This window comes from Paenibacillus sp. MMS18-CY102 (genome assembly GCF_009789195.1).
GTDB lineage: Bacteria > Bacillota > Bacilli > Paenibacillales > Paenibacillaceae > Paenibacillus_T.
Genome location: NZ_WSTC01000038.1, coordinates 1 through 50,115, shown reverse-complemented (window position 1 = coordinate 50,115; position 50,115 = coordinate 1). Strand labels below are relative to the sequence as shown.

Genomic DNA, 50,115 nt, shown 5'->3' with positions numbered 1-50,115 from the left:
CGCCTTTTTTAGGATATCATTTTCTTCTTTGAGGTCCGCCAGTTGCTTCCGCAGCTTACGAATCTCATCATCCTCTTCCTTAAGATGGCCGCTGCCTGGAAACGCACTTTCTCCATCAAGCTTATAATTTTTCACCCAGTCTCGAACTGTGGTGTAATGAACATTCAGATCCTTCGCCGTATCCGCCATCGTTGCTTCTCCGGCTAAAATTCGCGATACCGCCTGTTCTTTAAATGCTTTATCAAATTGCTTCCGTTGCCCCATAGTAAATCCCTCCACTTTTATTATAGAGGTTTTCTATGTGTCTATCTATTCGGGGCAGGGTCATATCTTATGATGCGGGGGAAGGGCAGTTGGTGGATTTTCAGTAAAGTTTGGTTAAGACAGTTAGGGCATTTAAGCCACAACTGTCTTTTTGTTTGTATACAAGGAACTCTCATGTGGTATTATTTGGGTAATAAATGAACTTGTTTGGAGGACTAAGGTGAAGAAATTTCGCGGCAAAAAAAGATATTTTAAAAAGTTGTGGTCATTGGCCGGAAATTATCAGTTACATGTGGGCGATGATTCTTGGTACGACTTTTGGCATAGGCATCTTGATTTCGGTGGTATAGGCAATGCTAGCCTGAAAGTGAGAAGAGCACACATTAAAGCTCATATGCTGCTATATTCGAGATTTTTGAAACAGCTGGAACAACTAAACAAGCCTTATCAAACTTGGGTATGTATTCATGAGGAAGATGCCGGAGCCGATGCTGTTTACGTGCACACACCAAATCCTAATGCGAAGGATTTTCCGGTAAATTTTGATGATATCAAGTGGAACTGCGATCTTCCCAATACGTTCAGCGATCTTATAGATATGACACAATATAAAGTTGGTTATTATGAGTCAGATTTTGAGCGTGTATATTATGTACAATCAAAACAACTTGAATATCCTTTATAAGGCTGTAGTGGAGGGAATATGAGCATGAAATTAACTAGAACGAGGCTCTGGATACTGCTAGTTATTGTTGCGCTGCTGGCCGGATTCCTTATTTGGGCTAACCAGTATACGTCTAAGAGGGATGCTCTTGAGCATGCGTTGAATGATAAGATGAACAACGCGGTTAATACGGTGCAGCACAGTGCTGTAGAACGTGTTAAAGTCGAGGACCCGAGCAATCCTCATTTCATAGTGAATATGAATCACGAAGACATTCAGTCTTTTGTGACGAGAGAGTTGCTGGAGCAGCTCAATAATGATAGCTCGGTTCCTCCGATTAAATTGACGCATTATCAAATCACGCAATTAAAAGACATCGATGTGTATGCGGATGTGAAGTATACGACAGTATTCGGCATTACGAAGACGGTCTCGGCGCATCTGACGGTTCCGGTTGTTCGGTTTAAGGATGAGGCGGGGGATGAGGTTTTGAAGTGAGGGGGCGGTAACTTAGGTGGGTGTAGATGAGTTTGCTGTCTCAATGAACCGTAACGTTCTTCCGGCAAATCACGCCAAGCGGCACCACTGCGTGCGATCTAATTGCATAAGTCCTGATATTTACAATTACCGGGAAGTTGATTACACAGGAAAGGCTGCAATGGAAAAGGGGATACTGCTTAAATGATAATTCGCACTTCACAAGTGTATATGATAATGATGTTTATTACATCCCTCGCCAATACTACGATGTTTACAACCTATGCGGTCTATTACATTACAACGCTTGGGCTGAACCCATTTGAACTGCTGATGGTAGGAACAGTTCTGGAAGTAACCGTATTGATTTTCGAAGGTATTACAGGCGTAGTAGCCGATACATATAGTCGGCGCACCTCAGTAATCCTGGGGATGTTTGTGATCGGCGGTGCGTACATGCTTGAGGGCAGCGTGCCGTGGCTCGGGTCGATGAGCCCTTTGATCTCGTTGTTCATCTGGCTTCTATTCTCAGAATTCATTCGCGGCATTGGCGAGACATTCCTCAGCGGCGCTGGCACAGCTTGGATTGTCGATGAAGTCGGCGAAGAGAACATCGGCCGCATATTCATGCGGGCCAAACGCCTTAGTCTGATCGCCAACCTGATTGGTATCGTACTCAGCGTCGGGCTATGCACCCTTGCACCTAACCTGCCGTATCTGGTGGGTGGTCTACTGTACCTTGGACTCGGAGCCTTTCTTCTCCTCTTCATGAAAGAGACTAAGTTCGTTCGTTCAGAGCGCACCGCCGAATCCTCGCACTGGCAGAACATGAGAACAACGTGGGTGACCGGGGCAAAGGTGGTACGTGGTCATCCGGTGTTGCTGATGATCCTTGTCGTCACACTGTTCAGTGGCGCAGCGTCCGAAGGATATGACCGGCTATGGGAAGCGTATCTGATCATTGATGTCGGCTTCCCTCAAGGAGCATCGCTCTCGATGGCCATGTGGTTCGGCCTGATTTCCGTTCTCTCCACCTCCCTCAGTCTGTTCGCCGTGAGGATTGCCGAGAAGCGGCTAGATACGGGAAACGAACGCGTGGTCATCGTAGGAATGATCATGTTGACAGGGCTGCGCATCGTCGCACTTCTATCATTTGCCCTCTCTCCGAGCTTTACTTGGGCGCTCAGCTCCCTGCTGGCAATTGGCGTGATCGGGTCTATCAGCGGACCCATGTACGATACGTGGCTGAATATGAACATCGAAAGCAAAGTCCGTGCCACCGTACTTTCAATGATTAGCCAGTCGGACGCGCTCGGACAATCTGCAGGTGGCCCGCTTATTGGCTGGATAGGCAATCGCCTGTCGGTACGAGCGTCGCTTGTGGTCGCCGCCGTGCTGCTGTCACCGATTCTAGTTGTATTCGGTTGGGAGTTGCGTAAACAAGCACCTAATGCAAAAAGTAATGTATGATTCGACCGGGAAGGGGTTACCGCGGGCAGTGTGAAGGGGTAATCTGCTGAAGAAGATCATCTAAATCCACTACCGCTTACGGTAGTGGATTTTTGCTATCGGAATAACAGAACTGATACTAAGAAGCCAACGCTTCCTTCGTAATCGTTTCAATATCGATGGGCGATCTAGAGCCCTCTCGAACTAAGTCGGGCAAAATATTTTGCAGAAAATAATCCACACAATGAAGGTTGATTTGTTTGATTTTGATAAGGGCATTTCGGTACATGACGATAAATTCTTTTTCTGTATTCCCTAATTGCAGCTCTGCGAAGGCCTCGTAGATTTGATCCATTTTGTCGGCGACTTCTAATATTTGCCCTTCTACTGAGTTGTCTTTGCCTTCGCGCAGCTGTCTGCGGAAGATGGGCTTGAAATCCTCGGGAATATGGTCTTCGATGAAATGCTCGACCATTCCTTCTTCTACTTTTTGCAGCATGGCTCGCAGTTCTAGCGAATAGTGCTTCACGGGCGTTTTAATATCCCCGATAAAAATTTCTCCGTAATCATGGCTGCTAGTGATTTCATATAACTTTTTCCAATCCACGGCGACTCCATTGCTTTCTTCAATATCGGCTAACGTCTTGGCATATTGGACGACTTTCCAAGAATGGGCGGAAACGCTATGCTCCTGATATTTGAATTTACCTGGGCAGCGAATGATTCTCTCTAAATCAGTCAACGATTGAAAATACGTATGGATGCCCATAGAGTGGATTCCTTTCTTTGAAAAAGGGATGAAATGTTAGATTACGCTTAGTATAGATTGGATTTGTTAATCGACGATTAACTCGAACAGGGAAATAACTCCTCCTAACCCCTACACGTTATTTCAACAAATCGCGGGTTGTTTATGTGATATACTTTTATTAAGTTTTATGGAAAATGCTAAATAAACAAAAAATTTAAATAACCTTCGTAAGTTGGTGGCAGATATAATGAATTTGCATATAGATACAAAAACGGTTCTAGTGTTGATCGGATTAGGGCATTTATTTACTTCAATCCTGATCGGCGCTTATTGGTATGGCCAGCCCAAAAATAAATTGCTTCACTTATTCTTGCTAGGCAAGTGCGCGGAGTCTGTCGCATGGCTAGGTTCAGCGCTTCGCCCAGAGCATCCGAGCATGCTCTATCTATTAATTATTAACGCAATGCTGTACATAGCCGCTACTTGTGAGATTATGGCCCTGCTTAGTCTCCGAGAGGAGCTGCGTCCAAGGACAAGAAGGATATATTATGCATTAACGGCACTAAGTATCGTCGGATTTGCGTTGCTGGAGCTTTTTTATAATAAAGAAAGTGTGCGGGTGGCGTATTCCTCGATTGTTTCTACAGTGCTTTTGTTCCCGGTGTATCGCATGTTGATTCAAAGATCGGCGACTGCGCTCACAAGAGTTACGGGTTTTCTATATGTACTTGTTTTTGCAATGGGATGTTTAAAAGGGGCCAGCGCGTTATTGACGGGCAGCCGTATACAGGTGTTTTCGCCTGGCATTTATGAGACGCTTATGGTTTTGTCGCTTTTTCTTCTCATGATCGTGGAAAATTCGGGGTTCGTGCTGTTGCTGAAGGAGAAATCGGATCAAGAGCTGGTTCGGTTGGCTAGCTACGACGATTTAACGAAGACGTTGAACCGCAGGACGTTTGCTTTGGAGGCGAACCGTTGCCTTGCCGAACATGCGAAGAGGAGGGCTCCGATTTCCTTTGTGTTGTTCGATATTGATCATTTTAAAGTAATAAACGATACGTTCGGCCATATGGCGGGGGACGATGTGCTGCAGGATATGACGTCACAAATCCAAAGCGAATTGGATGGGGAAGCGTTGTTTGTCCGTTACGGTGGTGACGAGTTTGGCATCATGCTGCTTGGGAAGGATGAGATAGCGTCTGATAGTGTGGTCGAGAAAATAAAAGCGTCGCTAGGGGATGCAGCCTCTCGAGGATTGCCCGCATCTTATACGATTAGCATAGGGGTTCTTACGATTGTTCCAGATCGGCAGACCCAGTTAAATGCGCTTTATTCCTCTTGCGACAAGGCGTTGTATATCGCTAAAAACAAAGGGCGTAATTATGTGCATCGCGCACGGCTTGATCAATATTTGGATGTTCGCAAAGAGTTGAGCGGATAAAATGGTTCTACGTAAACCACTGCCCCACGAGGCGGTGGTTTTTCTGTCTATCATGCGATTTAACTACTCCGCTTACCAGCTTGAAATTCATGGTATAATCAATAAAAATTTCAATAGTAGCGGAGGGTTTGGCCCAATATGTTGCAAAAAAGAGCAGGGCGAGCGATCGTGATCGGCGGCAGTATTGCGGGGTTGCTTGCGGCGAGAGCGCTGTCTGATAGCTTTCATGAAGTCATCATCGTTGAAGCGGATGCTTCTCCGGATGGCCCAACGCCCCGAAACAAGGTTCCGCAAAGCCATCATTCCCATATTTTGCTCGAACGGGGCCAGGAGATTCTCGAAGGGCTGTTTCCGGGCATTATTGAGGAAATGATTCAGAACGGGAGTGTCGTTACCGATTTTACGAATGATCTGGAGTGGTTCCATTTTGGGCAATGGAAGAAGCGGTTCCAGAGTGGAATCCGGATGGTGCAGCAAACCCGCCCGTTCATTGAGCATCATGTCCGTAAGCGGGTAGAGGGGCTTTCGAATATCAGCTCAACTGCCGGAGCAGCCCTATGTAGGGGTTGTCATTCCTTTTGAAAATGAACAAGTTGGAATTACGCTAGGAGGATACTTGAAGGAACCTCCCCAGACTGAGGAGGAGTTCGAGCAAATTGCGAAGCAGCTTCCCCAACCGGATATTTATCGTTTTATTCAAAAGGCGACGCCTATCAGTGAGCTGAAAATTTATAAAATTTCCTCGCAATCACGCAAACGGCGCAATATCATCGATAAGCTTCCTAACCGTTTCATCATGATTGGGGATGCATATTGCCGATTCGACCCGCTGTATGGCCAAGGGATGACGGTAGCTGCAATGGAGGCGGAAGCCTTGCATGCGGAGCTGGGGCGCATCGCAAACGGCGAGTCGATGGATACGGTGATCAAAAACTATTGGGATAAGTTGCCCAAACTTACTGATGATCCGTGGAACATGGCGCTCGTCGAAGCGTATAGGCATCCAGCTATTATTGGCAAGAGGTTCGGAATCGGGGTACAAAAGTGGTTCACCAAGAAAATATATCGAGCATCTGCCCATGACAGCGTGGTGTATTTGCGATTGGCGCAAGTGATGAATCTGAAGCGTTCCTCTACTGCGTTCTTTCAGCCTTCGATGCTGAAGAGGGTTTTTCGTGGGAAATAGTTCTAGATTATGGGATATCATTCTTGAACGAAGGCAAACCCAAAACTTAATCCAACCCCAACTCGTATTCTGTAATAAATGGTATTAAGTATAAGGAGTGGAAAAATGGCACTAAACAAAAAGTTCGCTTCACTCTTAGTTGGGCTCCTAATTGTATTATGTTTAGGGATTTCCATTGCCAACGCGCAAAGCTCTGCCCGGTCCCTCGAAGAAAAGACAAGCCAGCCTGTTGAAGAGTTCCAGCAGCATCCATACGAATCCGCCAAGCAGATGTTTAATGATTATTTTACCGGAATAATGAAAACGAACGGCCGCGATGGGGAGCCTCTGCTGGGTTTTGCTATTAGCAAAATTGATCTCTCTATGCCTGGCCGTATAACGGCCTCCGTTGCGCTGGACTATGGTGATGGTTTAGGCGTACTGCCTGAAGCGGAGTATGCGCTTGTTCGAACCGATGGCCGTTATCAGGTACAGAAACAGCTCTGTGTATTCGATATGGATATCAAATCGCCCAATTATCAATCCGTTCAATGCACGCCTGATTTTGTGACGGATGAGGATTCAATTTCCGTGCGATTCTGAGCGCCTTTTGCTTGCTCATAAAAATCAATAATCAAGTCAATCGTGCCGTCAAAATCCTCTTTTATTTGATGCTCCCACACGCGAAGAACCTTCCAGCCTGAGCTTAAATAATGCGCGGTATTCACTTGATCACGCTCTTTATTTCTTGAAAGCTTCTTGCTCCAATATTCAACATTGGACTGGGGGATATGGCCGTGAATATCACAAACATGCCAATAACAGGAGTCGAGAAATACGGCTGCTTTATATTTTTTCCACGCGATATCGGGCTTGCCCGGAAGGTCTTTTATATTTCTGCGAAATCGCAGGCCCTTGTTCCATAATGCTTTGCAGACCCGGTCCTCCATTTTCGTTTTAGATTTGATGGACCGCATGATTTTGCTTCTAGTTTCTTTCGAAAATTTATCCGGCACGTCAATTCGCCTCCAAGCGTGATAGAAGGGCCGTTTATGGTGCGCCCCATTTATCATCCTGCCCATAGCAAGGCTTTTTCAGAAACCGGATAAAGCTTATCTTTTCTTTTTCTAGATTACGGAAACCCGTAATCTTTTTTTTGCATGCGTAATTTAAAAGGGAAATGCAGGAAATTGTCGAATATTAGGTTTTATATAGGTCTTATGTCGCATACATCATGGAACAGAGGCGATTACATGTCAATAGCATCCGACCAGCTGGAACATGCAATTAGAAGAGCTGCTAACGCCGAAAGCATTCCTAATCAGTTGCCGCAATGGCTGCTCGATCTAGGCATCACGCAGGGCACGGGAATTATTGCATCGGAACGGATTGGAGGAGATAGGAACAACAAGACAGATGTTATTATCCGCTTGCAACATTCGAATCCGATTAAGATTTCGGCGAAATTGAGCAGAGTACAATATACACAGAGGAAGTTCGGATAGATGTCATCTAGAATAGGGGGCGGAGAATTTGGCATATAGAGCCTATTTCGACATTCCAATAGATACCGTAATGAAGCCAAGAGGCAGCTCGCCTTACTTGCTGGATCGGTTGATTGAAGAATTACAAAATGCAGCAAATATAAAACTATCATTGTTCTTATACAATAATCTCTATCTGCACGAGAAGCTTGAACAATTAAGTGCACAAGGCTGTTCGGTGCATATCTATTCGATCCCTTTAAATGGGTATTCTAAGCAAACAGTGAATATATATAATCCAGAAACGAGTGCAAGAGGGGCCTCTTCTAAATTCGACTATGCAAAGGGAATATATAAACGTATAGAAGATGGAAATTTCCCGAAAATAAGCCTTCGTCTCTTCCCACATACGTATCAGTGGTACAAACAGCATTACTCCCGTGGCAAGGAAGCGTACAGTTTACACAATAAATCGATACTTATAGAGCTGAGGGATGGCAGCACGAAATGCATTAGCTTATCCAGCAATCTTGCTTATGCCGATCCTCCACATAGTGATAATTTGTTAGTTATCGAAAATGAACCGAATACGGCGGCGATGTTCAAAACGTACTTTGGCTTGTTGGAAAAGCATTCTTTATCGCTTGCTGAATATAAAGATTTTTCCGGTACGAAATGTGATTCCGAATATCTGGTTGAGCCAACAGCCCTTGAGGCTGATGAGTATCAGGGTTGTTATTACAGTGCTCCTTTTATTGCTTATGGCGGGCGGGGCAGCAACCATTTTGTACAGGATCAAATAATTGCGTTTATCCAGTCTGCGAAGCGCAGAGTATACCTGTGCGCACAGCATTTTATGGATATAGATCCTTTCGATAAAGCAGCAAAAAGTATTGTAACAGCTCTCGGTGAGCTAGCGGGCCGGGATCCATCGGTTGAAATAAAGGCGTTGAAGCAGACGAGGGCGGATAATCAGGCACAAGGCAAGAGGACGCATCTCACAGAGGCCTACTTGAAACGGTGGAGCAATGTAGAGCAACGATTTTGGTCCCCAATCATTCATGATAAATTCATCATCGTGGATGATAAAATCATTGTGATGACTGCAAACATAACCCCAACCCAGTTTGCGTGGCGTTATCCACACAAGATGCAATATGCTGCGAATATACAGGATAATCGTATGCAAAATTGTTTCTCAGAAATTAATAGTTTTCATTTTATTGAGGATGCAGAACTAACGGGGCAGTATGAAGCGCATTTTCAAACGTTATGGGGAAAAGCCAATACAGTATAATAGGGGGTCAGGCAGATGGCAGGAACACAAAGTATTTTGGAATGGACTTTAGTATCGGAGTGCCCAATCCCACAGGACATTAATGCTTTGCTAGTGACAGGGGAAGTGGCGGTTGCCGCGTATAAAACCTTTCGGGATACGGCTGTATTTACGAATAAAAGGCTGATTGTGAAAGATGTGCAAGGCATTACAGGCAAAAAGGTAGAGATATACTCTCTTCCTTATTCATCCATTAATATGTGGTCCACAGAGAACGCAGGCGGGTTTCTCGACTTTAATGCAGAGGTGGAGTTGTGGACACGGGCGGGGCATATCAAAGTGAAATTGCAAAAAGGCGTAGATATTCGCAAGTTTGACATGCTGATCGCCAACGCGCTTTTGCGGGATTAATCGCTAGGGGATTGATCTAACGGACCTCAGAGTCGCTATCCCCTCCAAAAGTGCCCTTTGCGAATTGTAACGGACACCACGGCCGTTATTTAGCTAATTTACTGCCTCTTGGAGTCGATATTCGCCAAATAGCGGCTGCTCGGTCCGTTAGAACACAAATGAGTCCGAATTTGATCAAATAAGGGCTGCTCAGTCCGTTAGAATTTCCAACGAAGGGTGTCCTCAAGTTTGATTGCGGGATAAGAGATTCAAAGTTTGAGCAGCTAAATCAGAAGGGGCAATATTCAATTTTAGATGCGCTTCAGCGTTATTGTGGGAAAACCATAAGCATGTCCGTGGATGAACTTCGCCTGATGAGTGCAGAACATTTAGAAGCCATTCGTGGGACCGTAGGCGGTTGGATACTTACGGGACGAAACGTGCCTGATTTAATAAGCGCATATGAGTCACTGAAAGATGAAGGATTGCTTAATAAGGTCTCTTTTGGACAGCTGCCCATAGGAGATTAAATGCCAGGGCTTTATTTTTCTCTTCGGTTGATACTGTGCTGCTCTACCGAATGCTGCTTCTGGCGGGAATGATTAATGAAAAAGGCTAGTGGAATAGTTAAGGGCAAACAATTGATGTAATGGCAAAGTTCGAGCCGAGGAATGCAATCGCGTCCCTCGGCTCGTTTTTTTTATGAATTTTCTTCTACTTGTTGTAATTAATGCTACTATAGGAATAGATGAAGGCTGGGGAGGTTAACGATGGCAGAGATGCAGGCGGCAGGCCAATCAAGGGAACGAGAAGCCCACATGATGAGGGCGCTAGTCTATGACAACTATGGATCGCCAGATGTTCTGAGGATTGAAGAAGTGGAAGTCCCTGTACCTAAGAGCCACGAAGTGCTGATCGCCGTACATGCCGCATCGGTCAATTCCTGGGATTGGGATCTCTTGCGCGGAAAACCGTACATTACCCGCCTTGGCGGGCTTCGCAAGCCCCGTTACCGGATTCTTGGCGCTGATATCGCAGGGAAGATAGTCGCTGTAGGTGATGCTGTCGAACGGTTTCGGCCAGGAGACGAAGTGTTCGGGGACATTTCGGGTTGCGGATGGGGCGGATTCGCCGAATATGTATGCGCACGGGAAGAAGCTTTGACGCCAAAGCCAACAGCGATAAGTTTTGAACAGGCGGCGGCTATTCCACAGGCAGCCGTTCTAGCCTTGCAAGGGCTGCGGGATAAAGGCAAGATTCAAAGGGACCATCGGGTTCTGATTAATGGGGCGGGCGGGGGCGTAGGCACGTTCGCCATCCAATACGCCAAATTGCTAGGGGCAAAAGTAACCGGCGTGGACAGCGCCGACAAGCTGGATATGCTGCGCTCCCTTGGGGCGGATCATGTTTTGGATTACGCCCAAGAAGATTTCACCGCAATCGGTCCACGCTACGACCTGATCCTCGATGTCGTCGGGAAACGATCGGTATTTGCCATCAAACGCGCGCTCAAGTCAGGCGGCAGATACGTCATGGTAGGCGGCTCCATACCACGCCTCCTCCAGACGTTGCTGGTATCGCCGATTGCTGCCTTGTTCGAAAAGAAGAAACTGGCGGTTCTCGTTCACAAGCCTAATCATGACGACCAATTGGCCTGGCAGGCGCTTGTTGAAGCGGGCCATGTCGTGCCCGTCATCGGCCAGAAGTATGCATTGCATGACGCGGCCCAGGCGCTTCTGCATCTTGGGGAAGGCCGTGTGAAGGGGAAAGCTATTGTATGTATGGAGCCGCTGATGGCATCACGGTGAAGAACCGAAGGCGCTTGGAACATTAAATCTATCCATCCACAGCCGCATGAGGTTGTGGATTTTTATAATATGCAAAATTATATTGATAATCGATAGAAATAGTGAATATATCTGCCATTTTTGCGACAATGTTATATGATGGGATTTATAAACTTGCAATTGAACGTTAGTGAGGGGAAATTCGATGCATTATGATTGCTTAATTGTTGATGATGAAGATGCATTAGCAGAGTCGACTAGCGAATATTTTAATATGTTTAACGTGAAATCTGCTTATGTAACAAGTGAAGAAGCATGTTTTGCTTTTTTGCAGGACAATGAAGCCTCGCTTATTCTTCTTGATATCAATTTGGGTGAAACTTCCGGGTTTGATTTGTGCAAGAAGCTTAGGCAAACGACGCAAATTCCGATCCTGTTTATTAGTGCCCGTTCGAGCAATGATGATATTCTGATCGCGCTCAATATCGGCGGCGACGACTATATTCAGAAGCCCTATACGCTTAGCATCCTGCTTGCGAAAGTGAAGGCTGTGCTCAAACGGTATACATCGACGGTCATCGCAACTGCCCCTACGCTTGATTTTGGGCAGGTCCAAATCGATGCGCGTATGGGGCGTGTCCGGGTGAACGGCGAAGAGGTGAAGCTAAAGGCGATGGAATTCAAGCTGCTATCCTATTTGGCTGGCCATAAAAACCGCATTATTCCCAAAGACGAGCTGTTCCTTCATGTGTGGGGCGATGCTTTTGTCGGGGATGGCACGCTGAATGTCCATATCCGCCATCTGCGCGAAAAGCTTGAGGCAAAGCCCAATGAACCTCAGTATATTAAGACGGTCTGGGGGAAGGGGTATATGCTGGAGGATAGCCAGCTATGAACGCAAGAAGCTTATTCGCCATAGCTGCCGCGGTATGCGCAGTTGGCCTTATTTTATTTATGTTGGTCGGCAGAGCTAAAGTGGATACCGACGTTGACGTCATTATGGTCAATGAAATTGTGAAGATAACAGAAGGCCATTGGGCGCATTTAGAGCCGAGCGATTACGGCGGGATTCGGCTGCCTTTTGTTATTGTTGATGCCGCCGGCAAGCCGGTGTATGAGACTTCAGCTGGTTTGTTTACGACAATGAACGATGCAGTTAAGCACAATAGTACGATTGTAGACATCATCATTGACAGGCAAATAGCGGGCAAGGCTATCGTCATGAACGATTACAAGCAAGCGATTGAAAGCATTATGGACCGGTTAACCTGGGCGGTTGGAATCGCATTTGTCCTATTGGCTGCAATGTGCGGTTTCTACACGGTATGGTTGAACCAGGCTATATTTCGGCCGTTCAAGCGATTGCAGAGCTTTGCTGCGCATGTGGCTAGAGGCAATCTGGACATTCCGCTGCATATGGGCAAAAACAATCCGTTCGGCGCGTTCACCGAAAGCTTCGATCTGATGCGCGACCAGCTGGCGGCCGCACGCCAAAGCGAATACGAAGCGAACCGCAGCAAGAAGGAGCTTGTTGCTAGCTTAAGCCACGATATCAAAACGCCCGTCGCGTCAATTAAGGCTGTCAGTGAGCTAATGCTCGTGAAAGCTGAGGATGACAAAACTACCCGCCAATTAAAAACGATCTATTCGAAAGCCGAGCAGATTCATTTGCTCATTACCGATATGTTTCATGCGACCATGGAAGAGATGACCGAGCTCACGGTGACGGTAAGCGAGCAATCCAGTGGCATGCTGCAGGAAATGTTCATGAATGCTGATTATGAAGGGCGTGTGCACTGCGAGCCGATCCCGCCTTGCCTTGTGCTAATGGATGCGGACCGGTTGCAGCAGGTGGTCGATAATGTGATAAGCAATGCGTATAAATACGCAAGCACTGCTGTAACGATTAGATCGGAATGCAAGGATGGCCATCTTGCCGTCAGCATTATGGATTACGGGCCAGGGGTCGACGCGGACGAACTGCCGTTGTTGTTTAACAAGTTTTATCGGGGGACGAACGTACAGGGGCAAAGCGGCACAGGCTTGGGGTTGTTTATTTCTAGATATTTTATGAAAAACATGCAAGGTGAGATGGAATGCTACAGCCGCAGCGACGGTTTTACGGTCGTGTTGCGATTAATGTTGGCAGGTTAAGCGAATTAAGAATCCGTTAAGAAATGCACAAAGCTTTACTAAGATTTGTTTTTGTATAGTAAGACTGTAGAAGTGACGGACGGCAGTCTTGTGTGCATGGAAGCGAGTATCTTAGTCGGCGAGGGTGGTAAAGGTGCAAGCGGTATTATTACGGACGGAGAAGCTGTGCAAAACCTTTTCTAGCAGCGGGTTTCAGCAGCATGTTCTGAAAAATTTGGATTTAAGCCTGATGGAAGGCGACTTTACCGTTATTATGGGAAGCTCCGGTTCAGGCAAATCGACGTTGTTATATGCGCTGAGCGGCATGGATAAACCGACAATTGGCGCGATCCACTTTGAGGGAAATGAAATTTCGAAGCTAAGCAACGACCAGTTGGCTATCTTTCGAAGAAACCATTGCGGATTCGTGTTTCAGCAGATCCATCTGTTGGATAACATGAGCGTGTTGGATAATATAATGGCTAGTGGCCTGCTCGTCAGCCGCAATAAGCGGGAGACTGCAGGAAGGGCGAAGCAATTGCTCTTATCGGTTGGGTTGAATGAAAATTCTTGGGAGAAGTTTCCTTCCCAACTGTCTGGTGGCGAAGCGCAACGGGCTGGAATTGTAAGGGCGCTTATCAACAATCCCAAAATATTGTTCGCAGATGAGCCGACGGGGGCGCTTAACTCAGCAGCTAGTGATAGCGTGCTTGATGTGTTGACCGAGGTGAACTCGGACGGACAGAGCATTGTCATGGTTACCCACGATATTATAACGGCATTGCGAGGAAATCGCGTGCTGTTTTTGCGCGACGGCGTTATTTATGGCGATCTGCAGCTCGGCCCTTACCATAAGGGAGAAAGTATTGAGCGCCTTGAGCGGCTGCAAGTTTTTCTAGCCGAGATGAGGTGGTAAGATGGGCGTCATGAATCTTGTCAAAGCTAACTTGAGAAAAGGCAAGGGCACTATCTTATCGTTGTTCATTCTAATTGCGGCCTCAGCCCTTTTATTAAATATCGGATTGACGGTCATAACGGTTATGTCTTCCTTCTATGAGCATAAATCGGAAGAGTTGCATGATCCCCACGTGATTATGGTGATGGAAAAATCGGACTATAAACAAGAAAATTTAGATTTCTTTAAAGCCTACCCCGGCGTGAACGATGTGGAATTTGAGCCTATTATGGTGATGGGCTCCGCTTTTTTCCGCTTTGGCGATAGTGAATTTAATTCAGGGCTCGCGATATTGAATGCAGATGCTAGCCGGAAGCTTGCGCCACTTAAGCTGGTAGGGAAACAGGAGCCGATTCCCGGCGGCGAAGCGGTTTACTTGCCTTATAGCTTTCAAGCAAGCGGCGGCTACCAATTAGGCGATACGTTAACGATTACTTATCAGAACAGGTCCCATAGCTACCAAGTAGCAGGATTTTTTGAATCGACGATGTTGGGTACGAACAATATGGGCGTGATGAAGCTTTATTTGGCAGATGCGGCCTACAGGCAGTTGTCAGTGAAGTTAGGCGATAAGGGAAGCGGAGTGCTTCTGTCTGCGACGCTTGCGGATATGAAACGTTCAACCGAGATGCTGGACGAGTTCCATACGAAATTTATGTCCACGAGCAGCGGCGTGAATGACCCGTTTCAATATATGGCAGATATTGAAGTGATGAAACAGGTTAGCGGAATGACGGTTAACTTAATCGCGATTATTTTGGTCGTATTCGCGGGCGTCATTGTGCTTGTTTCGCTGATCGTCATTAAGTTCCGTGTATCCAATATGATAGAGGATAGCATTGTGAACATTGGCGTGCTCAAAGCGCTCGGCTATACGAACAGGCAAATTGCTGCTGCACAGGTAGGGCAGTTTGCGTTCATTACGCTGGCCGCCAGTATTGTTGGAGTCGCCCTATCGTACGCGTTTTTCCCTGTCTTCAGCAAAATCTTGTCTACACTGACAGGGCTGCTGTGGGCCCGAACCTTTAATGTAACCCTCAATTTGGCCAGCATTTTCATTGTGCTCGTGTCTGTCATAGTCGTCGCGTTGGTATCCTTAGGGCGCATTCGCAAGCTTCAGCCGGTCGCCGCTTTACGCGGGGGCATTACGGCGCATAACTTTCGGAGGAACTACTTTCGGCTAGAGAAGGCAAGAGGCGGTTTGCAGATTCTTCATGCTTGCAAGGCAGCCATGATGAATAGCAAGCAAAACATAATGATAACGGTCATTATGATCGCCATTACGTTTGCATCGGTGTTCTCTATTGTGTTGTATGACAACATTGCTAGAGATAAGACGGCATTCATTCGCCTCATTGGCTCGGAAACATCGAACGTTACCATCCAAACGAAAGAAGGGGCTGATAGCGCTAAGTTAAGATCAGCGGTCGAGCAGATGGATGGTGTGCGCAAGACCCTTTTTTTGGATACAATTCCGATCAAAATAGAAGGCCTGAGCATTTACACGAATATATCCGATGATTTCAGCCTGCTGGACAACCAGACCGTCTATGAGGGAAGGTACCCGAAGTATGACAATGAAATTGCGATTTCTTGGACACTGGCGAAGCAGACTAATAAAAGCATCGGTGATATGATTAACCTTGAAGACAATGGCACCACCTTTTCCTATCTGGTCACGGGGTTAAGCCAGTCGATCGGCAATATGGGGCAAGCTGCGTATATGACAACGCCTGGCATTAAACAATTAATACCCCGCTATACAGGGCAATATATTGACGTTTATTTGGACGGAGTATCGAATGGTGCCTTTATTAACGAGGTTAAGGCCCGTTATGGAGACCAAGCGGCTGAAGTTACGGATATTGATGCGTCGATTGACAGCCAAAGCTCCATCTATACGACGGCCGTGTTTACGGTTATGGTGATTGTGCTTGTCATTTCAGCACTGGTCATTTTGCTCATCCTTTATCTCGTGATCAAAACAACCCTGCTAAAGCGCAAACGCGATTTTGGCATTTTGAAAGCGATAGGTTATACGACGCTCCAGCTTATGAACCAGTTGGCATACAGTTATGTTCCAGTCATGCTGGCAGGGGTTATGTGCGGAGGCCTATTGGGTGCGCTCTACACGAACGCCATGCTGACGCTGCTGCTCTCTAGGGCGGGCATTCACAATGTACAATTTACAATTAAACTGTCCTTCATTGTAGCCCTTTGTATTGGAATGTTGATGCTTGCCTACATCATTTCGATGATTGCGGCTTATCGAATGAAGCGCATTACGCCTCATGGCTTAATCACGGAGTAGCTTTGGCTGCAATGAACAAACGACCGCTTATGGTCGTTTGTTTTGTCGTAAAATCCTTCATGGATAGTTGAGTTGCGGCATAATCTCGCCAGTATTGATACGGATAAAAGCCCGGCCATTAGGTCGGGCTTTTTAATTGCTATTGGAAGTGAATGAAGGTTGACAAGGGAAAGGCAAGAGCATATCATAATACCCATAGGGGTATATGTACAAATATCAAATAGCAACAAGTAAAGGAGGCATTGTTGGTTAAAGGGCTGTATGGTTATAATCCTGCAGGCCATGTTTTTTTATGCAAAACAATATACCCCATGGGGTATATTGATGCGTTTTATCCAATACACGAACTAAGAATGGAGCATTCATATGGATCTAAGTTTGGGCTGGCTTCTCACGTTGTTTGCGATCGGGTTTATTGGATCGTTCATCTCTGGCATGGTTGGCATCGGTGGCTCCATCATCAAGTATCCGATGCTGCTCTACATCCCGCCTGCGCTTGGGTTTGCTGCTTTTACGGCACAGGAAGTATCGGCGGTTAGCGCCGTACAAGTATTTTTTGCAACAATTGCAGGCGTATTCGCCTACCGGAAAAGCGGCTTGATTAACAGGAAGCTCGTGCTTTATATGGGGATTCCAATCGTGATCGGCAGCTTCATCGGGGGGTATGGCTCCAGATTTCTGCCGGATTCAGCGATCAACATAACGTATGCGCTGCTGGCGCTTATTGCGGCGGTTATGATGTTTCTGCCGAAGAAAGGCGCTGAGAGTGGGGATTTTGCCAAGCTGCAGTTCAACCGCCTGATTGCTTCTTTATCAGCTGCGATTGTTGGGATTCTATCCGGCGTCGTTGGCGCAGCTGGCGCGTTTATCACAGTGCCGATTATGCTCGTTATTTTAAAAATACCGACGCGAGTTGCAATTGCCTCTTCGCTGGCCATTACCTTTATTGCCTCCATTGGTTCAACGTTTGGCAAAGCAATGGGCGGCCATATGCTGCTGATTCCATCTATTATCATGGTTGTGGCGAGTATTGTAGGTTCGCCGATTGGCGCGAAGATTGGGCAGAAGATCAACGTAAAAGTGCTGCAATTCGTGCTTGCTGGTTTGATCACGGCAACGGTTATAAAAATATGGCTTGATATTCTGACGTAATGGCAGGGAAAGGGAGGTGCCATAATTATGCAGTGATTTTACTCTTGCATTTATACCCCATGGGGTATATGATGGAGACAAGTTGCTGATCTATTTTTTTTAATCAAAATTATACCCCTATGGGTATGTGGGATTCGATTTTCAGCATAGGAGGTGAGATCAATTGGATCAGAATCTCGCGATTAATATCGTGATTGTTGTCGGCATGGTTTGGTTTATCGGCAAGCGGTTCGCAGGTGTAAAAGGGCTACGCAGCTTAAACGCTGACCAATTGCAGAATGAAATCAAATCGAATCGTAATCATGTACTGATCGATGTTCGCGAATCAAGTGAGGTAAAGCAAGGTTACATTGCGGGAGCCATGCATATTCCGTTGTCCCGGCTGAAGCAGCGGCTAAACGAAATTCCTTCGGATCGCAGCATCTACTTGTATTGCCGTAGCGGAATGAGGAGCAAGCAAGCCGCACGCGTTCTTTCTAAGAATGGCTTCCATGAACTCGCTCATCTGCAAGGCGGAATTATGGCATGGCGAGGGCAATTGAAAAAATAATGATGAATAAACGGATAAAAAAGGAGCGAGCACAATGGCTGGAAAATTTTCAAAAGCAATTACGCCTGATCAAGTGGCCGAATGGATGAAACAAGGAGTGGCGCTGCATATCGTCGATGTACGCGAACAAGATGAGTGGGATTCCGGCCATATTGCGGGAGCCAAGCATATGCCGCTCGGGATGGTCAGCCAGCGGCATTCAGAGCTTAACCCGAAGCAGGAAACGATCATCGTATGCCGCAGCGGCAATCGCAGTGGGCTTGCCTGCGAGCATCTGGAATCGCTTGGCTATAACGTCGTCAATATGACGGGTGGCATGATGAATTGGAACGGAAGCGTTGAATGTTGACCGTGCATAGAAGGTTAATTAAGCTTGCTTGACCTGTTTGAACGGAATCAGCGATTGCCTGAAAGGGCAAAAAAATTTTTTCGAAAATATACCCCATAGGGTATATAAAAGGAGCGATTTCAAATGACAACTACGACCATGTACCAACCGATGACAGCCAAGGAAGTTACTCGTTTTATTTTGGACAGAAAGCCGCTGTTTATCCTTGATGTTCGCAATGAGGGTGATTACAACGATTGGAGAATTGAAGGGGCAACGGTTGAATCGATAAACGTTCCGTACTTTGAATTGCTTGAGGGTGTAGACGCAATCATGGACCGTATCCCGGCAGAAGGGAAAGTGCTAGTGGCATGCGCCAAGGAAGGCTCGTCTAAGTTCGTGGCAGAGCAACTGGCGGAGGCAGGACGAGCCGGCATTTTCTATCTCGAAGGCGGCATGAAAGCATGGAGCGAGTATTTGGAGCCGGTTAAAGTTGGCGATCTGCAAGATGGCGGCGAGCTTTATCAGTTCGTTCGAATCGGCAAGGGCTGTTTGTCCTACATGGTTATGTCGGGCGGCGAAGCTGCAGTGATTGATTCGTTGCGGATGACAGAAGTGTTCGAACAGTTCGCAGCGGATAAGGGCGCACAAATCAAACACACGATTGATACACATTTGCATGCTGACCATATCTCCGGCGGACGTGCCCTTGCGAAGAAGACGGGGGCATCCTACTGGCTCCCGCCGAAGGATGCTGAGGAGGTGCAGTTCGAGTATGAGCCGCTTCTTGACGGTAACGAAATAACGGTCGGAGGAACGCAGATCAAAATCCAGGCGCTATACTCGCCGGGCCATACGATCGGCAGTACGTCCTTTATCGTCGACGGCCGTTACTTGCTATCGGGTGACATTCTGTTCGTTGAATCGATTGGGCGTCCGGACTTGGCAGGGCTTGCAGAAGACTGGGTGGGCGACCTGCGCGATACACTGTACAACCGCTACAAGGAGCTGTCCGAGGATTTGATCGTGCTCCCTGCGCATTTTGGCAAAATGACGGAGCTCGGTGAGGGCGGGAAAGTTTCCGCTCGATTGGGCGACCTGTACAAGCACAATCCAGGGCTCAATATGCAAGACGAGGCAGAGTTCCGCCGTGCTGTTACCGAGAATTTGCCGCCGCAGCCAAACGCATACCAGGAAATTCGGCATACGAACATGGGCAAAATCACGCCTACTGCTGAAGAACAGCGTGAGATGGAAATCGGTCCTAACCGTTGCGCGATTCATGATAAGTAAGCTTATATTTTCGAATACAGAAGGAGGACTACAACAATGACTGCACATGAACCTATTCAAGTGGATCTTACGCTCGACTGCAAAGGGCTGGCTTGCCCGATGCCAATCGTGAAGACGAAGAGGGCGATCGAAACGGTACAATCGGGGCAAGTTGTCGAGATTCAGGCGACGGACAAAGGCTCGCTGGCTGATATTCAAGGCTGGGCTAGAACGACCGGCCATCAATACTTGGGAACGATCGAGGAGAATGCGGTTTTAAAACATTATGTCCGCAAATCAAGCCCGAATGAGCTGAAGCCGGAATCGACATATGCGAACACGATGTCAGCGGACGAACTGCAAGTGAGGCTTGCCGGCGGCGAAGCAATAATTGTTTTGGATGTACGTGAGCCTGCGGAATATGCATTCCAGCATGTCGCCGGCGCAATCTCCATTCCGCTTGGCCAACTAGAAAATCGCTTCGGGGAGTTGGCTAGCGATAAGGTTATCGCCGTCATTTGCCGAACGGGCACCCGAAGCGATCTCGCTTGCCAGCTGCTGCAAGACAAGGGCTTCGAGCATGTCGCGAACGTCATTCCGGGCATGGCTGGCTGGAACGGGCCAACGGAACAGCTCTAAGCAAAACGAAGGCAAATCATCTGTTGGCGAATTGCATCATCATTTTAAGCGGTCATGGGACCAACACATTTGAGGAGGATAACAATATGAATAAGGATCTAGTTGTCGATACGAAGGGGCTAGCATGCCCAATGCCAATTGTTAAAGCGAAGAAAGCGCTGGATAGCCTACAACCCGGCCAAGTGATGGAAGTGTTGTCGACGGACAAAGGCTCAGTCAATGACTTCCAAGCATGGGTTAAGCAAACGAACCATGAGCTGATCAAGCACGAGGAAGAGCAAGGCGTGTATAAATTTTACGTTCGCAAAGTCTAATAATAGCAGGGGGAGCGGAGAGACGGCATGGAGAACATGGGGAAGAAGAAAACGACTATTGTGTTGTTCAGCGGCGACTACGACAAAGCGATGGCGGCTTTTATCATCGCTAATGGAGCAGCTGCTTATGATCATGAAGTAACTATTTTTACGACTTTCTGGGGGCTAAATACGCTTCGCAAGGAAGGTCCTGTCCAGACGAATAAAGGGCTGCTGGAGAAAATGTTCGGATGGATGATGCCGCGTGGAGCAAACAAACTCGGCTTGTCCAAAATGCAAATGTTCGGCATGGGACCAAAGATGATCAAGCATGTCATCAAGAAGCATAATGCCATGACGCTGCCGCAGCTGATCGAATTGTCGCAGGAAATGGGTGTTAAGCTGGTCGCTTGCACGATGACGATGGATTTGCTAGGGTTGCAAAAAGAAGAGCTGATAGACGGTATCGAGCTTGGCGGTGTGGCCGCGTATCTCGGGGACGCTTCGGAAGGCAACGTGAACCTATTTATCTAGCATGGTCGGCGGAGGGTATGAATGCTATCTTATTTGCCTTATAATATACCCATACTCGTATTTGTAAGTGTGCGTTCAAGAAAGGGTGAAGAAGAGATGGATTACAACTACTCGGATGAGTTGAAAGCGCGATTGAAACGGATCGAAGGACAGGTTCGTGGGGTGCTGCGCCTTATGGATGAAGGGAAGCCGTGCAAGGATGTCGTAAGCCAGCTGTCCGCTGTCCGCAACGCTTCCGACAGAGCGATCGCCCAAATCGTCGCCGAGAATCTTCAGCAATGCATCCTGGACGAGCAGCAGACTGGCGGAGACACGGGCAAGCTCGTGAAGCAAGCTGTTGAGCTGTTGGTAAAGAGCAGATAATAGCAAGTGGCGGCGGCAGCAGCTGCGGACCTTTCATATTCGGAAGAGAAACGCGAACACGGTGTGATGTGTTCGCGTTTTTTTGCTACAGGGATTTTATATTAAATGATGAATAGCTCCCACTAACACGGAGTACACTACATAGTGTACATTATGTACATAAATTAGTACAATGGGGGTAAGGGAGGGATGAATATGCAAACCGTTCTTAATGCGACTGATGTAAGAGCTAATTTTGGTGGTTTTATTGATACCATTGTCAGGGAGAAGCCGCAAGCTATTAAACGAAATAGAGATATCATTATGGCATTTTCCAAACAACAAATGAAGGAATTGCTTTCTATATATGAGTTGACCTTCGAATATGAGCAAGATGAAGACGGACGCTATGCGGGTTCCATCGAACAAATTGAAGACATCGTTGCGGACGGTGAGACGATAGATGAATTGAGAATGGAATTAGCAAGGCACTTAGTAGAGTATGCAATCGATTATGAAAATAACTATTCCCGCTATTACAATACGCCAAATCGCCATAAGCATGCACCTTATGTTTTGAGAGTTTTGTTGGAAGATGATATCGAATCGGTATCAATCATGTTCCATGCCTAGTTGGAGTGACATGGAAAAATTTTTGAGGCGTGATGGCTGGGTTATGGCCAGGCAAAATGGCAGGGATAAGATATACGAAAAGACTTTGCCTAGCGGCGAGGTGTTGCGAACCGCGGTATCCAAAGGTACAGGGGAAATAGGCAAAGGTTTATTTAATCGAATATTGAAGCAACAGTTGAAGGTAGATAAGGAATATTTTAATTCGAAGAAATAAAACGCGAACACGGTGTGATGTGTTCGCGTTTTTAATTGTGCGTGGATAGGATCTACTGAGGCGGGGAAACTCGGCTTCTCCTGATTGCGATTATTGGGCTACATCGTTCTTAACTAGCACACGCGTACGATTGCCCAATAAAACAAAAGCACAGATGCCAGCAATCAAACTCGCAATGCCAGCTATAAAGAAAGAGCTTCTGGATCCTTCGAGGAATAATGCCGGAGTGAATTCTATCGTGGGGGTATCCATGTGCTGCGATATTAATGTGCCGGACAAGGCGACTGCAAAAATCGCGCTTAACTGCCGAAACGTGTTGGTGACACCATATGCGGCGCCAGCCCGTTCTGGTGGAACGGCGTCGATCAGCGCGATAGTCGAAGCGGCTCCGATGAAGGAAACGCCGATGCCGACGAGCGCAAGGGCCCAGGCGTAGGTGAGGTATCCGCTCCCCTCCTTAAGCAAGGTGAGGACGAGGACTCCCACGCCTACTAGGGAGGTTCCTAGCATAATGAGCCTCAGGTATCCGATACGTGAGGCGATCGTGCTGCCTACGAAGGAGGCGACCATGATACTGGCCGTCAGGGGCAGAAAGCGGATCCCGGTCGCAAGGGCGGAGTAGTGATTAATGTTTTGAAGATATAGCGTTAACAGAAAGATGACGGCGTACATGCCGAAAAATCCGAAAAAATTAACCGTACAAGCCACATTGAATATGCGGTTTCGGAAAAAATCGAGCGGGATAAGCGGTTCCTTGCATCGCAATTCCCATCGTACAAAAAGAATCAAACAAACGAGGACGCCCCCAAGTGCCAGTAAAATGGGCCATGAAAGCCAGCCAAGGGAGTTTCCTTCAATACAGGCGTAGGTGAGAGCGGAGATACCGGCGATAAATAAGATTTGCCCCAGCACATCTTGCTTCTGGGAGCGTTTCGTCCTTGTTTCTTTTAGAACTGTGCCTAATACAGCTGCCGACAATAAGCCTAACGGAATGTTGATCCAAAAAATGCTCTGCCAGCCCCAATGCTCGACCAGCAGCCCGCCCGCAACGGGACCAGCCGCTAAGGCAAGCCCGCCAATGCCAGCCCAGATGCCAATCGCTTTCGCTCTGGCGGCGGGTTCAGGATAAATCCCTCTAATAATGGCCAACGAGACGGGAATCATCATGGAACCTGTTATTCCTTGCAGCACCCTTCCGATTAGCAGCATGCTGATAGAAGGGGCGAAGGCACAGGCCAGGGAAGCTAAAGTGAACCCGAGCAAGCCCCCAATAAATACTTTCTTATGGCCCCAACTATCCCCGAGATTCCCCGCCGTCAGCAGCAAACAGGCAAAAGCAATCGTGTAGGCGTCAATGACCCACTGCAAGCTAGATATGCCCACATGCAGATCGCTGCGGATCGAGGGAAGGGCAACATTGACGATCATCGAATCCAGATAGACCATGAATATGCCGAAACAAATGAAAAGCAAGACGATGCCTCGATTGCGTAAGGGAGAAGGCTTCTGCGCGGGGTCCATTCCAATCATCCTTCCTTCGTGTAGCTGTTTACTTCTGCTTCGGCAGCAATCGTGTCGCGATGCCGATTCGATTCCAGCTATTGATTGTGTTGATAGCCATAATGAGCACCATAAATTGCCGTTCGTCGAAGTGCTTCATCACTTGTTCGTATACGTCATCTGGCACTCCGGCGTCAGCGATTAGCGATACGGACTCGGTTAACGCCAAGACTGCACGTTCCGTCTCGGTATAAAAGGGGACTTCTCTCCATACTGGCAGCAAATAGAGCCGTTGGTCCGTTTCGCCTATTTTCTTCAAGTCGCTCGTGTGGGAATCGATGCAGTAGGAGCAGCCATTTATTTGCGAAGCCCTCAGCTTTATTAACTCGTACAGCTTCGAATCCAATCCACTGCCTTTAATGAATTCCTCCAGCTTTAACATCGTCTCCGTCGCTTCGGGACAGGCTTTGTAATAATCAAATCGTGTACTCATGTTCAATCTCCTCGCTTCATATAAATTTGCCTAAGCATCTTATAGACAAAGCAGCGAGCCATTTTGTGAAAAGTTCCGGTTATGAAAAAATCTGTGCTGGAATTGAAGGTCTCCGTATGATCTTGCTATGAGCATGGGCTGGGTATGTCTAGCAATTTCCCATTCATCCGTGTACAATTAGTATCGAGTAATTTTAACCATTTATTCCCACTATTATTAGTTTTGATAAGAGATTTGAGCGCGGGGGGATTTGTGATGGTAGATTTACAGACGGCATATTCCGCCTATTATCCGTATTTGCATTCGGTGGCTTATCATATGCTTGGGTCGGTTTCGGAAGCGGAAGATGTGGTGCAGGATTTGTTCTTGGATGTTCACGATACACTAGATACGATTGAGCATGTGAAGATGTATCTAACGCGTGCGACGACGAATCGTTGCTTGAATGTGCTGCAATCAGCAAGGAAGCGGAGAGAGGTTTACCCTGGGGTCTGGCTCCCGGAGCCGGTTTCCGATGTGGGATGGCAGCAGCCGCATCAAATAGCGGAGCAGCGTGAGTCGTTATCTTACGCCTTTATGCTATTGTTAGAGCAATTAAAACCGATGGAGAGAGCTATCATTGTACTGCGTGAGGGTTATGATTATCCTTACACGGAGATCGCGCAACTGTTGGACAAATCAGAGGCGAATTGCCGTAAAATTTATAGCTTGGCGAAGAAGAAGCTGGACCCGAATCGGGTCAGGCCAACCATCGAGCAGGGACAGATGGCAGCGCTCGTTGAGCAGTTTGTTAACGCGTTTCAGAGTGGTGACTCGCCCACCTTGATACGCTTGTTGACCGACACATCAGTCCTCATATCCGATGGAGGCGGCAAAGTGAATACGGCGATCAATCCGCTTTATGGCAGGGATCGAGTGGTTGCATTCTTAATGGGCATATCCGCCAAGCGTTATGCGCATCTCACCTATCAAATGGCTGTCCATAACGGCCAGCCAGGCGTCGTATTTTACGAGAATGGCACTCCAGCGTCCCTGATGATGCTGGAGATGGATGCGCAGGGGCGGGAGTTCCGGGGGCTGTATTTTGTTGTTAATCCGGATAAGGTGCGGGGACGGGGGAGATAGGGAGGCATGTGTACGTTCCTTTTCTTTTGAAGCTCTGTTTGAAGTATAATGGATCCATTATTTTCCTGAGAGAGGGGGCACTTCATGTTTTCTGAAATTAATGAAAAGAAGTGGCTTCTTGATCAAAAAAGGCCTTTTCCCGTACATACATTACGCAGTATACACGAGCATATGATTGTCAATTGGACATATCATTCCAATGCGATTGAAGGCAATACGCTTACGCTATCTGAGACCAAGGTGGCCCTCGAAGGAATTACGATTGGCGGCAAGACTATAAAGGAACATTTAGAAGTCATTAACCATAAAGAAGCGATCCTGTATGTTGAGGAAATTGTCAGGCGTCAGGAACCATTTACCGAGTCGCAAATCAAAAATATTCATCGGCTCATCCTCAAAAGCATACAGGACGAGCATGCTGGTACTTATAGAAAAGAGAATGTAATCATTAGTGGTGCAACGCACATTCCTCCTGATTTTGTTCTTGTTTCTGATTGCATGGAACAACTCATCCATTCTTATGAGAACTGGCAGACGCATGCACATGCTGTAGAACGGTCGGCGTTGCTTCATATCGAGTTTGTGAAAATTCATCCTTTCATTGATGGCAACGGCAGAACAGCCCGTTTACTTCTGAATTTTGAACTAATGAAAAATGGGTATCCACCCATCGTCATCGAGAAAGAGGATCGAGCAGAGTATTATAGCACTTTATATTTAGCTCACACGACAGGCGATGCAGCGCCTTTTATAGCCTTAATTACGAGAACACTTGTAAAAACGTTTGACTGGTACTTGAGGTTGGTTTAGTTAAGGGGGAGAGGTGAATTGTATCTAGCCAGGGTTAGAGACAATGCCTCCACCAAGTGAAATCCCGACTGTATGAGGTCGGGATTTTTGTTTTAGAATTGGAAATATAAACCATCTACTTAATAGGTATGAATACATCTTCTGCCACTAGGTGTATAATGAACTATAGACTACGAGCTGAAAGGCAGTGGAAATTATGATTGAGCCATATTCTGATGCTAATCCTGAGCTCTCGAATGATTTTGTCGAAGAGTTAGATGGTGACGAAATTTACAATTATAACTATCATCAAGAGACAGATATCTATCCTGATGTCACTATAAAAGTAGAGCGGGAACAATATTCTTTATTTGAACTGAAGAGAAAATATGATAAAAAGCCACAACAAGTAGTACTTGATCCTGATTATCAGAGGGATGATGTTTGGGTTCTAAAACAACGTTCTGAACTAATAGAATCAGTTTTAATGGGAATCCCGTTGCCAATGTTTTATTTAAATGAAACAAAGGACGGTCGGCTAGTAGTGGTTGATGGACGTCAAAGATTAACAACTATATTTCGGTTTTTCGATAACCAATTTAAATTACAGCAATTGAGAATATTGAAAAATCTAGAAGGTCAAACATTTTCTAAATTAGAAGGTAGTTTGCAATCAAAACTGGAAGATTATCAAATTATCGCTCAAGTAATTAAACCACCAACACCAGATCGAGTAATATTTGATATATTTGATCGCGTAAATAGAGGAGGCACTCAACTCAATCAACAAGAAATGCGAAATGCTCTGTATCAAGGTAAAGCTACAGAGTTAATTAATAAGTTAGCGAAAAACAACTTTTTCCTTAAAGCAACTGATACTTCGATAACGACAAGCCGAATGAAAGACAGATACATGATTCTCCGGCTTCTTTCGTTCCTATTATGGAAAAAAGGAATTTTAAAAACATCTAACGGTCTCCAGTTGGAATATAAACCAAAGGAACTTGATGAGTTTTTAGGTAAAACTATGGAACGCATTAATGTGATGAGTAATGAGGATATAAATATACTGGAAAAATTGTTCAGTAAAACAATGGAAAATAATTATATTATATTTGGAAATCGAGCTTTTAGGCGTGACAGAAGATATCCAATAAATTTGATCTTATTCGAATCTTTTGGATATTTATTTATACATTTAGATACTCAGACTTGTTTAGATAATCGAGCGGGACTTCAAAATCTCACAGGGAGGTTACTTAGTGATAATGTGTTTAGAGAATTATTATCTTCAGACCGCGGTAGAGGTATTGTTATACCTTCAATCTTGAATAAAATGGATGATTTGCTAAGGGGGTTTAAGAATGATTTGCAATTTGAAAATTAATGGACTGAAGAGCATCGACTCCACAGAAATCAATATTCAACCACTAACATTATTTGTTGGGATGAATTCTTCCGGCAAGTCGACAGTTGTACAATCTCTTTTGCTAGCAGTCCAGAATATTACTGAGAAGTTGAACTCTCCATTAAATGGTGACCTGGTAACGATAGGATCATTCACGGACGCTACTAACTTTAGGACAAATGCAAAAGAAATCAGGATTGCATTTTCATCTGTAATAAATCAAACAGTAAATATCAGGTTAACTCAGGAAGATCAACAGGTAAACTGTGAAATGAATGGTGATAGTGAATTACTTGAATTTATGCATCGTAAAAGTAAGAGAATACATTACTTATCGGCGAATAGACTTGGTGCTCAGGATACATATTCTAAGAACTATAGCTTACATGAACAATCTGGATCATTAGGTGAATATGCAATTGATTACTATGAATATCACAAAAAAGAGACAATAGAACCCAAATTGATAAAAGACGTGGAAAAGGGGAGTACATTAGAAATAAACGTAAACCATTGGATGGAGTACATAATCAACGCCGAATTATCCACTGAAGATTTATTAGATACCGATAAGGTGAAGGCGCGGTTTCAAAATAAAGGTAACAGGAAGGTAAGACCTAAAAATATTGGATCTGGTCTTAGTTATATTGTTTCAATTATTATCAGTGTACTTTCAGCTCGTATAGGGGATATCCTGATAATAGAAAACCCGGAAATTCATTTGCATCCGAGAGCGCAATCACGTCTTACAGAGTTGTTTTCATTTGCCGCCAGTAATGGTGTACGAATAGTAATAGAGTCTCATAGTGATCATGTGTTTAATGGTATTCGAAAGGCCATTTTTAATAATCAAATCTCTACAGAGGACGTCTCAGTGTATTATTTCAAAATGACAGAGAACTATGTGAGTGACCCGGTACGTATACATTTTAGTGAGAATGGTAATGTGACGAATCATCAGAATGGCTTGTTTGATCAATTTGACGATGACCTAGACACATTGTTGGGACTATAGTATGGAAGTTGTGTTAAATGAACTTTCATTAGATGGTCAATTTGACTCCCTAGAACTTTTTTTAACAACATTGAGATCTACAATAAAACTACAAAAAATACTTGAGATTGCTAATGCTCCATTACTTCGCCATCATGAATTGTATCAGCGTCAGGTGACGTCACAGTTATCTTTATTTCAAGTTCTAACTGACAATAGTATGAGAACGTCAAGCGAAGTACGTTCTTTCAAAATATTACTACAAAAATTAATGTATGAGGAACCGTTCTGGACATCTTCGCCAAAGCATAATTCGTTTGATAAGTATCTCTTTTTAGGATCAGAAATGCAGGGATATTCAATAGCTGAGGCATGTGAACGAGGAAAAATAATATTGTCATTTGCACATGAGCACTTTCGCGATGAGCAGATTGAGGTTATAAAAAACGGAGATTCTATAACGTTGCTTAATATAATCTCACCAGATACATTGATTAATTTGATATGGGAGTCTAATTTAATTATCGATCCAAAAGTTTATTGTCATCATAAATATGAGGGTAGTAGTAAGTTATCTTTTAGTTTATTAGAGCGAGAATATGGGTTTCAAATGTTAGATCAAGATGAGATTCGGGCGTTTTTATCGACCTTCGAAGCCTTTTGCAAAATGACATGGGTCGACATTGGGAAAAGTGATGGCCTCCAGTATAAGCTATATTCACCTAGCTCTCAGGACGAAAACTGGTTTAGAAACTCACAATATCGTGATAAAGTAATCTGTAAGTTCCGAACCAGTAGGAAATATCGTTGTTTTGGATATCGAGAAAATGATGTCTTTTACATCTTAAGGTTTGAAAGGGACCATGAGATTAGTAATCGCGGTTAACGGAGTTCGATATCTGTCATAAATCTAATTAAGAAGTCTTTCCCGGTGAATTGTGGTTTTGCACAGCTATACTTTACCTCCACCAAGCAAAAAACCACATCCGCATAATGTGGTTTTTTGCATTTTCACAAGAGTTGTAGAGGGAGCTCCGCCTCTTCGTAAATCTAAGCCTCAAGCCATCCCCCGAACCTCACGCTTCCGCACAGCCAGCAACAGCAACAATGAAGCGACCGCTAACACCGCACAAACCAGATTAACAAAGCGATAACCGTACAGCTCTGCCGTAAACCCAAACACTAGAAAAGCGACCATGGATCCGATCGTGGTTGTATTCATATATAGCGACGTCGCCGTTCCGGGCATGTCCGGAATGAAGTTTTGGAAATAGGTGATCGCAACGCCCGATGTGATGGAGATGGTTGCGGCGCTCAAAATTTGGATCAAATAAACCTCCCACGGATGGGATGCCACGTACAGCAGTGTGAAATACAGGATGGCGCTTACCATGCCTAGGCGAATGAGGATGCGGTTATCGATTCGGGTAGCGAGCACTCCAGTCAGCAGCATGAATGGAATTTCGAAAATCGGCGGAATGCTGAACACGATGCCGATCTGTTCTTTGCCACTATGCAATTCTTTGATCATGAACTGGGACATATTCATTGAACCGATCGTTGTCGCAGCTTTTATGAATGTAAATGCGACCAGATTGCTTAGAATGTGAGGCTGAAAAATAATGGTGCTTAATGGAACCGGAGCCGAAGGCGCTTTAGATTGCGTCTGGAGGCTCTCTTCCTGTGTATCGTCGCTGTTCTTCATGAAGAACAGTATGGATACGATGGTGATGATATAGATCGCGGCCACGAAGAGATAAAGCCCTTGGAAGCCGAGTTTAATCAAAATAAACGAACCGAGTGCAGGACCGATTGTCCAGGAAAGGGCAAAAAACGTTCGGAACACATTCATGTAAAGAGGAGCGTCCTTCTCGGGCAGATTGGACCGGGTCAGCAGTTCCCTCGCATACGCGAAAATCTGGGCAAGCGATGAGGAGGCAACGCCGAGCACGAGAGACGAGACAATAAGAAGAATATAGTAGTCCCGCACAAAAGCATAGGTAGCGTAGCCGATGGCTGCTGCTAAGGAGCAGATGATCAGAAGGCTCCGGCGGCTGAGGTTCCCGTCAGAAATTTTGCCGATATAGGTGGAAACGATTACATTGGCGATAGATGAGATCGTCATAAAGACACCAAAGGACAAATTAGTCATGCCGACTTCGTCGATGCCGAACAGGGAAGTGAACGGCAGAACGAATGAGAAGGAGGTGCCGATCAAAATATTAATAAAAATAAGGGAAGGAAATCCTTCCACTTTAAACAGGTTACTCCATTTGGATCTGATGCCCATCAGCAAAGAACTCATGCAGACAACCCCTTGTACACATTAGTGTCCTAATTATTTTAATATAAGTATCGATTATAAAGTTGAAAGTGATGGTTGTCTATTTATTTAGAAGGGCGCCGGAATAGCGATAGCAAAAAAGGCGCTTGATTGATCTTAAGTATTATTTGTATTAGTATATATAATACTTAAGGAAAGCCGCGATAGCGTTGAGGTGAACGTTGCATGATTATTACGTTGGAGCTAGACAGTGAAACGCCGATCTATGAGCAACTGCGCAATCAGGTCGTCATCGGCATTGCCACGGGGGAGCTTGAACCAGAGGAGAAGCTGCCGACTGTTCGCCAGATGGCAGATGACCTCGGCATTAATGTGATGACGGTCAACAAAGCCTATGCGCTCTTAAAGCAAGAAGGCTATATCGTTATCGATCGGCGCCATGGCGCGAAGGTAAGCCCCCGCAAGCTAGACGGCGAGGAGGGCTCTAATTCCGCGCACTTGGAAGAGCGGCTGCAATTGTTAATTGCAGAAGCGGCAATTCAAGGCATGAGCCAGCCGAGATTCGATGCCCTTTGTTTACGAATTTTCTCCAGCATGAAGTATGCGAAGCAGTGAAGCAGTCTACCTTTTATAAGAAAGGGTTTGATGCATGGTGTTTGGGTTAATGGCTATTTTGCTAGGTTCAATCGTAATTTGCTATACCGCGTTGTGGGTGACCTATAAGCCGCAGGCGAAATATAACAAAGGAATCCTGTTCGGGGTTACGCTGCCGTCCCATGCGATGGACCATGCAGGCATTGGGCTTATTCAAGCAAGGTTCAACAAGCAGTTTAGGAATACGAGCCTATGGCTCGGGACGGGGCTTATTCCTTACTTGCTCCTCTATTGGTGGGCGGCGTACCAAACGGTCTATTTCTTCGCGTGGTTCTCAGTAATTCTCTGCCTGATGGTGAAGCCATTTCGCAGGGCGTTCCGCGATACGCTTGCCTTGAAGCGTGAGAACGGCTGGTTTGTCGGCAAGAAGCGTGTCATACAGAGTGATCTGCGCGTTGCACGATTGAAGAACGAGAAGGCGGCATCGCCATGGTTGTTCATCTTTCCATTGGGCATGTCGGCTGGGCTTATGCTGTGGGCGTGGCGTGATAACTTTGATTCCTCTCTCATCGCTAGTGCGGGCGCTCTCCTTCTTACGGTATTGTTCTTGTGCATTTCGCTTCTTATGCGCAGAGCGAAAGCAAAAGTCTATAGCGGGAATAGCGAAGTGAATTTAGGCCTAAATCAAGCGAAGCGCAGAATGGTATCCTACATGTGGCTGTGGCTTGCTATAGTGGAAACCCTTCATTGCGGCCTTCTCTGCGTATTCCTCTCCAATGGCGATTCTACGCTAGGCGGCGTATGGTGGGCGGTTACGCTGCTGTTTTCCATGGTGCCAGCCATATTGGTTTTACTCATCTATCGGCGTATCAGTACGCTTGAGCAAGACGTATTAGCGCAGGACGGCAAAACCATCTACTCCGATGATGACGAGTATTGGGCGAATGGATTTACGTACCATAACCCGAATGATACAAGCATTCTCGTTCCGAAACGAATCGGAATAGGGGAAGCAATTAATACGGGAACATGGACAGGGAAAATAGTCATGGGGGGATTGCTTGGCTTGTTCGCTGTGGTTGTTGTGGGGGTATCGTTCATGCTCATCCGATCAGAATTGACATCTCCAGCATTGTCGATTATGCCAGGCCATAAGGTTGAAATTGATTACCCTATGTATAACTATAGTTTCAACATGGCGGACATTGAGCAGTTGACGTTGATCGACCAGTTGCCTTCTGGCAGTAAATCGAACGGTGAGGCGACCGATAAGTATGCGCGCGGCAAATTCCATCTGAAGGGGCTCGGCAGCGCAAGGTTATACGTTTACAAGAAGCATCCGCCATATATCCAGATTAAATTGAAGGATACGTACATTATTTATAATGATAAAGATCCGGCGGTTACGAAGCAGTTGCTGGAGCGGCTGCAAGAAGGGCTGGCGAAGCAATAGCGGCGCCGCTGCTTCTCTCGTTTCATACAATATTCGCATTAATTTAAAAGGTGGATGATTATGGGTTATATTGCAGGGCTAAAGGAATTAAACATTCAATATGCTATAAAAGGACAGTGTAAGGCAAGGTTGAAGGATATCCTGCAACTGCTCACGAAAGACCGGTTGAATGAAATCGCTGCTAATCGGGACCTATCAGGCAGATCCAAAATGAAGAAGCAAGAGCTTGTGGATGCACTATTTGAACATAACCGTAATTTCCATGGGCTCGAAAATATTATGCTGGTTGCAAATGATGAGGAATGGTCGTTGTTCAACGAGCTTGTAGATGTTCCATATTTACAAAATGATAATGTAAGCCCAAAGCTGTACTTTTACTGGATGAACCGTGGGCTGATGTTTTCTTTTTATCATGAGGACAAGCTGTTATTTCTCGTGCCAGAGGAGATCAAGGAGTGGTATCGGAAGCAGGCTCTAACATCGTTGCTTCCCGTCCGCGACCGTTGCCAGCAAGTGAATAAGTACTTGAATGCAGCAGCTAACTTGTATGGGGCTTGCAAGCTGGAAGCCGTCTTCGGCATCATGGTTCACGATCATGGCTTGCCATTATCGGAAGAACAATTCGTGGCAGACTGCCAATTGGCTGCATCCCGGCAGCAAGGGTGGTATTTGGATAAGGAGCTTTTGATTAGCGATTATTTTCAACAGGAGAACTTAGACGAGCTGAAAACGCTCACGGAGAATGCCGAGAATAAACCTTATTATAAGCCCGCACCAGAGGAGTTTTTGAAATATTCGGATTCTGGTTATTTTGAAATGACGCCTCAACTGCGGAGTTTAGAAACATATGTTGGCCAGCATCTATGCAAGGATAAGCAGATGGTAGCCTATCTGATAGATGATGTTCAACTCGCGTGCTCGATGGAAGAGCCGCTTGGCGTGGTTATGAACGAATTTGAAAGACGGGATATCCATTTTCAGAATAAAGAGCAGATCCATTCTATATTATCGTTAGTCACAGCGGTACATAACCATACTCGAATATGGTCGAATTGCGGGCATACGCCAGCGGAGCTGGGCTTGATCCGGGATCAAACCGGTGGGAATGTTATTTATATGAACCAACAAGCGCTATCGATTAAGGTAGGGCGAAATGAGCCTTGCCTCTGCGGGAGCGGGAAAAAGCATAAAAAATGCTGCGGCAAATAAGCGAGGCTTCCAATCGCCAAACCTTTTTATTGAAAAGGCTTGCAGATAAAGGTGGGAATTGGTACTGTTATACAGATGTGCGCTTTTTCACCTTGATTGGAGATAACGTATGACGAAGCAGCCAGTTGAACTTTACTTGTTAAATGATGACGCTGAGGTAGATGAATTTATTGCGCTATTGCTGTCGCACTCAGCGGATAAAAGCCGAATTAAAGATTTGTTTGATCGCTTTGCTAAACCGGTATCGGTATTGGTCGAAAATCATTATGTAGATAAAGTTTATAGGGACTCCTATTACAAATACTTCTCTAACAAACACTTTGATGCCAGCCGCAATTGCAGGCGAATTTCGTTCTATACAGGCGATATTGCATTCGAAGATTTCTATTCGGAAGAAGGGCATCAAAGGCTGCAACAAAGCTTTATCGGATGTGCTGTCCTAAAACCAATTAGCCCAGGTTGCCTGGGGCGTACTATTTTGGATCCGAAGAAAATAAACATCAATCGATGTTATGTTAGGACAACAAGATTTGCGCCGACGATTCTAGGTGTTCGATTCGAAATCGATTCGTTCCCGTTCTCGTCGCAAGATACCGAAACGATGACCTGCGCCGAGACGACGGTGTGGGGCATTCTGGAGTACTACGGGACAAGGTATGCGGATTATAAAGTTGCGTATCCAAGCGAAATCGTCGATACGATTTTGAACCGGTCGAATGAACGGGTGCTGCCTTCCAAAGGCCTGTCGCTCGTCCAAATCTCTTCCCTCGTCAAAAGTTTCGGGTTCTCTCCGAGAATTTATTCCAGGGGAATCGGTGCTTTCTTCGATCCTGAATTCAAAAGAATTTTGCATTACTACATTGAATCCGGCATTCCGGTCGCACTGAGTGTAAAAGCGAAGCAGAATGGCATATCCGTTGGCCATGCAGTTGTATGTATCGGGCATTCGGACAAAATGGACACCTCAATTACGCCCAAGACTTCAAATGGCATCCATTTTGTGAACTCCGCTGATTTTTTTCCTCAGTATGTTATAATGGATGATAATCAAGTCCCGTTTGCGGTTCAAGACTATACGGCGGTTACTACATATCAGGATCCCGTAATCGACGGCATCGTTGTCCCGCTCTATAAGCGGATCTTTCTTGAAGCGACGGAAGCGGATACGATCTCCAAGAACATTTTGTTCCATGAGAAGATGGGCGTATCCAATGCTTTAAACAACTTAAACAACCTAATCGACGCGGGCAAAGTCGAAGGTATTAATAAATATAGTTCGAGCAATCCTATGGTTATCCGATTGTTTCTAACATCATCCAGGCAATTTAAGCGGTTTAGGTCGCTGAATTTCGTGAACGAGAAGATTGATAAACCGATTGCTGTAGGTTATTCGCAGTTGCCAATGCCCAAGTTCATTTGGGTAGCGGAGATTTCCTTGCAGGATGAATACATGAATAAAAAAGTGCTTGGCGAAATCATTCTCGATGCGACAGCGTCGACGTTTTCTGGTTTAGAGAGCTTGATTTCGATCCATTATCCGGGGTTCTTCGCCTGGAGACAACCACACGAGCCTCTTGAGAAGCTAGTGCAGATGCTATCACACTATTCTTTGCCGATTGCATATCCTTTGTATGAAAATAACCTTTCCGCAGGAGGAATATGAACATGAGAAGCAAAACGATGAGTTTCGCAAGTGAGTTGTTCCCGAGCACCGCATATACGTTTACGGGTGAAGAAACGGAATTTATTCTTTCAGAAATTACGGATCGAATTAAGAGTGACATTCATGTAAACGAGATGAAACAGCTCAAGAGCGTAGAGCTAGCAGATAAATTAGTGACGACAAGCAGGTAGAAGCAGCGACAAGCAATATTGATTGAGAGGAGGCACCCATGCGGGTGTCTTTTTTGTGTGATGCAAGCGGGTTACTTGGGCAGGCATAAAACCGCCGGCTCGGAATACTGTCTATAGATGCCAGTAATTCGAGGTTTCTCCGAGCGGAGGAGGCTATTATGCAAATTCATGTGATTCGGCCTGGCCAATCGCTTTATGAATTGTCTCAGGAGTATGGGGTTTCAATAGATGAGATAACGGAAGCGAATGAGATCTCGCCTAATGATACGCTTGTCGTTGGGCAGACGCTAGTTATTCCGATTGTTGGAACGTATTATTGGGTGCTTCCTGGCGACACGCTGACAAGCATCGCTAGGCGTTTCGGCACGACTGCCCAAACGCTTGCGAATGTGAATCGCATTCCGTTAACTGGGACGCTAGCTGAGGGAACGCGTTTGTACATTCCGCCGAGACCTCGCCGTGCGGCGGAGATTAATGCCTACGTGGAGCCTCGCGGCAATAGCGTAGCGCCCGCCTTGCTTAATGCTTCTCGCGAAGCGGCGCCGCATTTGACGTATCTGGCGCCGTTCAGCTTCCGCATTAATCGGGATGGGACGCTCGCGCCGCCCGCGCTGAACGGCTTGGCTGAGATCGCAAGCCGCAATCGCGCGGTGCTGATGATGGTCGTGACGAACTTGGAGGGCGGACAGTTTAGCGCGGAGCTGGGGCGGATTATTCTCAATGACGAGCAGGTGCAGAACCGGCTGCTGGACAACATTATGCGGACCGCGAGGCAGCTTGGCTTCCGGGATATTCATTTTGATCTAGAGCATTTGCGTCCGCAAGACCGGGAAGCATACAATCGATTTCTGCGCAAAGCCGCTGACCGGATTCATCGGGAAGGGCTGCTGATCTCGACGGCACTGGCACCCAAGACGAGCGCGACGCAGGCTGGGGAATGGTACACAGCGCATGATTACAGAACGCATGGGCAGATTGTCGATTTCGTCGTCATTATGACGTACGAATGGGGTTACAGCGGCGGTCCAGCGATGCCCGTATCGCCAATCGGGCCGGTGCGGAATGTGCTGGAGTATGCGTTAACCGAAATGCCAGCATCCAAAATCATGATGGGCCAAAACTTATACGGTTACGACTGGACGTTGCCGTTCGTCCCAGGAGGGGCTTATGCGAAAGCACTCAGCCCCCAGCAGGCGATCGCGCTTGCCAGGGAGCGCAAGGCTGCAATTTTGTACGACCAGCAGGCGCAAGCCCCACATTTTAACTATTGGGATGATAACAAGAAGGAACATGTGGTGTGGTTCGAGGATGCCCGTTCCATTCAGGCTAAGTTCGATCTGCTCAAGGAGCTGGGCATTCGGGGCATTAGCTATTGGAAGCTAGGGCTGAGCTTTCCGCAGAACTGGTTATTAATCGAGGATAATTTTATAGTGACCAAGAAGTAGCGGCAGCCGCTTAGGTCATCTTGGGCACAAAGTAAGCACCCCTTATCGTAGGCCATTGGCAAAAACACTAGCGTGTTTTTCCGATGGCAGGATAAGGGGCGATTTTTGCTTTATTTATTCTGCAGCAGCAGTTGGCCCTCCTGGCTCAAAGCCAGCAAACCTTCTTCCGCTTCTGTTTTGCCTGACACTATGTCACTGAGCTTGCTATTGGCTAATTGATTAAATGCGTTCAGCAACATAGGGGATATAGCATTGCGCTGCGAACCGGAACGAATAGGCTGCAGCTTATAGAACGCCTCTAGCGAGTTGCTATCGCCGGCTTCTGCAGGCATAATGGCAGGCAAGCCGGCGAGCATGGCAGAGGATTCCTTCATCGTTGTTTCGGTAATATAACGAATAAGCTTCCATGCTTCTGGCGCATGCTCGCTATTCGCGTTGATGGCATAGATCGAGTCGAAGAATATATAAGGTGTCGAGTCGGCGTGCGCACTGTCTACCGGAACGGTGACAAGCCCGATATCGCCTGCAACATCCGGATTATTCTTGATTTGCTCCAGCAGATAGTCTCCGTCCAACGCCATCGTAGCTTTGCCTTGGAGAAATAGATTGTCACGTCCATTGGAGTCGCCATTGCCCATATAGAGCGCCTTCTTCTGCACGGCTGTGTGCAGCAGGTTAGCAATGGATAACCATTGCGGCGAAGAAAGGGTGACGGTTCGTTGGGAAGGCTGGATGGCAGTTAGCCCTTGCGTTCGGCCGATATCGGAGAATAACCGGTAAGGCTGTCCGAAGGCGAAGTCTGGTTCATATAAGCCATAAAGCCCGTTGTTGCTTCCGCCGAAACGTCCAGCTAGTTGGAAAGTTTCCTCCCAGGTCATCTGGTCCCGAGGAATCGGAATGCCGGCTTGCTCGAATAGTTTGCGGTTATAGTAGAGCGCTTTGCTGCGGAATGTAGGGGCCAGGCCGAGCAGCCGGCCATCTCCTTGGGCACGGAGCTCTTGAACGATGGAATCGTTCCAGCCATCCAGCGCATAGCCATCCTCGGACATAAGCGGTTCAAGATCAAGCAGCCTATTATCCAATGCCATTTGCCCATAAACTTGATCACTCAGGAGCAGGATATCGGGGGATTGCTGCTCGATTAAGTTGTTTAACTCATTCGGATTGCTGGATTGCAAGAGCTGCTGCATGCTGACCGCTTCAACTGTAATGTTAGGGTTTTCTTTCGTAAATCGATCACCAAACCGTTTGTTGAATGAATCCGTATCCCAATACATGATTTTCAGATGAACGTCTTTCTGTTTCTCCTCACCTAATGAGCATGCTGAAACGGACAAGCATACGATTGATAGGATGATAGAGGCGGCCAGTAGCCTAAATTTAGCTCGGTTGTGCATGATTCATTCGCTCCTTGCTTTGCTTCAGATGAAGCTGATTTTTCTTCAAATTTGAACTGAAGCCATACGGCTTGGCCTTCTGTTTGCAGCTCAGCGAGCGCGTCCTTAAGCGGAATGTTATCATGCAGCACTTTCTCAGTGACTGTGTTGGCGAGTGCACGGAACTTTAATAGAAACGGAAGCGGGATGCCGTCCCACGCGTTGCGCGACAAAGTAGGCGGGATATCCAGTAACGGCTGAACCGATCTGCCGTCATAATCCATGTTCAGGTCCTTTCGGGTGACTAAGCTTCCAGCAGCTAGTTCCCGTTGCATCTTCTCGCTGTTCATATATTTCACGAACTCCCAGGCGGCTTCTGGATGCGCGCTGTCTGCGTTGATGCTATAAATTCGCCCAAGCTGCCATTCTGCCAGATTCGGGCCATCCGGATTGTGGGGCATCTAACAAAAAATAATCTATTTTTTACCAACACGAAGTAATAATACCATTCCGCCGCTCGTCGAAAACAGTACACAAACCAACGATTTTGAGTATGTTTAATCCCTTTTTTTAAAGGGCAGGAACCCCATCAATTAATGTCGAATAATGTAAAATCATTCAATCAGCTCGTATAGATTACAATGAAGGCGAATAGGATGGTAGCAATGCCATAGCTTCGCTAGTGAATTCGTAACCAGATCACCGTTTTCCCGTATGTAACAGGCATACCGTTATTACAACAATAGAATCCGAGGGCATACACCATATGAATGAAACATTGAATATTGATGCGGATGCCAGCTATCAGCTTGCTGAACAGAAGGCTGCCCGCTATTTTGCATCGCTATATATGCAGGTCCAGGAGAAGGCGTATGTGCCTGCCCTGACAGCAGATATCCAGCAGTGGAAACAAACCCATCTCCGCCGCCAATCATGGCTAACCTTGTTAGTAAGGGGCAGGCGGCAATCGCATGCGGGGGATGATTATCGTTATATCCAGTGGCTAAAGCATACGAACAAATTAGATGATTATTTGAAGCGCAGCGTTTCTTATATGTATATGAGGGACTTGGGCCAAGCGATAGATTCGCCAAGCACGCAAGCTAGAATCCAGCGGCTAGTTGCCGACATGAAGGAGCGCCTGCTCGGTTCCGCAGCATCATCCGGGGAAGGGCAGCCAGCTTTTTTCAGTATAGTGGAGCTGTACAGGTGGGCGCAGAAGGAAGGCGTGGAAAGCGCCGTTATATGGATGGTCAGCAAGCTTAAGACTGTCTCGGCCAACATTCCAGAAGGAATGAATGCAGAGCATGCCCAGCGCAAATTGATGAAGATCATTCTCGGCGTAGTGTTGCATGCGATTGAAGAGATGGAGGAAGGGCAGCCACAGCCGCCTGAGTCGCGTGCCCGCAAGTTGGATGAAGCGATAAGGCTTGGTTATTCCTATGGCCTGACTTATCCATTCATTGACGATCTGCTCGATGCGCAGGTATTAACCGCACAAGAGAAGGCGCATTATTCCCAGGCAATAAGAACTGCACTTCAGTTCGGCGCGGTTCCGGAATTAGGTGAGTGGAACGGATCGAACCCGGCCCTGATTCAATACATACAGGCGGAGCTAGGGGAAGCGTTCGAATACATTAAGCGCCATCAACGGCCGGATAGCCAGCATTTGTTTTTTGAGCAGGCCTATGTGTTCTTTCACTCCCAAGAAATCGACCGGGCCAAGGTGATGGACGACTCATCGTACACGAACGAGGAGCTGTATATTCCGATCATCTTGAAGTCTGCGTCGTCCCGGCTGATCGCACGTTCGGTCATGGATGCTCCTACGGACGAGGGCTTCGAAAGCCGTACATTCTATTATGGCATCTACAACCAGCTGGCGGACGATTTTGCGGATATGATGGACGATTTGAGAGATGGGGCGGTGACGCCTTACACGTATTATTTAAGATACCGCGAACAGCGTTCCGATCTGGTCAATCCGTTCGAATTGTACTGGACGGTCATTAGCCATCTCATTCATGAGGTGTATCACTCAGATGCCCGGGCGCGCGAGGTCATCTTGAATCGTGCCATTAACGGCTTGAAACGTTGTAAAGCACGGCTGGGCAAGGCAAAGTATAACGAGATGATGGCGATATTGGATTCTGGCAGCCCCATCTTCAATCGGCTCATCCAACAGATGGTGAACAAGGCGGATGATGTTGATTTCTTCGATAAAATGTTGCGGGACCAGATGGTCGCTTCACTCCAAACTGGGCGAAAGTCGAAGGACGAATTCGCTGAGACGGTCCGAACGGCTCGGGAGCAGATCAACCGTGCGTTGCAAATCACCAAGCCTGAGGGCATTCCGCCGATGAAAGGGACGCTGATTGACGCGGCCAATTACAGCCTGACAGGTGACGGCAAACGGCTGCGCCCAATCTTAACGTGGGTGATGGGCGTGCAGCAATATGGGCTTCGGGCTGAATCTATCGTCCCCCTGTTGCGTTCGTTAGAGTACATGCACACGGCTTCCCTGATTTTCGATGATTTGCCGTCGCAGGATAATGCGCCTACCCGCAGAGGGCGTTCGACACTTCATGAAGTGCATGACAGCGCGACCGCGGAGTTAACCGGCTTGCTGCTCATCCAGAGGGCTACGCAGGAGCAAGCGTCACTGGACCAGTTTGACGCGAAGAACGTTCTCGCCTTAATTCGGTACTCGTCCCAGAAAGCCGAGGACCTGTGCGCCGGACAGGCGATGGACTTGAACGCCAAAGGGAAAGTGCTGACGCTGGAGCAGCTTAACACGATCTGCTTCTACAAGACCGGCATTGCATTTGAAGCTGCGCTTGTTATGCCTGCGATTCTTGCCCGAGCTCCTGAGCAGGAGATCGGGGTGTTGAAAACATTCGCATATCACGCCGGCATTGCGTTTCAAATTAAGGATGACCTGCTTGATGTAGAAGGGGATGCTAGCTTGCTGGGGAAACCTGTGGGCTTGGATGCGGACAATAACACGTCGAGCTTCGCCACTGTCCTCGGGACAGAAGGCGCGAAGAAGGAGATGTGGGACCACTACTGCTTAGCGCTGGATGCGCTGCAGAAGCTGCCACGATATAACGCGTTTTTGAAGCACTTATTGAACTATATGATTCATCGGGATCGGTGAGTGGAGGAACGTATGGGCAAGAAATCGATTATGATTGCTGTTTCTATATTGATTGTGCTCACAGTTGCCGTGGGCTTGTGGTGCAATCCGTTTTCCAACACGGGACCAACAGAAGCTGCTCTCACCGAAGAGGAAGCGGCTAAACTGATACCTACAACGCCAACGAATGAGATTAATATTTTATCGCTTAAACCATACAATGATGGGCTTTTAGTTTTTTATTTGGATGCGCCCAAAAGCGCGACGGCCCCGCAGGATTTCAAACATACCGATATCGGTTTTGCTTATTTGGTTAAAGGAACCGGTGGCCAATGGAAAATGGAGCACAGCGGTGAGTATGGGAGCATAGACGCTTATCTAAAGAAATCTGGACATGGGTACACAGGTGAGTTTTTTCCAAGTGACAAGGAGGGTTTCCCATCGATCATGTTCGGCATCATGTCTGATCCACAGATTACGGGTTTAAAGATGGCTGATTTGAAGACGGGAGAAGACCTTCCGGTTTTCTATGATGAAAAAGACGGTTTGAAAGTATGGCATGCCTTTATGGAGAAGCCATACCATGAGAGTTACATCCTGTCCTCTTGGGCAAACACGAAGAAACTGTATGCTCAGGTCGTTAGATTTTAATGGCATAAGCTATTAAGCGGGTGAAGAAGCGAGCGGATAATGCGTTCGCTTTTTTTATGCTAACTACTATACACTATAGAGTAGTTTATGGTATAAATACCCATAGAAGGGGGAGCTGTTTTGGACCTGAATAAGGAAATGATCAAGGGCAACATCGAGAGCGTCATTCTAAGCCAGCTTAAGGAAGAGGACTTGTATGGTTATGAAATTTGCAAACGAATCCGCGACATCAGTGAACATACATTTGAGATCAAAGAAGGAACGTTGTATATCGTATTGAAACGGCTGGAGAAGAACGGCATGGTGCAGTCGTATTGGAATGAAGCGACGGACAGCGGAGGCGGGAGAAGAAGGTACTACCGAATTAACGAGGAAGGCAATCGGTACTTGGCGGAGCGGAAGCAGCAGTGGGATTTTCTGAAAAATATGATGGATCTTTTCTATAAGGGGGTTTAATGGTGAAAGCGATCGACCGTTATGTACATTCGCTGAGCAAGCATGTCAATTTGGAATCGGAGGAGATGGCTTCGTTCCAAGATGAAATCCGGAGCCATCTAGCCGAGTCGGTGAACGCCTTGCGGCTGGAAGGCTACTCTGAGAAAGAAAGTGTGGCCATCGCATTGCGGCGATTCGGGGAGGAATCGAACCTGAACGCAGAGCTGAGAAGGGAGTACCGCTTCCATAGAAGCTTTAAGAAATGGATGCTGGCCGTTTCCGTGTTATTTTTGGCGTTGTCCGTCTTCTTCGTGTACGAATCCCGGGCTCTGGAGGAACGGGGGTTGGTAAATTTGGATTACATGAACAATGATTTCGATAAAGTTGAAGACCTTATGGGAAAAACCAACAGCGTTCCCTATGAAGTACTTAAAGCTTATGTCGAGCGTCATGAGGGCGTTGTGCGGTACGTGTTGCTAACCCAGAAGAAACGTGCGGTCCCGATCGCGGAATATGCATACCCTATTGAGCATGAGCCGTACGATCCCCAGGATGTGTACTATCTGCCCCAACGCATAGAGACCGAAGTGACGGGCATTCAGTGGTACGCGAACATTTACTATAACAATTCAGCCATATATCCACCGCAGGTGCATGCGGTATACGTGACCGGGGTCGTTTGCTTCGCGTTGTACTGGATACTGTTCGGGCTGTGGAATGTGTTGAATGCGCATCGCAGGGGGAGTTTGAATGTGTTTTGGGTCGTTTGTTTCTTCTCATTGAATGTCGTGGCGTATCTGCTCTATAAGGCGGTTGAATTAATCAGGATCGGGCGGTTTAGAGCGGCTGTTTAGGGCGGCTGCTCATGAGCCATAGTGCTCTACCGCCCCACTTTTGCACGAGACATTCGTCCTCTTCGCCTTAACGCACGCAGTTTGGATACTTTCCGGCGCTTGCTCACCTTGTTTCCCTTCTTCGTAGCGTAGACGGGATTAAGCGCAAGCGATTGAACGAGCTCTTCTTGCGTGAAGGGCTCATCCCTGCCCCATTGCTTAACTTTGACCATGAAGGGGCTCTCGGGGTTTTTCATATGGTAAAATCCAGGGATGCGCATGGCTCTGGAGAGGTTCGTAATCATCGGGTCCGAGTTGAACTTCTGGGCTAGTGCTTTCTGAATCGGAACGAAATTGCTGAGAGAGCCGTCTTTAAGGACCCAATAAATATGATAGCCGTTCTTTGTTTCGACGATCATCGTATCGTTAATGTCATCCTCATGCCTCGCCAGGAAGGATTGCTTTAATGCAGCCACGCGCCTCCTGCTGCGCTGAGCCAACATCCGATATTGGCCTTTGTTGTCCCTGGAGATGGAGAAGGAGGAGATTTGTTCGGTAGGATCAGTGAGGATGTTGTTTATCGACTGATGAAGCTGCCGCTTCGTCGGAAATTTATACGAAATTTTGTTTAGGTCGACATCGATGAATTGTGCCCGGGCTGTCTTGAACGAGCGTGTTTTCGTTTCCCGGTCATTGATTTCCATGAACACGGCATATCCGTTTCGATTATGTTTGAGTACGTGGACAGGCTTATTTCGTTTTGTAAGAAGCTTGAGTTTGGAAGATGTGCTTTCTAGGGAATAAAACGGCTTCTGCAGCCTCATGGTGGGAAAGGTAGTGAAGGCGCTGGAAGCACTGTAATAATCGTTCCTGCGAACAGCGTCGTGCACCAGCAAAAAACGCAGCCGATCGTTTTTCTGGCTGCCGAGCTTCTTAATAAACTGGTACGCATGGTCCCCATACTGTTTCATTGGGTTATAAGGTTTAGCTGCCAATGAACCACACCTCCATGTGAGCTAATGTTGCGCTTATGGTTAAGGTCTAAACAATCATATTCGGGCAGGCAGCCATTCGTGTAAAATGGCGCACCCAATTTGCACAATTGGCTCATGATCAAAATTAAATAATATTTGGAAAAGCTTTTTGGGTTGAAAGATGTTATAATGGACATATTGAGCTTGTGACCTCATTCACATAACGTCGAGGACTAGAAGTAAGGATCAATGCCCTCGTACGCCATGTGAATTTTTTGTTTTATTGAACAAGATGGTCATGCAAATTTAATTGAAGGTGGTAATTGGTTTGGTAACAGGTACAGTGAAATGGTTTAACGCAGAAAAAGGCTTCGGTTTCATCTCGGTTGAAGGCGGAGAAGACGTATTCGTTCACTTCAGCGCGATCCAAGGCGACGGTTACAAATCGTTGGACGAAGGCCAAAGCGTTGAGTTCAATATCGTACAAGGCAATCGCGGCGCACAAGCTGAGAATGTCGTAAAACTGTAAAGAAGCCAAATGCCCCGAACATCTCGTTAGGGGCGTTTTTTTTATCGCTTCATCCAAATCAGATAAGAAAGAGGGATGCACATGTATTATTCACGGAAAAGGCCAGTTGAGGATGTGCCCAATGAGCTTACCGCAGTATGGTCTTGTACGGATGACAATTGTAAGGGATGGATGAGGGATAATTTTGCGTTATCCGTCGCTCCCGTATGCTCCCTATGCCAATCCGAGATGGTGAAAAGCGAGAAAATGCTGGTTGCGGTCGTGAATACGAGCCCGAATCAGGTCAAGCAATAAAAAGGCGCTCCTAGCCGCGAAGGTTAGGAGCTTCCCATTGAAACGGTTCGCAGTGTAACGGCCTGCGAGCCGTTTTTTTTGTAGTTGGCTGGACGCAAAATAAAAGCTCCAAACGAAGCGTTGAACGCTTCGTTTGGAGCTTCTCGATGGTTACGCGGAAAACGATCTGGCGGTGCCTTAGCTGCTAAAGCTGCTATGCCGTTTCTTATAGTGCCCGTGACCGTATGGCGGTTGCTGTGGCGGATAATAGTTGCCTTTTTTATAGTCGCTGCTGCTGTAATGTTTGTTGCCGTAGTATCCGTGCCCATTGCCGTGCCCGTGGTGGCCATGACGGCCGTGTGGCTTATGGCCGGTGAGTGAACCAATCAATCGTTGCAACATATGTCTGATCATCCTATGACCTCCTAAAGTTTATTGCGCTTGCGTGACATATAGAATACTACGCGATTGTAAATGAAGGGTTTCGCCAAAAAAAGCCTACTCCGCGTTTGGAATGGGAACCTATTAGCGCCGAATGCCGTATGTGGAAGCAGGGAGTGATTCGGATGTTCATCAGGTTCATCAGATGGTGGAAGCAATGGAGGAGCGAGTGGCTGGATTATCCGCTTCGGCAGGGCATGGTATGGGCAGGCAGGTACAGGATCGAGCAGTTTCTTGGCATGGGCAGCTATGGCCAAGCGTATCGCTGCATCGACCTGCAGGCTGGTGCCACCGTACTGATGAAGCGGGCGAAGCCAAGCAAGCGCGATATCGCACGGCGGATGCTGGAGCGGGAGAGCGGGATTATGCAACAGCTGGACCACCCGCAAATTCCGAAATGGCTGAACCAAGCCAAGCATCGGCGTGAAGCATCGCTCATCATGGCATTCGTGGATGGCGATAATTTGGAACAGTTAATCATGGGGCAAGGACGGACATACACGCAACTGGAAGGGTTGTTCATAGTTCGGCAGTTGCTTGCCCCGCTGAAGCATCTACACGAAGCTGGCTTTGTGCACCGTGATGTGCGGATTCCTAACGTACTGGCGAGCGGCGAACGGATTGGATTGATCGACTTCGGCTTAGCCTGCCGCATCGGAGAGGAACAGCCAGATGAACGCCAGAAAATGGCGGAGGATGGGGAACCGAGCGGGTTTGCGGACAGCTGGGGTGCTGTGAAGCAGCAGATGCGATATCCTTATCCAAGCAGTGACTTGTATGGGCTAGGGCATTTATTTTTATTTCTGATGTACGCGGGATATGTTGCAGAAGACGGGCAAGAGGAGCTCGGCTGGGAGGAAGAACTCGTTCTTGAACCGGCCGTGAAGGGATTCGTGCGCGGGCTTCTGGAGAAGCGGTGGCAGGCAGCAGCGGAATGCGAACGGGAATTAGCTGCCATCTTGGACGGGAGGCAGTAATCGTAGTAGAATGAGTCCATGCAAGACTATAGGATTAAGAGGTGCCCGAATGGCCATTAGTTTTACCCGCTCGATTATTGCTCGGTTAGAGAAAGAGATTGCGGACATTGAAGCATTCGTTCGCGAACAGCGAACAAAACGTGAAAAGTCGCTTGCGAAAATAAGCCAGCTCCAACGTGACCAGAAAGCAAGCCAGTCGGCCAGCGATTTGAGCAGCAAAATTTCGCGAGAAATTAAGCTGAAGAAGGACATTGAGCGAATCAACGCCCTGCTCACGCAGTCGTCCAAGCAACTGAAGGAGAAGCAAGCATTATTGGCACAGCAACGATTGAAGGTCAATGAATAGGCGAAGCCGCGATCGTGTAGTGAAATGCACGCATATGGCGTAATCTCAAGAAGGTAACCATGCCCCCAGTATGTTAGATAATATCTAACATACTGGGGGCATTTTGTATGTGAACCATGGATGGTTTGAAAAATGCCCAAATTCATACAATTATTTCGTTGCTAAATAAAGGATTTTGTCGAAAGTTGCAGAACTAGTGGTGGACTGGCTTCGTGTTAGGAAATGTTACATTAGAAAACAGGGGGATAACAATGAATTTGTTTTGGTTGTCTGAACAGTTAATTCGAAGGTTAAGGTATGCGTACAAGTTTATCGTAATTGGATTATTGATTTTTATCCCAATGGTTGTCATGTCTTTCATGTACCAGCGCCAATCAAGCGAGCTCATTTCATTTAATGAGAAAGAGAGGCTGGGCGTCGAATATATTGCCCCTTTGCAACAATTGATAACGAAGCTTCAGCAAGGAAGGGGACTTTATTCCCTCCAATCCTCGAGCAATGATGCTGCGATAAATGGGGAAATCGATAAAAACAACGCTGAAATCGAACAAGCCTTTCAAGCAACGTTTGCGGTAAATGATAAACTGGGCGGAGAATTGAAAGTGGATGGGACGATACATGACATCTATGGCGCGTGGAAGAAGGCGGACGGCGCTGACCCGGTGAACAGCTACACCACGGTCATTGGCCAGAGTGTTAAGCTCATCGCAGAAGTAGGGGATTCGTCGAATCTCATCCTTGACCCGGATCTAGACAGCTACTACCTCATGGATGGCGTCATCAACAAAATCCCGTTTGCAACGGAAAAGCTCACACAAATTCGCGACTTAGGCTCTTCATATCTATTAACAAAATCAGTAACGGACGAGCAGCGCGATGGGCTGTTGGAGCTGGTATCCCTATTAAACTACTCGATGAATGAAATTAGCAACGGCATTCAATCGGTCATCGATGAGAACCCGTCATTAGCCGCAGAGCTCGATGCTTCACGGCTTAACCTGGAACAGGAGCGGGAGAATTTTGCCAAGGTTGTAAATGAAGAATTGATTCATGCCCCTACATTGAAGCTTTCCAAGAATGATTATTTGCAGCTGTCAGCATCGTTTATTAAGCATCACTCGGAGCTTTACCAGGTGGAGTTGAAGGTGCTGGACAAGCTTATTAAGGTCCGGGTGGACGCTTACGAATCCAAAGCGATGGTATTTAACATTGCGGTAATTATCGGGTTTATGATCTTGTTGTATATTTTTATTGGCTTCTATATTTCAGTCAAAAAATCGATTAGTTACATCAATACTTCGCTCATCAAGGTTAGTGAGGGCGATCTGGCCAATACGCTGGTTTCTTATACGAAGGATGAGATCGGGGACATCGTGAATCCGATTAATACGGTCATTCAAGTGTTCAAAAATATGATTAGCGCAAGCAAAGCAACAAGCAATAAAGTGACGGCATCCTCATCTGCATTATCGTCAGCCATTACGGAAACGGTAGCGGAGATGGATACGATCAATCAGAAGATGGCAGAGCTTAGTGGGGGAAGCCGCGCGCAGTTTCTCCATTCGGAGGAAAGCTCCAAGGCGATGAACGAAATTGCGACGCACATTCAGCATATCGCCGAGTCTGCGCAAGATGTGCTGACAGAATCAACCCATTCCCATCAGCAAGCGCTGGAGGGCAAGCTGGCGATGGATGGCGCATTTGGCCAAATGAATAAAATCAACTCGTCGGTTAAAGAGTCAAGCGAATTGGTAGAGTTTCTAACGAGCCAATCGGAGCAAGTGAAACAAATTGTGGAAACCATCGCGAAAATCTCGGCACAGACGAATATACTGGCGCTTAACGCTTCAATCGAGGCGGCGCGCGCTGGAGAGCATGGGAAGGGATTTGCAGTAGTCGCTGCAGAAATTCAGAAGCTCGCTAATCAGTCCAAGCTGTCTACTGATGATATTACTGGGAAGCTAGAAGCGATCTCTTCCAAAATCAACAGCTTAGGCGAATCGATGGAACATGAGGAACTGGAAGTTAGCCATGGCATGCAAGCGATTCATCTTGCCAATGGCATATTCACGGGCATCCTGGAATCTTCTCAGCGTCTAGTCGATCGCGTACAGCAGGTATCAACCTTAACCGAACATATCTCCGCCAGCACGGAGCAGGTGACGGCATCGGTCCATGAGGTTGCCTACATTTCCAAACAGTCGGCGGACAATACGAACTATGCTTCGGAATCGATGACGAATCAGGCTGGCATTATGAAAACATTGTTGGAATCGGCAGATGAATTGCTCCAAATGACGAAGCTTTCGAAAGAACAGCTTAGCCATTTTAGAATGTAAAAGAAGCCCTCGCCATCGGCGGGGCTTCAGATTGTAGAGAAACCCACGTTTTTTCAAAACGCTGGGTTTCTCTTTGTTTTATCGGAGCTGTATTTAAAGGAAAAAAAGTATGGTTTAACGCTTTACGCCCTCCGTTCCAGGTGGAGGGCGATC

55 protein-coding genes are annotated in these 50,115 nt (G+C 46.7%); 45 read left to right on the top strand and 10 right to left on the bottom strand.

Going from position 1 to position 50,115, the window contains the following annotated elements; translation table 11 throughout:
* A partial coding sequence (locus tag GON22_RS22080) for a transposase (protein WP_160398279.1) occupies positions 1–264 on the bottom strand: 264 nt, incomplete at its 3' end.
* 220 nt (positions 265–484) lie between these two features.
* Here GON22_RS22080 and GON22_RS22075 point away from each other — a divergent pair.
* From GON22_RS22075 to GON22_RS22065, 3 genes are all read left to right on the top strand, one after another.
* Positions 485–949, top strand: a complete 465-nt coding sequence (locus GON22_RS22075; RefSeq protein WP_160398278.1) for a hypothetical protein — start codon at positions 485–487, stop codon at positions 947–949.
* Between the two features lie 24 nt (positions 950–973).
* Complete coding sequence (locus tag GON22_RS22070; protein ID WP_160398277.1) at positions 974–1,426, top strand: hypothetical protein; 453 nt, start codon at positions 974–976, stop codon at positions 1,424–1,426.
* 183 nt (positions 1,427–1,609) lie between these two features.
* Positions 1,610–2,875, top strand: coding sequence for an MFS transporter (locus GON22_RS22065; RefSeq protein WP_160398276.1), 1,266 nt, complete (start codon positions 1,610–1,612; stop codon positions 2,873–2,875).
* Between the two features lie 118 nt (positions 2,876–2,993).
* Here the strand turns inward: GON22_RS22065 and GON22_RS22060 are convergent, their stop codons facing one another.
* Positions 2,994–3,623, bottom strand: coding sequence for a YfbR-like 5'-deoxynucleotidase (locus tag GON22_RS22060; RefSeq protein ID WP_160398275.1), 630 nt, complete (start codon positions 3,621–3,623; stop codon positions 2,994–2,996).
* 229 nt (positions 3,624–3,852) lie between these two features.
* Here GON22_RS22060 and GON22_RS22055 point away from each other — a divergent pair, with 229 nt between their 5' ends.
* The 4 genes from GON22_RS22055 (at position 3,853) to GON22_RS22045 (ending at position 6,814) form a co-directional block, all read left to right on the top strand.
* Entirely contained in the window at positions 3,853–5,046 is a 1,194-nt protein-coding gene (locus tag GON22_RS22055; protein WP_160398274.1) for a GGDEF domain-containing protein, read from the top strand.
* A gap of 138 nt (positions 5,047–5,184) precedes the next feature.
* Entirely contained in the window at positions 5,185–5,628 is a 444-nt protein-coding gene (locus GON22_RS26265) for an FAD-dependent oxidoreductase (protein WP_237179303.1), read from the top strand.
* 34 nt (positions 5,629–5,662) lie between these two features.
* Positions 5,663–6,232: a hypothetical protein gene (locus tag GON22_RS26260; protein ID WP_237179302.1), complete on the top strand. Its 570-nt coding sequence runs from the start codon at positions 5,663–5,665 to the stop codon at positions 6,230–6,232.
* Positions 6,233–6,337: 105 nt separating this feature from the next.
* Positions 6,338–6,814, top strand: a complete 477-nt coding sequence (locus tag GON22_RS22045) for a hypothetical protein (RefSeq protein WP_160398273.1) — start codon at positions 6,338–6,340, stop codon at positions 6,812–6,814.
* Here GON22_RS22045 and GON22_RS22040 read toward each other — a convergent pair.
* A complete protein-coding gene (locus GON22_RS22040) occupies positions 6,760–7,227 on the bottom strand; it encodes a DNA mismatch endonuclease Vsr (protein WP_160398272.1) in 468 nt (155 codons plus the stop codon). The genes GON22_RS22045 and GON22_RS22040 overlap by 55 nt on opposite strands.
* 237 nt (positions 7,228–7,464) lie before the next feature.
* On the opposite strand from GON22_RS22040, the gene GON22_RS22035 reads away from it, so the two are divergent.
* The 18 genes from GON22_RS22035 (at position 7,465) to GON22_RS21950 (ending at position 22,504) form a co-directional block, all read left to right on the top strand.
* Positions 7,465–7,716: a hypothetical protein gene (locus GON22_RS22035; RefSeq protein ID WP_160398271.1), complete on the top strand. Its 252-nt coding sequence runs from the start codon at positions 7,465–7,467 to the stop codon at positions 7,714–7,716.
* Between the two features lie 28 nt (positions 7,717–7,744).
* Entirely contained in the window at positions 7,745–8,992 is a 1,248-nt protein-coding gene (locus tag GON22_RS22030) for a phospholipase D-like domain-containing protein (protein ID WP_160398270.1), read from the top strand.
* Positions 8,993–9,007: 15 nt separating this feature from the next.
* Positions 9,008–9,382 (top strand): PH domain-containing protein, encoded by a 375-nt coding sequence (locus GON22_RS22025; RefSeq protein ID WP_160398269.1) that lies wholly within the window; start codon positions 9,008–9,010, stop codon positions 9,380–9,382.
* A gap of 749 nt (positions 9,383–10,131) precedes the next feature.
* Positions 10,132–11,169 carry an NAD(P)-dependent alcohol dehydrogenase gene (locus GON22_RS22020; protein WP_237179301.1) on the top strand — a complete coding sequence of 346 codons (1,038 nt, stop codon included), beginning with the start codon at positions 10,132–10,134 and terminating at the stop codon, positions 11,167–11,169.
* A gap of 184 nt (positions 11,170–11,353) precedes the next feature.
* A complete protein-coding gene (locus GON22_RS22015) occupies positions 11,354–12,043 on the top strand; it encodes a response regulator transcription factor (protein ID WP_160398268.1) in 690 nt (229 codons plus the stop codon).
* The gene (locus tag GON22_RS22010) at positions 12,040–13,302 is read left to right on the top strand and encodes a sensor histidine kinase (protein ID WP_160398267.1); all 1,263 of its coding nucleotides are present in this window, start codon (positions 12,040–12,042) and stop codon (positions 13,300–13,302) included. Before GON22_RS22015 ends, GON22_RS22010 begins: the two co-directional genes overlap by 4 nt.
* A gap of 133 nt (positions 13,303–13,435) precedes the next feature.
* Complete coding sequence (locus GON22_RS22005; protein ID WP_160398266.1) at positions 13,436–14,197, top strand: ATP-binding cassette domain-containing protein; 762 nt, start codon at positions 13,436–13,438, stop codon at positions 14,195–14,197.
* Position 14,198: 1 nt separating this feature from the next.
* Entirely contained in the window at positions 14,199–16,547 is a 2,349-nt protein-coding gene (locus GON22_RS22000; protein ID WP_160398265.1) for an ABC transporter permease, read from the top strand.
* A 366-nt stretch (positions 16,548–16,913) separates the two neighbouring features.
* Positions 16,914–17,699 carry a sulfite exporter TauE/SafE family protein gene (locus GON22_RS21995; protein ID WP_160398264.1) on the top strand — a complete coding sequence of 262 codons (786 nt, stop codon included), beginning with the start codon at positions 16,914–16,916 and terminating at the stop codon, positions 17,697–17,699.
* Positions 17,700–17,862: 163 nt separating this feature from the next.
* Entirely contained in the window at positions 17,863–18,249 is a 387-nt protein-coding gene (locus tag GON22_RS21990; protein WP_160398263.1) for a rhodanese-like domain-containing protein, read from the top strand.
* Positions 18,250–18,283: 34 nt separating this feature from the next.
* Complete coding sequence (locus GON22_RS21985) at positions 18,284–18,598, top strand: rhodanese-like domain-containing protein (protein WP_160398262.1); 315 nt, start codon at positions 18,284–18,286, stop codon at positions 18,596–18,598.
* A gap of 123 nt (positions 18,599–18,721) precedes the next feature.
* Positions 18,722–19,870: an MBL fold metallo-hydrolase gene (locus tag GON22_RS21980; RefSeq protein WP_160398261.1), complete on the top strand. Its 1,149-nt coding sequence runs from the start codon at positions 18,722–18,724 to the stop codon at positions 19,868–19,870.
* A gap of 36 nt (positions 19,871–19,906) precedes the next feature.
* A complete protein-coding gene (locus GON22_RS21975; RefSeq protein WP_160398260.1) occupies positions 19,907–20,488 on the top strand; it encodes a sulfurtransferase TusA family protein in 582 nt (193 codons plus the stop codon).
* 86 nt (positions 20,489–20,574) lie between these two features.
* Positions 20,575–20,802: a sulfurtransferase TusA family protein gene (locus GON22_RS21970; RefSeq protein ID WP_160398259.1), complete on the top strand. Its 228-nt coding sequence runs from the start codon at positions 20,575–20,577 to the stop codon at positions 20,800–20,802.
* Between the two features lie 36 nt (positions 20,803–20,838).
* On the top strand, positions 20,839–21,315 hold the full coding sequence (locus tag GON22_RS21965) for a DsrE/DsrF/DrsH-like family protein (protein ID WP_160398284.1): 477 nt from the start codon (positions 20,839–20,841) through the stop codon (positions 21,313–21,315).
* A gap of 96 nt (positions 21,316–21,411) precedes the next feature.
* On the top strand, positions 21,412–21,678 hold the full coding sequence (locus GON22_RS21960) for a metal-sensitive transcriptional regulator (protein WP_160398283.1): 267 nt from the start codon (positions 21,412–21,414) through the stop codon (positions 21,676–21,678).
* A 189-nt stretch (positions 21,679–21,867) separates the two neighbouring features.
* Positions 21,868–22,290, top strand: coding sequence for a hypothetical protein (locus GON22_RS21955; RefSeq protein ID WP_237179300.1), 423 nt, complete (start codon positions 21,868–21,870; stop codon positions 22,288–22,290).
* The gene (locus GON22_RS21950; protein WP_336604355.1) at positions 22,253–22,504 is read left to right on the top strand and encodes a type II toxin-antitoxin system HicA family toxin; all 252 of its coding nucleotides are present in this window, start codon (positions 22,253–22,255) and stop codon (positions 22,502–22,504) included. The genes GON22_RS21955 and GON22_RS21950 overlap by 38 nt, the downstream gene beginning before the upstream one ends.
* A gap of 90 nt (positions 22,505–22,594) precedes the next feature.
* Here GON22_RS21950 and GON22_RS21945 read toward each other — a convergent pair whose 3' ends face one another.
* A complete protein-coding gene (locus GON22_RS21945; protein ID WP_160398258.1) occupies positions 22,595–24,025 on the bottom strand; it encodes an MFS transporter in 1,431 nt (476 codons plus the stop codon).
* A gap of 28 nt (positions 24,026–24,053) precedes the next feature.
* On the bottom strand, positions 24,054–24,497 hold the full coding sequence (locus tag GON22_RS21940) for a carboxymuconolactone decarboxylase family protein (protein WP_160398257.1): 444 nt from the start codon (positions 24,495–24,497) through the stop codon (positions 24,054–24,056).
* A 255-nt stretch (positions 24,498–24,752) separates the two neighbouring features.
* On the opposite strand from GON22_RS21940, the gene sigJ reads away from it, so the two are divergent.
* From sigJ to GON22_RS21915, 5 genes are all read left to right on the top strand, one after another.
* Positions 24,753–25,622: an RNA polymerase sigma factor SigJ gene (gene sigJ / locus GON22_RS21935; protein WP_160398256.1), complete on the top strand. Its 870-nt coding sequence runs from the start codon at positions 24,753–24,755 to the stop codon at positions 25,620–25,622.
* A gap of 84 nt (positions 25,623–25,706) precedes the next feature.
* On the top strand, positions 25,707–26,432 hold the full coding sequence (locus tag GON22_RS21930) for a Fic family protein (protein WP_160398255.1): 726 nt from the start codon (positions 25,707–25,709) through the stop codon (positions 26,430–26,432).
* A 196-nt stretch (positions 26,433–26,628) separates the two neighbouring features.
* Positions 26,629–27,798 (top strand): DUF262 domain-containing protein, encoded by a 1,170-nt coding sequence (locus GON22_RS21925; RefSeq protein ID WP_237179304.1) that lies wholly within the window; start codon positions 26,629–26,631, stop codon positions 27,796–27,798.
* The gene (locus GON22_RS21920) at positions 27,776–28,834 is read left to right on the top strand and encodes a DUF3696 domain-containing protein (protein ID WP_160398253.1); all 1,059 of its coding nucleotides are present in this window, start codon (positions 27,776–27,778) and stop codon (positions 28,832–28,834) included. Before GON22_RS21925 ends, GON22_RS21920 begins: the two co-directional genes overlap by 23 nt.
* 1 nt (position 28,835) lies before the next feature.
* Positions 28,836–29,699 carry an MAG6450 family protein gene (locus tag GON22_RS21915; protein WP_160398252.1) on the top strand — a complete coding sequence of 288 codons (864 nt, stop codon included), beginning with the start codon at positions 28,836–28,838 and terminating at the stop codon, positions 29,697–29,699.
* A gap of 171 nt (positions 29,700–29,870) precedes the next feature.
* Here GON22_RS21915 and GON22_RS21910 read toward each other — a convergent pair whose 3' ends face one another.
* The gene (locus GON22_RS21910) at positions 29,871–31,118 is read right to left on the bottom strand and encodes a sugar efflux transporter (protein WP_160398251.1); all 1,248 of its coding nucleotides are present in this window, start codon (positions 31,116–31,118) and stop codon (positions 29,871–29,873) included.
* A 204-nt stretch (positions 31,119–31,322) separates the two neighbouring features.
* Between GON22_RS21910 and GON22_RS21905 the strand changes: the two genes are divergently transcribed.
* The 6 genes from GON22_RS21905 (at position 31,323) to GON22_RS21880 (ending at position 37,652) form a co-directional block, all read left to right on the top strand.
* On the top strand, positions 31,323–31,712 hold the full coding sequence (locus GON22_RS21905; protein WP_160398250.1) for a GntR family transcriptional regulator: 390 nt from the start codon (positions 31,323–31,325) through the stop codon (positions 31,710–31,712).
* 49 nt (positions 31,713–31,761) lie between these two features.
* A complete protein-coding gene (locus tag GON22_RS21900; RefSeq protein ID WP_237179299.1) occupies positions 31,762–33,144 on the top strand; it encodes a DUF5808 domain-containing protein in 1,383 nt (460 codons plus the stop codon).
* A gap of 60 nt (positions 33,145–33,204) precedes the next feature.
* Complete coding sequence (locus GON22_RS21895) at positions 33,205–34,353, top strand: Rho termination factor N-terminal domain-containing protein (protein WP_160398248.1); 1,149 nt, start codon at positions 33,205–33,207, stop codon at positions 34,351–34,353.
* A gap of 109 nt (positions 34,354–34,462) precedes the next feature.
* Positions 34,463–36,016, top strand: coding sequence for a hypothetical protein (locus tag GON22_RS21890; RefSeq protein ID WP_160398247.1), 1,554 nt, complete (start codon positions 34,463–34,465; stop codon positions 36,014–36,016).
* Positions 36,017–36,018: 2 nt separating this feature from the next.
* On the top strand, positions 36,019–36,207 hold the full coding sequence (locus tag GON22_RS21885; protein ID WP_160398246.1) for a hypothetical protein: 189 nt from the start codon (positions 36,019–36,021) through the stop codon (positions 36,205–36,207).
* 158 nt (positions 36,208–36,365) lie between these two features.
* Positions 36,366–37,652, top strand: coding sequence for a glycoside hydrolase family 18 protein (locus GON22_RS21880; protein WP_160398245.1), 1,287 nt, complete (start codon positions 36,366–36,368; stop codon positions 37,650–37,652).
* Positions 37,653–37,762: 110 nt separating this feature from the next.
* Here GON22_RS21880 and GON22_RS21875 read toward each other — a convergent pair whose 3' ends face one another.
* Positions 37,763–39,049, bottom strand: coding sequence for an ABC transporter substrate-binding protein (locus tag GON22_RS21875; protein WP_160398244.1), 1,287 nt, complete (start codon positions 39,047–39,049; stop codon positions 37,763–37,765).
* The gene (locus GON22_RS21870) at positions 38,965–39,489 is read right to left on the bottom strand and encodes an extracellular solute-binding protein (RefSeq protein ID WP_160398243.1); all 525 of its coding nucleotides are present in this window, start codon (positions 39,487–39,489) and stop codon (positions 38,965–38,967) included. Before GON22_RS21870 ends, GON22_RS21875 begins: the two co-directional genes overlap by 85 nt.
* A 305-nt stretch (positions 39,490–39,794) precedes the next feature.
* Here GON22_RS21870 and GON22_RS21865 point away from each other — a divergent pair, with 305 nt between their 5' ends.
* The 4 genes from GON22_RS21865 to GON22_RS21850 all read left to right on the top strand — a co-directional run bounded on the left by GON22_RS21865 (position 39,795) and on the right by GON22_RS21850 (position 44,104).
* Positions 39,795–42,185 carry a polyprenyl synthetase family protein gene (locus GON22_RS21865; protein WP_202113442.1) on the top strand — a complete coding sequence of 797 codons (2,391 nt, stop codon included), beginning with the start codon at positions 39,795–39,797 and terminating at the stop codon, positions 42,183–42,185.
* A 12-nt stretch (positions 42,186–42,197) separates the two neighbouring features.
* Positions 42,198–42,815: a hypothetical protein gene (locus GON22_RS21860; protein ID WP_160398242.1), complete on the top strand. Its 618-nt coding sequence runs from the start codon at positions 42,198–42,200 to the stop codon at positions 42,813–42,815.
* A 120-nt stretch (positions 42,816–42,935) separates the two neighbouring features.
* Positions 42,936–43,271 (top strand): PadR family transcriptional regulator, encoded by a 336-nt coding sequence (locus GON22_RS21855; protein ID WP_160398241.1) that lies wholly within the window; start codon positions 42,936–42,938, stop codon positions 43,269–43,271.
* On the top strand, positions 43,271–44,104 hold the full coding sequence (locus GON22_RS21850) for a permease prefix domain 1-containing protein (protein WP_160398240.1): 834 nt from the start codon (positions 43,271–43,273) through the stop codon (positions 44,102–44,104). The genes GON22_RS21855 and GON22_RS21850 overlap by 1 nt, the downstream gene beginning before the upstream one ends.
* A gap of 26 nt (positions 44,105–44,130) precedes the next feature.
* On the opposite strand, the gene GON22_RS21845 is transcribed toward GON22_RS21850, so the two are convergent.
* The gene (locus tag GON22_RS21845) at positions 44,131–45,078 is read right to left on the bottom strand and encodes a DNA-primase RepB domain-containing protein (protein WP_160398239.1); all 948 of its coding nucleotides are present in this window, start codon (positions 45,076–45,078) and stop codon (positions 44,131–44,133) included.
* A gap of 307 nt (positions 45,079–45,385) precedes the next feature.
* Here GON22_RS21845 and GON22_RS21840 point away from each other — a divergent pair, with 307 nt between their 5' ends.
* Together GON22_RS21840 and GON22_RS21835 are read left to right on the top strand one after the other, a co-directional pair.
* Positions 45,386–45,586, top strand: a complete 201-nt coding sequence (locus GON22_RS21840) for a cold-shock protein (protein ID WP_006039518.1) — start codon at positions 45,386–45,388, stop codon at positions 45,584–45,586.
* Positions 45,587–45,667: 81 nt separating this feature from the next.
* Positions 45,668–45,880, top strand: coding sequence for a cold-shock protein (locus tag GON22_RS21835; RefSeq protein WP_160398238.1), 213 nt, complete (start codon positions 45,668–45,670; stop codon positions 45,878–45,880).
* Between the two features lie 177 nt (positions 45,881–46,057).
* Here the strand turns inward: GON22_RS21835 and GON22_RS21830 are convergent, their stop codons facing one another.
* Positions 46,058–46,273, bottom strand: a complete 216-nt coding sequence (locus tag GON22_RS21830) for a hypothetical protein (protein WP_160398237.1) — start codon at positions 46,271–46,273, stop codon at positions 46,058–46,060.
* A gap of 152 nt (positions 46,274–46,425) precedes the next feature.
* Here GON22_RS21830 and GON22_RS21825 point away from each other — a divergent pair, with 152 nt between their 5' ends.
* The 3 genes from GON22_RS21825 (at position 46,426) to GON22_RS21815 (ending at position 49,962) form a co-directional block, all read left to right on the top strand.
* The gene (locus tag GON22_RS21825) at positions 46,426–47,277 is read left to right on the top strand and encodes a serine/threonine protein kinase (RefSeq protein WP_160398236.1); all 852 of its coding nucleotides are present in this window, start codon (positions 46,426–46,428) and stop codon (positions 47,275–47,277) included.
* 49 nt (positions 47,278–47,326) lie between these two features.
* Positions 47,327–47,623, top strand: a complete 297-nt coding sequence (locus tag GON22_RS21820; protein WP_160398235.1) for a hypothetical protein — start codon at positions 47,327–47,329, stop codon at positions 47,621–47,623.
* A gap of 251 nt (positions 47,624–47,874) precedes the next feature.
* On the top strand, positions 47,875–49,962 hold the full coding sequence (locus GON22_RS21815) for a methyl-accepting chemotaxis protein (RefSeq protein WP_160398234.1): 2,088 nt from the start codon (positions 47,875–47,877) through the stop codon (positions 49,960–49,962).
* The last annotated feature ends 153 nt before the right edge of the window (positions 49,963–50,115 follow it).

Coding starts and splice junctions, on each gene's coding strand:
- GON22_RS22070 (WP_160398277.1), top strand. CDS start 974: ATGAAATTAACTAGAACGAGGCTCTGGATACTGCTAGTTATTGTTGCG.
- GON22_RS22065 (WP_160398276.1), top strand. CDS start 1,610: ATGATAATTCGCACTTCACAAGTGTATATGATAATGATGTTTATTACA.
- GON22_RS22060 (WP_160398275.1), bottom strand. CDS start 3,623: ATGGGCATCCATACGTATTTTCAATCGTTGACTGATTTAGAGAGAATC.
- GON22_RS22055 (WP_160398274.1), top strand. CDS start 3,853: ATGAATTTGCATATAGATACAAAAACGGTTCTAGTGTTGATCGGATTA.
- GON22_RS26265 (WP_237179303.1), top strand. CDS start 5,185: ATGTTGCAAAAAAGAGCAGGGCGAGCGATCGTGATCGGCGGCAGTATT.
- GON22_RS22045 (WP_160398273.1), top strand. CDS start 6,338: ATGGCACTAAACAAAAAGTTCGCTTCACTCTTAGTTGGGCTCCTAATT.
- GON22_RS22035 (WP_160398271.1), top strand. CDS start 7,465: ATGTCAATAGCATCCGACCAGCTGGAACATGCAATTAGAAGAGCTGCT.
- GON22_RS22025 (WP_160398269.1), top strand. CDS start 9,008: ATGGCAGGAACACAAAGTATTTTGGAATGGACTTTAGTATCGGAGTGC.
- GON22_RS22020 (WP_237179301.1), top strand. CDS start 10,132: ATGGCAGAGATGCAGGCGGCAGGCCAATCAAGGGAACGAGAAGCCCAC.
- GON22_RS22015 (WP_160398268.1), top strand. CDS start 11,354: ATGCATTATGATTGCTTAATTGTTGATGATGAAGATGCATTAGCAGAG.
- GON22_RS22010 (WP_160398267.1), top strand. CDS start 12,040: ATGAACGCAAGAAGCTTATTCGCCATAGCTGCCGCGGTATGCGCAGTT.
- GON22_RS22000 (WP_160398265.1), top strand. CDS start 14,199: ATGGGCGTCATGAATCTTGTCAAAGCTAACTTGAGAAAAGGCAAGGGC.
- GON22_RS21995 (WP_160398264.1), top strand. CDS start 16,914: ATGGATCTAAGTTTGGGCTGGCTTCTCACGTTGTTTGCGATCGGGTTT.
- GON22_RS21985 (WP_160398262.1), top strand. CDS start 18,284: ATGGCTGGAAAATTTTCAAAAGCAATTACGCCTGATCAAGTGGCCGAA.
- GON22_RS21980 (WP_160398261.1), top strand. CDS start 18,722: ATGACAACTACGACCATGTACCAACCGATGACAGCCAAGGAAGTTACT.
- GON22_RS21975 (WP_160398260.1), top strand. CDS start 19,907: ATGACTGCACATGAACCTATTCAAGTGGATCTTACGCTCGACTGCAAA.
- GON22_RS21970 (WP_160398259.1), top strand. CDS start 20,575: ATGAATAAGGATCTAGTTGTCGATACGAAGGGGCTAGCATGCCCAATG.
- GON22_RS21965 (WP_160398284.1), top strand. CDS start 20,839: ATGGGGAAGAAGAAAACGACTATTGTGTTGTTCAGCGGCGACTACGAC.
- GON22_RS21960 (WP_160398283.1), top strand. CDS start 21,412: ATGGATTACAACTACTCGGATGAGTTGAAAGCGCGATTGAAACGGATC.
- GON22_RS21955 (WP_237179300.1), top strand. CDS start 21,868: ATGAATATGCAAACCGTTCTTAATGCGACTGATGTAAGAGCTAATTTT.
- GON22_RS21950 (WP_336604355.1), top strand. CDS start 22,253: ATGATATCGAATCGGTATCAATCATGTTCCATGCCTAGTTGGAGTGAC.
- GON22_RS21945 (WP_160398258.1), bottom strand. CDS start 24,025: ATGGACCCCGCGCAGAAGCCTTCTCCCTTACGCAATCGAGGCATCGTC.
- GON22_RS21940 (WP_160398257.1), bottom strand. CDS start 24,497: ATGAGTACACGATTTGATTATTACAAAGCCTGTCCCGAAGCGACGGAG.
- sigJ (WP_160398256.1), top strand. CDS start 24,753: ATGGTAGATTTACAGACGGCATATTCCGCCTATTATCCGTATTTGCAT.
- GON22_RS21930 (WP_160398255.1), top strand. CDS start 25,707: ATGTTTTCTGAAATTAATGAAAAGAAGTGGCTTCTTGATCAAAAAAGG.
- GON22_RS21925 (WP_237179304.1), top strand. CDS start 26,629: ATGATTGAGCCATATTCTGATGCTAATCCTGAGCTCTCGAATGATTTT.
- GON22_RS21920 (WP_160398253.1), top strand. CDS start 27,776: ATGATTTGCAATTTGAAAATTAATGGACTGAAGAGCATCGACTCCACA.
- GON22_RS21915 (WP_160398252.1), top strand. CDS start 28,836: ATGGAAGTTGTGTTAAATGAACTTTCATTAGATGGTCAATTTGACTCC.
- GON22_RS21910 (WP_160398251.1), bottom strand. CDS start 31,118: ATGAGTTCTTTGCTGATGGGCATCAGATCCAAATGGAGTAACCTGTTT.
- GON22_RS21905 (WP_160398250.1), top strand. CDS start 31,323: ATGATTATTACGTTGGAGCTAGACAGTGAAACGCCGATCTATGAGCAA.
- GON22_RS21900 (WP_237179299.1), top strand. CDS start 31,762: ATGGCTATTTTGCTAGGTTCAATCGTAATTTGCTATACCGCGTTGTGG.
- GON22_RS21895 (WP_160398248.1), top strand. CDS start 33,205: ATGGGTTATATTGCAGGGCTAAAGGAATTAAACATTCAATATGCTATA.
- GON22_RS21890 (WP_160398247.1), top strand. CDS start 34,463: ATGACGAAGCAGCCAGTTGAACTTTACTTGTTAAATGATGACGCTGAG.
- GON22_RS21885 (WP_160398246.1), top strand. CDS start 36,019: ATGAGAAGCAAAACGATGAGTTTCGCAAGTGAGTTGTTCCCGAGCACC.
- GON22_RS21880 (WP_160398245.1), top strand. CDS start 36,366: ATGCAAATTCATGTGATTCGGCCTGGCCAATCGCTTTATGAATTGTCT.
- GON22_RS21875 (WP_160398244.1), bottom strand. CDS start 39,049: ATGCACAACCGAGCTAAATTTAGGCTACTGGCCGCCTCTATCATCCTA.
- GON22_RS21870 (WP_160398243.1), bottom strand. CDS start 39,489: ATGCCCCACAATCCGGATGGCCCGAATCTGGCAGAATGGCAGCTTGGG.
- GON22_RS21865 (WP_202113442.1), top strand. CDS start 39,795: ATGAATGAAACATTGAATATTGATGCGGATGCCAGCTATCAGCTTGCT.
- GON22_RS21860 (WP_160398242.1), top strand. CDS start 42,198: ATGGGCAAGAAATCGATTATGATTGCTGTTTCTATATTGATTGTGCTC.
- GON22_RS21850 (WP_160398240.1), top strand. CDS start 43,271: ATGGTGAAAGCGATCGACCGTTATGTACATTCGCTGAGCAAGCATGTC.
- GON22_RS21835 (WP_160398238.1), top strand. CDS start 45,668: ATGTATTATTCACGGAAAAGGCCAGTTGAGGATGTGCCCAATGAGCTT.
- GON22_RS21830 (WP_160398237.1), bottom strand. CDS start 46,273: ATGATCAGACATATGTTGCAACGATTGATTGGTTCACTCACCGGCCAT.
- GON22_RS21825 (WP_160398236.1), top strand. CDS start 46,426: ATGTTCATCAGGTTCATCAGATGGTGGAAGCAATGGAGGAGCGAGTGG.
- GON22_RS21820 (WP_160398235.1), top strand. CDS start 47,327: ATGGCCATTAGTTTTACCCGCTCGATTATTGCTCGGTTAGAGAAAGAG.
- GON22_RS21815 (WP_160398234.1), top strand. CDS start 47,875: ATGAATTTGTTTTGGTTGTCTGAACAGTTAATTCGAAGGTTAAGGTAT.